The organism is Microcoleus sp. AT9b-C3, from assembly GCF_036705485.1.
Taxonomy (GTDB): Bacteria; Cyanobacteriota; Cyanobacteriia; order Cyanobacteriales; family Microcoleaceae; genus Microcoleus.
Window position 1 is genome coordinate 1 of the sequence record NZ_JAUBUR010000031.1, and the last position, 57,671, is coordinate 57,671.

38 protein-coding genes and 1 pseudogene (1 of these 39 running past the window's edge) are annotated in these 57,671 nt (G+C 45.7%); 15 read left to right on the forward strand and 24 right to left on the reverse strand.

Translation table 11 applies throughout. The annotated features are described in order from the left end of the window. Positions 1–64 precede the first annotated feature (64 nt). The 5 genes from QUB77_RS23665 to QUB77_RS23685 all read right to left on the reverse strand — a co-directional run bounded on the left by QUB77_RS23665 (position 65) and on the right by QUB77_RS23685 (position 10,976). Entirely contained in the window at positions 65–541 is a 477-nt protein-coding gene (locus tag QUB77_RS23665) for a chemotaxis protein CheW (RefSeq protein ID WP_333177950.1), read from the reverse strand. 232 nt (positions 542–773) lie between these two features. Beyond that, entirely contained in the window at positions 774–3,575 is a 2,802-nt protein-coding gene (locus QUB77_RS23670) for a hybrid sensor histidine kinase/response regulator (protein ID WP_333177947.1), read from the reverse strand. Between the two features lie 391 nt (positions 3,576–3,966). Then, positions 3,967–9,759, reverse strand: a complete 5,793-nt coding sequence (locus QUB77_RS23675; protein ID WP_333177944.1) for a PAS domain S-box protein — start codon at positions 9,757–9,759, stop codon at positions 3,967–3,969. Between the two features lie 90 nt (positions 9,760–9,849). Beyond that, positions 9,850–10,353, reverse strand: a complete 504-nt coding sequence (locus QUB77_RS23680) for a chemotaxis protein CheW (RefSeq protein ID WP_333177942.1) — start codon at positions 10,351–10,353, stop codon at positions 9,850–9,852. Positions 10,354–10,610: 257 nt separating this feature from the next. After that, the gene (locus QUB77_RS23685) at positions 10,611–10,976 is read right to left on the reverse strand and encodes a response regulator (protein WP_333177940.1); all 366 of its coding nucleotides are present in this window, start codon (positions 10,974–10,976) and stop codon (positions 10,611–10,613) included. A 931-nt stretch (positions 10,977–11,907) separates the two neighbouring features. Between QUB77_RS23685 and QUB77_RS23690 the strand changes: the two genes are divergently transcribed. Beyond that, on the forward strand, positions 11,908–12,642 hold the full coding sequence (locus tag QUB77_RS23690) for a phosphoadenylyl-sulfate reductase (RefSeq protein ID WP_333177938.1): 735 nt from the start codon (positions 11,908–11,910) through the stop codon (positions 12,640–12,642). A 299-nt stretch (positions 12,643–12,941) separates the two neighbouring features. After that, a complete protein-coding gene (locus QUB77_RS23695; RefSeq protein ID WP_333177935.1) occupies positions 12,942–13,919 on the forward strand; it encodes a class II fructose-bisphosphate aldolase in 978 nt (325 codons plus the stop codon). Positions 13,920–13,972: 53 nt separating this feature from the next. On the opposite strand, the gene QUB77_RS31865 is transcribed toward QUB77_RS23695, so the two are convergent. After that, positions 13,973–14,188 (reverse strand): hypothetical protein, encoded by a 216-nt coding sequence (locus QUB77_RS31865; protein ID WP_445251768.1) that lies wholly within the window; start codon positions 14,186–14,188, stop codon positions 13,973–13,975. A 60-nt stretch (positions 14,189–14,248) separates the two neighbouring features. Then, positions 14,249–14,812 (reverse strand): hypothetical protein, encoded by a 564-nt coding sequence (locus QUB77_RS23700; RefSeq protein ID WP_445251769.1) that lies wholly within the window; start codon positions 14,810–14,812, stop codon positions 14,249–14,251. Between the two features lie 243 nt (positions 14,813–15,055). On the opposite strand from QUB77_RS23700, the gene QUB77_RS23705 reads away from it, so the two are divergent. After that, positions 15,056–17,266, forward strand: coding sequence for a Tex family protein (locus tag QUB77_RS23705; protein ID WP_333177934.1), 2,211 nt, complete (start codon positions 15,056–15,058; stop codon positions 17,264–17,266). A gap of 274 nt (positions 17,267–17,540) precedes the next feature. Here the strand turns inward: QUB77_RS23705 and QUB77_RS23710 are convergent, their stop codons facing one another. After that, the gene (locus tag QUB77_RS23710; RefSeq protein WP_333177931.1) at positions 17,541–18,788 is read right to left on the reverse strand and encodes an MFS transporter; all 1,248 of its coding nucleotides are present in this window, start codon (positions 18,786–18,788) and stop codon (positions 17,541–17,543) included. Positions 18,789–19,569: 781 nt separating this feature from the next. Here QUB77_RS23710 and QUB77_RS31870 point away from each other — a divergent pair. Next, a pseudogene (locus tag QUB77_RS31870) lies at positions 19,570–19,893 on the forward strand (Uma2 family endonuclease); the annotation flags it as partial. 341 nt (positions 19,894–20,234) lie between these two features. Here the strand turns inward: QUB77_RS31870 and QUB77_RS23720 are convergent. Beyond that, positions 20,235–21,314: a PIN/TRAM domain-containing protein gene (locus tag QUB77_RS23720; protein ID WP_333177929.1), complete on the reverse strand. Its 1,080-nt coding sequence runs from the start codon at positions 21,312–21,314 to the stop codon at positions 20,235–20,237. 375 nt (positions 21,315–21,689) lie between these two features. Between QUB77_RS23720 and hemW the strand changes: the two genes are divergently transcribed. From hemW to QUB77_RS23740, 4 genes are all read left to right on the forward strand, one after another. After that, positions 21,690–23,033: a radical SAM family heme chaperone HemW gene (hemW, locus tag QUB77_RS23725; protein WP_333177927.1), complete on the forward strand. Its 1,344-nt coding sequence runs from the start codon at positions 21,690–21,692 to the stop codon at positions 23,031–23,033. Between the two features lie 226 nt (positions 23,034–23,259). Further along, positions 23,260–23,478, forward strand: coding sequence for a hypothetical protein (locus QUB77_RS23730; protein ID WP_333177924.1), 219 nt, complete (start codon positions 23,260–23,262; stop codon positions 23,476–23,478). Between the two features lie 155 nt (positions 23,479–23,633). After that, entirely contained in the window at positions 23,634–23,906 is a 273-nt protein-coding gene (locus QUB77_RS23735) for a DUF1830 domain-containing protein (protein ID WP_333177922.1), read from the forward strand. 183 nt (positions 23,907–24,089) lie between these two features. After that, on the forward strand, positions 24,090–25,655 hold the full coding sequence (locus tag QUB77_RS23740; protein WP_333177921.1) for an FAD-binding oxidoreductase: 1,566 nt from the start codon (positions 24,090–24,092) through the stop codon (positions 25,653–25,655). A gap of 294 nt (positions 25,656–25,949) precedes the next feature. Here QUB77_RS23740 and QUB77_RS23745 read toward each other — a convergent pair whose 3' ends face one another. Further along, positions 25,950–26,819, reverse strand: coding sequence for a lipid kinase (locus QUB77_RS23745; protein WP_333177919.1), 870 nt, complete (start codon positions 26,817–26,819; stop codon positions 25,950–25,952). Between the two features lie 224 nt (positions 26,820–27,043). Between QUB77_RS23745 and QUB77_RS23750 the strand changes: the two genes are divergently transcribed. Beyond that, the gene (locus QUB77_RS23750; protein WP_333177916.1) at positions 27,044–28,339 is read left to right on the forward strand and encodes a HEAT repeat domain-containing protein; all 1,296 of its coding nucleotides are present in this window, start codon (positions 27,044–27,046) and stop codon (positions 28,337–28,339) included. A gap of 122 nt (positions 28,340–28,461) precedes the next feature. Here QUB77_RS23750 and QUB77_RS23755 read toward each other — a convergent pair whose 3' ends face one another. The 13 genes from QUB77_RS23755 to QUB77_RS23815 all read right to left on the reverse strand — a co-directional run bounded on the left by QUB77_RS23755 (position 28,462) and on the right by QUB77_RS23815 (position 45,065). Then, positions 28,462–29,598 (reverse strand): aminotransferase class I/II-fold pyridoxal phosphate-dependent enzyme, encoded by a 1,137-nt coding sequence (locus tag QUB77_RS23755; protein WP_333177914.1) that lies wholly within the window; start codon positions 29,596–29,598, stop codon positions 28,462–28,464. An 8-nt stretch (positions 29,599–29,606) separates the two neighbouring features. Further along, positions 29,607–30,620, reverse strand: a complete 1,014-nt coding sequence (locus tag QUB77_RS23760; protein WP_333177911.1) for an ATP-grasp domain-containing protein — start codon at positions 30,618–30,620, stop codon at positions 29,607–29,609. A gap of 85 nt (positions 30,621–30,705) precedes the next feature. After that, the gene (locus tag QUB77_RS23765) at positions 30,706–31,947 is read right to left on the reverse strand and encodes an alanine racemase (protein WP_333177908.1); all 1,242 of its coding nucleotides are present in this window, start codon (positions 31,945–31,947) and stop codon (positions 30,706–30,708) included. A gap of 51 nt (positions 31,948–31,998) precedes the next feature. Continuing rightward, positions 31,999–32,760, reverse strand: a complete 762-nt coding sequence (locus tag QUB77_RS23770) for a methyltransferase domain-containing protein (RefSeq protein WP_333177906.1) — start codon at positions 32,758–32,760, stop codon at positions 31,999–32,001. Positions 32,761–32,981: 221 nt separating this feature from the next. Then, positions 32,982–33,623, reverse strand: a complete 642-nt coding sequence (locus QUB77_RS23775) for a sugar transferase (protein ID WP_333177904.1) — start codon at positions 33,621–33,623, stop codon at positions 32,982–32,984. A gap of 38 nt (positions 33,624–33,661) precedes the next feature. Next, complete coding sequence (locus QUB77_RS23780) at positions 33,662–34,501, reverse strand: serine/threonine-protein kinase (protein ID WP_333177901.1); 840 nt, start codon at positions 34,499–34,501, stop codon at positions 33,662–33,664. A 133-nt stretch (positions 34,502–34,634) separates the two neighbouring features. Next, entirely contained in the window at positions 34,635–35,762 is a 1,128-nt protein-coding gene (locus tag QUB77_RS23785) for a glycosyltransferase (protein WP_333177898.1), read from the reverse strand. Next, positions 35,759–36,955 carry a glycosyltransferase family 4 protein gene (locus QUB77_RS23790; protein WP_333177895.1) on the reverse strand — a complete coding sequence of 399 codons (1,197 nt, stop codon included), beginning with the start codon at positions 36,953–36,955 and terminating at the stop codon, positions 35,759–35,761. The genes QUB77_RS23785 and QUB77_RS23790 overlap by 4 nt, the downstream gene beginning before the upstream one ends. 147 nt (positions 36,956–37,102) lie before the next feature. Then, positions 37,103–38,335 (reverse strand): hypothetical protein, encoded by a 1,233-nt coding sequence (locus QUB77_RS23795; protein WP_333177892.1) that lies wholly within the window; start codon positions 38,333–38,335, stop codon positions 37,103–37,105. Next, positions 38,332–39,699, reverse strand: coding sequence for an O-antigen ligase family protein (locus tag QUB77_RS23800; RefSeq protein WP_333177888.1), 1,368 nt, complete (start codon positions 39,697–39,699; stop codon positions 38,332–38,334). Before QUB77_RS23800 ends, QUB77_RS23795 begins: the two co-directional genes overlap by 4 nt. Beyond that, a complete protein-coding gene (locus QUB77_RS23805) occupies positions 39,668–40,828 on the reverse strand; it encodes a glycosyltransferase family 1 protein (RefSeq protein WP_333177886.1) in 1,161 nt (386 codons plus the stop codon). Before QUB77_RS23805 ends, QUB77_RS23800 begins: the two co-directional genes overlap by 32 nt. A gap of 17 nt (positions 40,829–40,845) precedes the next feature. Continuing rightward, a complete protein-coding gene (locus QUB77_RS23810) occupies positions 40,846–42,201 on the reverse strand; it encodes a hypothetical protein (protein ID WP_333177883.1) in 1,356 nt (451 codons plus the stop codon). 80 nt (positions 42,202–42,281) lie between these two features. Further along, positions 42,282–45,065: a polysaccharide biosynthesis protein gene (locus QUB77_RS23815; protein ID WP_333177881.1), complete on the reverse strand. Its 2,784-nt coding sequence runs from the start codon at positions 45,063–45,065 to the stop codon at positions 42,282–42,284. 1,308 nt (positions 45,066–46,373) lie between these two features. On the opposite strand from QUB77_RS23815, the gene QUB77_RS23820 reads away from it, so the two are divergent. Then, on the forward strand, positions 46,374–48,590 hold the full coding sequence (locus tag QUB77_RS23820) for a polysaccharide biosynthesis tyrosine autokinase (protein ID WP_333177878.1): 2,217 nt from the start codon (positions 46,374–46,376) through the stop codon (positions 48,588–48,590). Between the two features lie 27 nt (positions 48,591–48,617). On the opposite strand, the gene QUB77_RS23825 is transcribed toward QUB77_RS23820, so the two are convergent. Beyond that, positions 48,618–52,052, reverse strand: coding sequence for a PAS domain S-box protein (locus tag QUB77_RS23825; RefSeq protein WP_333296098.1), 3,435 nt, complete (start codon positions 52,050–52,052; stop codon positions 48,618–48,620). Between the two features lie 591 nt (positions 52,053–52,643). Between QUB77_RS23825 and QUB77_RS23830 the strand changes: the two genes are divergently transcribed. The 5 genes from QUB77_RS23830 to QUB77_RS23850 all read left to right on the forward strand — a co-directional run. Next, positions 52,644–53,618, forward strand: coding sequence for a LysR family transcriptional regulator (locus QUB77_RS23830; RefSeq protein ID WP_333177873.1), 975 nt, complete (start codon positions 52,644–52,646; stop codon positions 53,616–53,618). A gap of 196 nt (positions 53,619–53,814) precedes the next feature. Then, entirely contained in the window at positions 53,815–54,879 is a 1,065-nt protein-coding gene (locus QUB77_RS23835; RefSeq protein WP_333177870.1) for an anthranilate phosphoribosyltransferase family protein, read from the forward strand. Positions 54,880–55,005: 126 nt separating this feature from the next. Next, positions 55,006–55,620, forward strand: coding sequence for a molybdenum cofactor guanylyltransferase (locus tag QUB77_RS23840; protein ID WP_333177868.1), 615 nt, complete (start codon positions 55,006–55,008; stop codon positions 55,618–55,620). Between the two features lie 215 nt (positions 55,621–55,835). Beyond that, positions 55,836–57,011, forward strand: a complete 1,176-nt coding sequence (locus tag QUB77_RS23845; protein ID WP_333177865.1) for an aminotransferase class V-fold PLP-dependent enzyme — start codon at positions 55,836–55,838, stop codon at positions 57,009–57,011. Positions 57,012–57,437: 426 nt separating this feature from the next. After that, positions 57,438–57,671: the 5' portion of a DUF6717 family protein gene (locus QUB77_RS23850; protein ID WP_190661090.1), read on the forward strand. It continues 114 nt past the right edge of the window; 234 of the gene's 348 nt are visible here — the first part of the coding sequence; it begins with the start codon at positions 57,438–57,440; the stop codon falls past the right edge of the window.

Consider the following 57,671-nt stretch of genomic DNA (forward strand, 5'->3'; position numbering starts at 1 on the left):
TTTCTTGCACCCTTACTACTTTTTTGGTCGGAAAACCCATACACTGTTTACTTTTCTCACTGATTCAGCAAGCCCTAAATAGATCCAAATTCAGATAAAAAACTTCGGAACCATCAGGTGCGCGAATTAACTTTTCTATTACCGGAGGCAGTTGCTGTTGACGGTACAATTCGGGAATCTCGCAGAAGCTTTCTTCGGAAATTTCCAAAATTTTTGGCATATCAGGAATGGGAATCCCCAACCGATCACTTTTATTTAAGGTACAAATAATCAGGTATTTGCACTCAGAAAGGCTCGGACTGCTGGGAAATATTGTGGATAAATTAATTATGGTAATCAGTTCTTCTTGATGCCGCAATAAACTATTACCGTTAGGTAAAATACCGTAGGCATTAAAGTTTTTAACAATGCGCTCCACTCGTTCAATAGGAACAGCATAGTAAATATTTCCTAGTTCAAAGGAAACAAATTTTTTAGGGGAAACTCTAACAGTGGCTTGTTTATTGCTCCGAAAGCGGCGATTGTAATTGGCGTGAGTCATTCGATTTTAGATTTTAGATTTTAGATTGAAGAATTATTGGATTGAAGATTGAAGATTATTTTAGTAGGGTGCGCATTGCGCACCTTACCGCTATTGGGGATTATTTAATGTTTGATTAATTTTTAGATTTTCGATTTTAGATTTTAGATTGAAGAATTATTGGATTGAAGATTGAAGATTATTTGATTTTAGTAGGGTGCGCATTGCGCACCTTACCGCTATTGGGGATTATTTAATGTTTGATTAATTTGGGGATAGCTTGTAAAAGTTGGGCTTCGCTGTAAGGTTTGGTGAAGTATTGATTGGCGCCTAATTCCATTGCCATTTGCCGATGTTTGGGCCCGCTACGGGAGGTCAGCATGGCTACGGGAATCTTAGCAAACCGCTGGGTCGATCTGATCGATCGCAACAATTCAAATCCATCCATCCGGGGCATTTCAATATCCACGATCGCTAAACTGCAATCAAGACCATTTTGCAACTTTTCCAGGGCATCCACACCGTCTTTAGCCTGTACCACCCGGTAGCGAGCACGAGTCAGCGTCAGAGACAGCAACTGGCGAATTGTATAGGAATCATCCACTACCAAAATCTGCGGTGACTGACTCGCACTCGCCGGCATCTCCTTCACTTTACCGGAGATAGCGGCGATCGAACTATTTACCACAGGTTGGCCCACCAAATCATCCACATCCAGAATATTCACCACGCGCCCGTCCCCCAAAATCGTAGTCCCCAAAACGCCGCGAGGCTTGGATAGAGGCGGCGGCAAAGGTTTAACCACAATTTCCTGCTGACCGATCAGCCGTTCCACGGCCACCGCCAGCATTCCTTCGGTAGAAGCCAAAACCAGGACGGGAATTTCGTCTAGGCTCAAAGGGTCAGGAGAGGGGGCATCCGGCGGGAGGACGCTGTATTCGAGCAAATCTTGCATCCTCACCAAACGAATAAATTCTTCCCGCCACCACAGCATCGGCTGATTGCCGGCGATGTGAACTTCCGAGGCTTTAATGTGCAGAATTTCCTCGACTGCATCCAGCGGCACTGCTATTTTATTGTGATCCGTCTTCACCATCAAAGCATCAGTAATCGACAGCAGCAGCGGCAGTTTGATAATAAAACTCGTACCTTTTCCCAGGCGAGAGTCTATTTTCACAGTCCCCCGCACAGTCCGCAAATTTGTTCGCACCACGTCGAGCCCGACTCCCCGCCCCGAAAGGTCGCTGACCCCTTCTGTAGTGCTGAAACCCGGCCAAAACAGAAAATCGTAGAGTTCGGCAATGGAAAATTCTTGAGCTTGTTCCTCCGTAGCCAAACCCTTTGTGACAATTTTACGGCGAATCATTTCCGGGTCAATGCCTTTGCCGTCATCGGCGACAGTAATAATAGTTTGGCCACCTTGGTGGCGGGCTTCTATTTCTATTTGACCGCTGGCCGACTTGCCGCTTGCTTTCCGAACTTCGGGCATTTCGATGCCGTGGTCGAAAGCGTTTCTCACTAAGTGTATTAAGGGGTCGCGCAAAGCATCCAGCAAACTTTCGTCAATTTTGGTATCTCTTCCCACTAGCAGCAGGTTGACATCTTTATCGTATGTGAGACACATCTCCCGCAGGGCTCTGGGCAAATGATCGACGGCGCGACTGAAACTCACGACTCGCAACTGCATGACGCGGCTGCGTAGTTGTTCGGTAATGCGGCGCAGTTGGTCGGTACTGCGCTCGAATTTCATGGCTAAGGTGTCTAATTTGGTGGCGGAGTGAGAAATTGCTTGGGCAGTTTCGATGACTTCTGCGGCTGTCGAGTGGAACTCTGTATAACGATCCATCTCTAAGATATCGAAGTGACCATGGGCAGGAGAGGATTTGCCGTTAGCAATCATGGGGAATTCTGTTTCTGCGGCTGCAAGTTTTCCCAATCCAGAGTTCCCGTTTCCCCCTCTCCACTCTGCAAAGCTCAGTCTGTCGTATTCTTCTCGCAACTGACCCCCGAATTGGTTCAAATCTACGATACTGCGGCGGATGCGCTTGACTTCGCCGCGCAGTTCGGATTCTTGAAGTTCTAAATTTGTACGGTTGATGACTAATTCTCCGACTAGATTCACTAATTCTGTCAAGCGTTCCAAGTCTACGCGGATTGTCGGCCTTTGCGGGTTTGGGACTGGGAGAGGCGGGGATGGGGAGATTTCGGGGGGAGTGGGAGAGGGGGAGAGTGGGAGAGTGGGAGAGGGGGAGTCGGGGGGAGTGGGAGAGATTTCGGGGATGTCGATCGCCCTTCCTTCCAATATTTGTTGGCGTGCGGTTTGCAAGTTTTGGGCGATCGCCAAACCCTCGGATTGCAACCGTTGTAGAGTCAAGTCTGGAGAGTCGATCAAATCTCTCAGGGCTGCGGCGACTTTCCCAAAATCCGGCAATTGCAACATTCCAGCCAAACCCGATAGTTGGTAGTAAACCTGGTTGAGGGCGGTGACGCTTTGTGCCAAATCAGCCTCGGAAGCTTGGGAAAGCTCGGTTTCTAGGCGATTGAAGAGTGGCGGCACTTGCTGTTCAAAAATCAGTTTCAGGGTTTCCGGGGCGGACGGTTGGCTGGCTGAGGCGACTGGCGGCTGTTCTGGCTTGCCGTACTTGACCTGGAACTGGGCGAAAATTTGGGCGATCGCCTCCAAGTTTTCCGTTTGATCCGGAGTTGTGATATCGGAGTGTTGAATTGATTCGATCGTAATCTTTTTGAGAGCATCCACCCCCTGCAGCAAAACACTCACAGTAGCCGGTTCCAGAGCCGACAAGTCTGTGCGATCGCGCAAAATGACAAAACAGTCCTCCAGCGTGTGAGCCGCCGCCGACACGTTTTGAAAGCCCAACATCGAACCCGCACCTTTAATCGAGTGAGCCGCCCGAAACATTTCTTTAACTGCCGCTTGTCGCTCTTTCAAACCCGCAGCTTCCATCGCCAGCAGATTCGTCTCCATTGACTGGAGAAACTCTTCGCATTCTGCGGTGAAAGCATCTATTAATTCGTTTAAATCGTCATCATTCATATTAGTTAATCATTAGTTAGCAGTCATTAGTCATTAGTCACTTCTTAATCATGTCCGATGAATTGACCGTAATTCTTGTAGGGGCGGGTTCACCAACCATATCTAATGAGTACCAACAATCTAGATAAACCCGCCCCCACCCAGCGATGAATTTACGAGCGCATTTGTTGGGGAAAATTGAGATAATAGGCGATTTTTTGAGAAAATTTAGGAAATAGGCGATCCTCTTCGAGGGCAACGCTTACGCACTTTTTGCATTGGGTGGGGGCGGGTTTATGCAGATTGGCGGTGGGAATTAAAGATTATTGGTGAACCCGCCCCTACGGAATCGTGGTATTTAACCAGATTTAATATGACCAATGACTAATGACCAATGACTAATGACGAATAACTAACTGCGGAAATTCGCCACCGACTTTTGCAATTGGCCCAGAGAACCTGACAACTCGTCCAAAGATGCTTTGACATCCGCACCTTTTTGTGCAGTCGTATTAGCAATCTCGTTGACTTGCTGCATACTGTTAGCAATTCCCTCAGCCGAAACAGTTTGCTTGGCAGATGCGATAGTAATATTCTGCACCAAAGCATTCATTTCTCGACTAACTTCGATGATGGCATTGAGGTGAGTTTTGGCTTCGCTTGCCAGCTTAGTGCCTTCCACTACCTCCAGCGTTCCCGATTCCATTGCCTTCATCACGCGGCTGATTTCTTCTTGAATTGTACCGACAATTTCCGAGATTTCCTCAGTAGCGCCGGCGGATCTTTCTGCTAATTTCCGCACTTCTTCGGCAACAACAGCAAAGCCTAAACCTTGTTCGCCAGCTCGCGCCGCCTCAATAGTAGCATTCAGAGCTAATAAATTAGTTTGCGAAGCAAGTTGAGAAATCGAAGTCACAATTTTGCCAATTTGCTGCGAAGATTCGCCCAAACGCTTCATCATTTTGGAGGTAGAGGCGATCGTCAACCGGAGCCCGTTAATGCCTTCGACAGCTCGATCGACCGCCATACCTCCGACTTCAGCCGTGTGAGAAGACTGCTGAGCCACTGTTTCGGCCCGCACCGAAACATCTCGCACGTCGCGGATCGAATTCACAATCCGCTCGATTTCGCGCATGATGGCAGATATTTTTGCTGCTTGAACTTCCGCCTGTTGGGTGAGTTGGCTGGTATTGTTAATTGACTCGCCGGTGGCAGATGTTACCTGTTCGGCTAAAGTTTGAATTCCCGTTACCACTTTCCGCAGAGAACCGATTAAGAAGTTGAAAGAGTCGGCGACAGCACCTAAAACGTCGTTAGTTACTTCCGCCCTGACTGTCAAGTCGCCTTGAGCCGCGCCTTTAATTTCTCCCAACAATTTAAGGACTTGCTGCGTCAGAGAATCAGCTTCAGCTTTACGTTCTGCTGCTAATTTTCCTAGTCGTTCTTCTGCCTCTTTGCGCTCGGTAATGTCAAAGCGAATGGCAATATATTTAACTATTGTGCCGCTGGTATCAAAAATCGGGGAAATCGTCGAATCTACCCAGTAAAACGAGCCATCTTTGCGTCGGTTTTTGATTTCCCCTTGCCACACCAAACCGCGAGAAAGTGTCACCCACATTTCTTCAAAAAATGATTGGGGATGGTACCCGGAATTGACGAGGCGGTGGTTGCGGTGCAGGAGTTCTCCCATGCTGTAACCGGAGATTTCAATGAATCGGTCGTTGACGTAGGTAATGATGCCTTGGAGATCGGTTTCGCTGACGATCGCCGATTCGTCTAGGGCATTTTGCCGAGTTTTGAGTTCTTGCAGCAAGCGTTCCTGTGCCTCGGCCAACTGCTGCATTTGCTGCTGGGATGCTCTTTGTTCGGTGACGTTGCGGCAAACGACTACGCCGCCTTTAAGCGCCCCCGTTTCGTCTTTGAGGGGCCGGCCGTTCACTTTCACCCACAGGCCCTCTGGCTTGCCTGCGTGGCGGGTGAAAATCTCTACGTCGTCAACTACTTCTCCTCGAACCGTGCGCGCTAAAGGTATGTCGGCTGGGGGATAGGGAGTTACCGTATCGGGCAAGAATAAACCGTATTTTGCCGACCATTCGTTGGGAAGAGTCTCTGTCGAACCCGTGCCAAAGATATCTTGGGCGGCGGGGTTGAACAAAAGAAAATTGTTATTTTCGTCAGCAGCAATTATGCCGTCGCCAATGCTATTTATTAGCAGTTGCAAGAGATTGCTTTGCTGCCGAAATTGGTCTTCGGAACGGGCTAATTGGGCTGTTGTTTTTTCCAGTTGCACCATCGCCTGTTTGCTCTCGGTAACGTCGCGAGCCACTGCATATATGAACTTTTGTTCGGCTTCAGGCCGCGCTTTCCACGACAGCCACTTGTAGGAACCGTCTTTGCACTGGTAGCGATTTTCAAAAGCGATTGTTTCGACGCCGCTGGATAATTTGCCGGTTTCGGCTATGGTTTGTTCGCGATCGTCGGGATGGACGAAATTGATAAAAGGTTGGTCTTCCAGTTCTTCTAGGGTGTAGCCGAGGCTTTTTACCCAAGCCGGATTGACGCGCTTGAATTTGCCTTGAAAATCTGCAATACAAAGCAAGTCGAGAGACAGGGTGAAAAATCGATCGCGCTCTAGTTCTGCTTTTCTGCGATCGGTAATTTCGATCGCCACACCGCCGACACCGATGGGTTTGCCGTCAGATCCGGGCAAAGGAAAGTAAGACGCCAGCCAATCTCGGATCGCGCCCGGTTGGTTGAGAGTTGTACCCGACACCTCAATGTTTAAAAGCGGCTGGTTGTTTGCCAGAACGCCCTGCAAAATCGGCTGTAGAGTATCAACCATTTCCGGTATAACTTCCCTGACGGTCTTGCCGAGGTGTTCGGCAACTGAGACGCCGGTAGTTTGCGCCAAACTTTCGTTGGCTTGCACGAACCGCAACTGGTCGTCAAAAATAAACATGGAGGCCGGGGCGGCTGCGAAAAATGCGTCAAAGCGGCTTTGACGCAAAACTAATTCTCGTTCTAGGGCTTTGCGATCGCTGATGTCGCGAGCTTCGGGAATCAGCAGCACGACTTTGCCGCTGTCGTCTACGATCGGCTTGAGGGAGAAGTCCACAGTCATCACAGCACCCCCAGCAACGAGCACGTCGGCTTCATAGCGGACAAATTCGCCGGCGGCGGCTTTTGCGACCGCATCTTGCACTTTTTCCTTGGCTTCTGGGGAAATTTGCCACCACAGATTCTCGGCAAACTGGGTGCCTACGAAGTCTTCGCGCTCCAGTCCAGCGACTGTAAGGGCTGTTTGGTTGGCTTCTAAAACGGTGCCGTCTGGTTCCAGCAGCCCCACTAATTGGAACGATTGGTCGAAAATGGCTCGGAACAGTCTTTCGCGATCGCGCAGCATCTCTTCTGCACGTTTGCGATCGCTGATGTCGCGAGTAACTGTTGCCAACCCCATAGGCTCGTCGGTTTCTGGGTGTTTGACTGTAAATAGGGTGAAGTCAACCGGAAAGTCTTCGTCGGTTTGAAAGTTCCTCAAGCGGAATTCCCCCTGCCAAAAACCGTCTCGCATAGTAGTCGGCACGATTTCTTCTTTTAAAATCTTAGCATCTTCTGCTGAGAAGAAGTCATATATACTTTTGCTTTTGACTTCTTCAATATTTGGCAATCCTACTAATTTCATTCCAGCGAAATTCAGGTATGTTCCCTGTCCCTCCAGGGTGGCAGTGCCGATAAAATCCGAGCTGCTTTCTACGATTGCAATCAATCTTTGCTTTTCGATTTCTGCTTGCTTGCGCTCCGTGATATCGTTGTTAGTTTCTAAAATTGCTTTGGGTTTTCCCTGCTCGTCTCGCTGCAAATTCCAGCGGCTGAATACGGTAATTTTTGTGTCAGAATTTGTGGTATGAATTACTTCTCCTTCCCAATAATCCTGCTCTTCTAACTGTGCCAATATAGCGGCTAAAGGCTGAGGGAAAATGCTGTGCAATAGAGTATGGGTGATTTTCCCCAAGGCTTCTTTTTTTGTCCAGCCGTACATCCGTTCGGCTCCCTGATTCCAATAATTAATCGTGCCGTCAATATCCCGAACGATCAAGGCGTCGCTGGCGAGGTCGAGCATTTGCAAGTTCTGCTGCAAAGCTTCTTCTGTGCGCTTGCTTTCTGTAATGTTGCGGGCGATAGTTGACAAAAATTCAATTTCTCCATCCTCGGATTTGTGAGCAATAATTACTTGAGAAACTGGTATTTCTTGGCCGTCTAAAGTTCGCCACATTGCCTCGCCACTCCAGGCCCCGTCCCGACAAGCTGCGGGGATGCCGACGTTGATAAGAGTGTCGATACTTTTGGGCGATGTCAGGTCGGAAATGCTGAATCCGGCTAAATCTGCGTGCTCGCCAACTCTTAACATTTCTCTGGCTGCGCGGTTGAGATAAATGGTGCGCTGTTGGGAGTCGGCGATGCCTACCCAGTCTGTTGTGGTTTCTAAAATTGCTTTGAACCGCAATAGTTCTTGTTCCGATTTGCGACGCTGTGTGATGTCGCGTGCCAAGCCGAGCATTCCTAAAATGTTGCCTTCTGCGTCTTTGAGGGGCAATTTCAGGGTGTCAAAGCTGTGTACTTTGCCGTCGGTTAAGGTGGCGGAGTCGTTGGAACCGGGCGCGAGGTGGTTGCCGGCCCGGAAGTTTTGGATTTGGTTCTGGGAGTCGGTTTCGCCGTAGAAGTTGGGGAAGATTCGATCGACCGATATGCCTATTTCTGCGTCGTCTTTGCCGATAATTTCTGCTTGAGTTTTGCCGAAGGCGGTGGCGAAACCTGCATTGACTAGGGTATAGCGCGAGTTTCGATCTTTGACAAAGATGCAGTCTGGCGTAGCGTCAATGACTGTCCGCAGCAAGTTTTGGGAGCTTTCTGCTTCTGCGAGTGTGTGCCGCAGTTGTTCTTCCATTTGCACGCGCTGGGTGATATCTCTAATCGCGCAAACGAGAAATTGTCTGGCGTCGGCATCTACAAAGGTAGATTTTTTGGCGGAGACAAAGCGGGTGTTTCCTGCTGGATCGGTGATGGTTTTTTGGATTTCGGTGCTGGTATTTGTCAAGAAAACTAATTCGTCTTTTTCTCGATATGTCTCTGCTTCCTGTTTGGGCAAGAACTGGTCGTAGCATTTGCCAATTAGTTCTTCTCTGCTGTGACCTAGGTATTGACAAAAAGCATCATTTAATATGATCCAGCGGTGCTGTTGGTCTTTGACATAAATCGGGTCGGGGATGCTGTTGAGGATGTTGTTTAAGAATTGTTCTGAGGCTTTTAATTGCTCTTGGGCTGCGGTGCGATCGCGAATTTCCTGTTCCATTTGTGCGTTAGTTTGCAGGAGCTGCTCGGTTCTTTCATTCACTCGCTGCTCTAGTTCTGCAGTTAGCTGCTGCAATGTGGCTTCTGCCTGTTTGCGCTGGGTAATATCGCGGCCTTCGGCGAGGATTTGAAATATTTCTCCTGTTGCATTTAACAGCGGCTTAAACGACACGTCCATTACTGTCACATGGTTGTTGGAACCGGTGATTTCGTATTCTTCTCGGACAAACTTGCCGGCCGAGACTTGTTGAATGTTCGTTTTTAGGCGCTGCTGGTTGGTGGGAGATGATGCCCACCAAGGTGTCAGCCAAAATTTCAGCCCCAGCACTTCTGATGCTTGGAAATCGCCTAATTCTAGCGCTGTCTGATTTGCTTCGATCAGAGTACCGTCTGGCTCCAATAATGCGAACATTTGAAAAGCTTGGTCGAAGATTGCGTGAAATCGCTGGTTAGTTTCGCTCAGTGCTTGTTCTGTTTCTTTTTTAGAGCTAAGGATTTGCCTGGAACCTACTAAGAATCCGTAGCGGTTGGACAAACTCAAAAAAACGAGCGCCGCCATTACAGTTATCCAATCGAACACAGTTTGTGCCACTGGAGAGTGCGGTAGCCCTAGGTATTCGGCGGCGTGGCCGCTGTGCCCGAAAGCGCAGGTCCAAAATATGGCTGCTGTGGCTGTGGCGAAGATGTCGAACCCGAATTGACGGTTTCGCCACAAACCTAAGCTGATTATCCAGGCAATGGCAAAGTAACACACACAAATGATGCAATTAGCAGCTCCAGCTAGCACCGATTGGGACAAGTCAGGCAACGTCAAGGTTAAAGTCGTTGCGATCAAGGTATAGAGAATTTTGATCATAAAATTAAGGATGGGCAAATCGGATGCGGGCGATTGTTAGTTAAAATTATTGATGGAAAGTAGTTGTAGACTTACCTGTATGGTTGCTTTTTACCAGCGTTCGGAATGGGCGATCGCTTCTACATCGACAATCATTAGCAAGCGTCCTTCGGAATTGTACAGACCTTTTAAGAATGGAGCTAGGTCGGGACTCACATCTAGTGCTGAGACAATGCGATCGGGATTGAGAGGTAAAACTCCTTCGACGCGGGAGACGGCTAATCCCAGGCTGATTCTCGACAACAATCTCACGTCTCGCGGATCGGGGGCTTCTACAACTAAGATGCGGCTGTTTGGGTGGTGGATGTCAACCGACTCAATACCGACGAACTGTCCGAAGTCTGCTGCTGCTAAGATTTCGCCCCGCAAGTTGGTTAATCCCAGCAAAAATGGCAGGGTGTTGGGAACCAGGGAAATCGGTTGTTCCTTGAGGGAAAGGACTTCCCGCACTGCCTCTAAGTCTATGGCGAACAGACTGCCTCCTTGACCGAACAGGAGAAATTGCTTTGTTCCACTTGTTTGATTCCCCCCAGCGGGGGCAGCCGTGATTTTCATGGCTTATTTTTAGTTTATAGTGTAGCTTACAAATTAGAATTTTGGTTTGACCCTAAAGTCGATCGCCGATCGAGTTTTTCCGAATAACTTTGGGTGTCTCAAATGTTTCCGTTAAATAAATCGCCGGTTGGCCAATAAGCAGATTGCTATCATTAAATATAAAACTTTTATGGGTTTCAAAAACCCAGTTTCTTAAAAAAAACGGGGTTTGTCGGTATAATATTTTTGGGAAAGCTGCCGATAACTTTATATTCGGATTAGGTGGAAAGCAGACGCTGCACTACGTGGACGAGTTGCTGAGGTTCAAAGGGTTTGCTAACGTAAGCGTCTGCGCCTAAATCAGTTCCCCAAGCTTTATCGATCTCGGTGTTTTTATGAGTACAAAATACTACGGGCAATTTGGCAGTTGCGCGATCGCCCCGCAATTCTCTGATCACTTCAAACCCGTTCATTCGTGGCATCACTACATCTAAAACGACCAAAGCCGGACGGGTTGTGCGGATCATGGCGATCGCTTCTTCGCCGTCGCCTGCCCGAATCACATCCAATCCCGCATCTTGAAGAATGCGACAGATGATTTCTAGTTCGCTTTTAACGTCGTCCACTACTAAAATTTTTGACATAATTCCACACTTCCTTGCTGTTATTGACAGCGGACTACGTTTATTCAGAAGCTGGCGCGATCGGCGGCGATGGGACTCGACCGCTTTGCGGACAAATTAATTTACTTCTAAATACAATATAGCCGATCGTATGGCTGAAGGTTAGCTGTCAGTGATTAAAAGCGATAAAAATTTACTTTGCTAACGGAATCGGTCTGAATAAATTAATCGGTAAGTGGTAATTGATTATTGGTAATTCGCTGTGTTGAAACCAACAGCTCTTATTAGAAGGAGGGACTGGGGAACCAAAGCGGGATTTTCTACGTATTTTTTGGAAATTTGTTCCCTATTCTCTAGTTCAGGGCATTGCCTCAGTCGTGCTAATTAAGTTATTTGATTGACCCAAATAACAGCAATTTAAAAGTACCTAGGGCGCAGTTAATACTGGTAAGGATATAAATTTTGTCCACTTAATAGACAGCAAGATATTGCTGAGTTGTCGCTATTATTGAATTAATAATTAATGCCCAATTTGAGGATGGTAACAATGACATTTAAAGAATTTTATTGTCTGTAATTTATAATTTTTGGGAAAAATAAACTGAGCGCGCCGCAGTCCCATTTTACCCAGTCGAGGAGTGTTGGGTTCACCAAAACTACTGCCAGCAGGCGACCGCCATCCTTGAGCTTGATTGTGGGCCCAGCCGAAAAGACTGCTGCAAGATGCGGTCAATCGATTTTAGATTTGAGATTTTAGGTTTCAGAATTGAAGAAGTGCTTAGACTGATAAATCCGGGGTGGGTGATGAGCAGTCGGAGCTTTTTTCTCGCTTCACGGATGAATCCGGGGGCCCCGGACGACATTGCTTGATTGTCAAATGAGTCGGTCAGGGAGAGACGGCGATCGGCTATAATAAAGGGCTAGAGGAAAAGAACACCGAAAACCCGAAAATATGGTTGCCATCCAAAGAAATCTCAACATTGCTGCGCTAGAAGCAGAATACAGTCAAAAAACACCGCGAGACATTCTCAAATTTGCCCTAGAAAATTTTGACAATATCTCCATTTCTTTCAGCGGGGCTGAAGATGTAGTTCTGATCGATATTGCCTCAAAAATTACTAAGAATTTCCGCGTTTTCACCCTAGACACCGGACGATTGCACTCAGAAACTTATCAGTTTTTGGAGCAAGTCAGAAAACATTACGGCATTAAATTAGAAGTAATGTTTCCCGATGCAGCAGAAGTACAAGCCCTAGTAGAAGAAAAGGGATTGTTTAGTTTTTATCAAGACGGTCACAAAGAATGCTGCGGCGTGCGGAAAGTCAAGCCGCTGCGCCGCAAACTGAATACTCTTGATGCTTGGATTACTGGTCAGCGGAAAGACCAAAGTCCCAGTACCCGCAACGGTATTCCAGTGATTGAAGTTGACACTGCATTCTCAACTCCTGACCATGAATTAATTAAATTCAACCCCTTAGCAAACTGGTCTTCGGCAGAGGTTTGGGAATACATTCGCGCTTTGGATGTGCCTTACAACAAGTTGCACGAACGCGGTTTTGTAAGTATTGGTTGCGAACCTTGTACGAAGCCGATATTGCCGAACCAACACGAACGTGAAGGTCGCTGGTGGTGGGAAGAAGCGACCGTAAAAGAATGCGGTTTGCACGCTGGTAACGCACAAACATAGTGAATCACTCAAGGAGTAAGGTGCGCTAGGCGCACCAAACAAATCGTAGGGTGCGCCTAGCGCACCTTACCCAACTCAAGAATAAATGCACTTTAAATAAATCGTAGCGGAAAAATTCGCAATTAAAATAAACACAAATTAAGCAGAGCTTGCCCTTGAACTTTGATATAATGATCGACATTCATAATAAATGCTAGCGGAAGAATTTGCAATTAAAATAAACACAAATTAAGCTGAGTTTGGCCTAGAACTTTGATAGAATGATCGACATTCAGAAAAGTTTTTAAAGTAGGTACTATATGCTCGCCTCAACTAGCGAATTGCTGAACACGGCTTTGAGAAATGGTTATGCGATCGGCGCTTTTAACGTCTACAACCTAGAAGGAGTAAAAGCCGTCATCAAAGCGGCTGAAGCGCTGCATAGTCCTGCTATAGTGCAACTTAACCCCAGCGCCCTCCAATATGGCAAATCGCCCTTCGTCGCGCTGTGCCTCAAAGCCGCCCGCAAATCTTTAGTGCCGATCGCAGTACACTTAGATCACAGCACCTCAGAAAAAGACATTCACCTCGGCCTAGGTGCGGGCATTAAATCAATTATGGCAGACGGTTCTTTTTTGCCATACGAACAAAACTTAATATTTAGCCGGGAAATGACTAAATTAGCCCACGCTAACGGTGCGGCAGTTGAAGCAGAAATCGGCAGAATTAGTGGCCGGGAAGACGGTTTGACCATCGATGAGAAAGCCGCAAGGATGACCGATCCCGTAGCAGCAGTAGAGTTTATCAAAGAAACTAATGTGGATTTTTTAGCCGTAACAATTGGTAACGTTCACGGCAAATATTTAAGCGAACCAAAACTAGATTTTCCGCGTCTGGCAAAAATCCGGGCTGCTGTTTCAGTGCCGTTAGTGATGCACGGTGCTAGCGGTTTGCCCGAATCAATGATTCATCAATGTATTGAATTCGGAGTATCGAAATTTAATGTGAATACAGAAGTTCGCGAAGCTTATATGGACGTGTTAAAAAGTAGCATTTCTGAGGCTTATCCAGATTTGTTGGAAATAATGGAAAAAGCTATCGATGCCATGCAATGGGTCATTTCTGACAAACTGCAACTTTTCGGTTCAGTCGGTAAAGCTTATTTGCATCACTCTCCCTACGCGGATGACTGGACCGCAAAGAGTACCAGAAAGAAACAAACAAGCCACAACCAATCAAGTTTTGATCAAATGTTAAAGCCTGTGTATAGTGAAGCTTTCAGTCTTCTTGTGAAGTAAAAAAACAAATGTCCTGACTGCGAACCCGTTTTTAGTCAGGACTTCAGTCCTCTCTAACTGTTTAAAAATTGATCGGGGTCGATGCCAGATTCCCGCAGCCGCCGAATTAAAGATTGCAATTGAGCTTCCGCTGACTCGGCCCGCTGCCGTTGCTGTTCCGCTTCAGTCAGAATCCAATTGCCATCAACATCATACCAGCGTAACCACAGTCGATCTATTCCCTGAAACTCTCCTTGCCACAAACCCAAGCCCAAACTTAGGTCAGCCATCCACACTCGCGACTAGGGCAATTCTCATTCTTGATAGTGTCCGCCCTTCAATTCAAACACTCACAATTTGTTAGTATAGCGACTGAAAACGGCATAAATAAGAACCCGCAAAATGTGCTCGTAAACATCCCATTTTATGGGCGGTTCCTCTTTCGTCTCCGGCGCCAAAACTTCCCCGTTACCCGCAGTATTTCCCGACTGAGGCGGCAACTTTTCCTCATCGGTATTGTCGCCTAAATCTTCTTTTTCTGTTCCCGGCGAAAGCAGTTCTACAATTACAAAAGGATTCACGCCTTCGCGCCAAGTAACGTAACTCATCCGCAGTTCGGATCGATCGTAAAGTCGGGGAACTCCCACAACTGCAAACCAATTCGGCCGCTTGTGCCAGAGAGTGTGATGCACGTCATAATAAAGGTTCATGTCGGTGCCGCTAAATATCTCAGAAGCTGGATAATTCCGAGATCGAAATGTCAGGCTCAACAACTGCGGCTGCAAATCGTGAAATTCTTCGCGCAAACCAGGTTCCTCCGGGTCTTCGCTGGGTAAATCGTACATCGTCGGCAGCGTTTCTCTGGGCGATCGCGGCGGATAGGTTTGCGGCACAGGATATTTAAAAGGCAACATATAATATTGAGAAATAACTGTATTTATGCTAACATCACGGGAGCATCCGAATGAGAGCTTTCACACGAGTGCAAGCCCCAGAGCTAGAAGCGAGATATATCGGCTTTGCTGTGCGGGATGGTCGCACTCCTAGAAAACGATTTTAACAAAATCGGGACGCTCCCTTTTTTTCCTCTATTCTGTGAAGTTAATCTAAAATCTAAAATCTAAAATCTAAAATTGACTGATCCGAAATTCTGCACTATGATCGACATTCCTCAACTGATTGCTCAAGAACTTTCCATTAATCTGTCTCAAGTCAATAATGCTCTGGAACTTTTAGCCGAGGGAGCAACTATTCCGTTTATTGCCCGCTACCGCAAAGAACGCACGGATTCGCTGAATGAAATTCAGTTGCGGGATATCTCCGATCGCTTCACCTATCTGACGGAAATTGAAGAGCGCAAAAAGTCGATTTTAGATACGATTAGCTCTCAGGGGAAACTCACGGAAGAACTGCAAGCTAAAATCGAATCGTGTTTGCAAAAAAATGAACTCGAAGACCTTTATCTGCCTTACAAACCCAAGCGGCGGACGCGAGCGACAATTGCTAGGGAAAAAGGTTTAGAACCGCTGGCAAGTTTTATCAAATCTCTGAACTTACCGACGGCTAAACCAGTAGATATTGAGGCGGAAGCAGCTAAATACATTTCGGAAGAAAAGGGAGTTCAAACAGCAGAAGAAGCTCTCAAAGGTGCTGGGGATATTTTGGCGGAAGCGGTTTCGGAAAAAGCAGAATTGCGGGCTTATTTGCGAGACTTTTTAATGAAAACCGGAGTTTTTGTATCGAAAATTAAAGATGATTTCCCGGAAGGAAGCACTAAATTTGAAATGTACCGCAATTACCAAGTTGCAGCGAGAAGCGTTCAGTCGCACAATATGTTAGCGCTGTTTCGCGGGGAAACGGAAGGGGTTTTAGATTTGGAACTGGCTTTTGATGAATCCGCAGTGATGGCTTATTTGGAAGGTCAGGAAATTAGAACTAGGATATCGTTCGTTAAAGAGTTTTATCGATCGACCTTGAAGGATGCCTTCAACCGACTGATGAAGACTTCGTTAATTACAGAAGTACGATCGCACAACAAAGCCGTCGCTGATATCGAGTCCATCGCCACTTTTGAAACCAACCTCCGCGAGTTGCTGCTGTCGGCGCCGGCGGGAATGAAACCCACATTGGCGATCGATCCGGGATTTCGCACGGGGTGTAAAGTTTCCGCCCTCGATGAAACCGGGCAATTTTTAGAATATCAAGCAATTTTTCCCCACCAAGCAGCCGCCCAGCGACAGCAAGCTGGTAAAATTGTCAAGCATTTAATTGAAAAATATAAAATTGAATTAATCGCGATCGGCAACGGTACAGCTTCCCGCGAAACAGACGAATTTGTTTCGGAAGTTTTGGCCCAAATGGACAGGAAACCGATTAAAGTCATGGTGAATGAATCCGGTGCATCGATTTATTCAGCAAGCGAAGTGGCGATCGCCGAATTTCCCGACCTCGACATCACCGTCCGCGGCGCAGTCAGCATCGGGCGGCGCTTGCAAGACCCCCTCGCCGAACTCGTGAAAATCGACCCGAAATCAATAGGAGTCGGTCAATACCAGCACGATGTTGACCAAAAACTGCTCAAAAAGAAACTCGATGAAACAGTGGAAAGCTGCGTGAATTATGTTGGAGTTGACTTAAACACAGCCTCCAAAGAACTGCTGACATTTGTGTCAGGAATGACGGCAACAGTTGCCAAAAATATCGTCAATTACCGCAACGAAAACGGCGCATTTAAAAATCGCCGCCAACTCCTGAAAGTTCCCAAACTCGGGCCAAAAGCTTTTGAACAAGCAGCCGGATTTCTCCGCATTCGCGGCGGCGAAAACCCCCTGGATAATACCGCAGTTCATCCCGAAAGTTATCCTGTCGTGCAGGCGATCGCCAAGGATTTAGACTTGCCGCTGACAGGAATAACACAAATCTCGGAAAAAATCAAGACAGTAAACATCAAGAAATATGTCACAGAGAAAGTCGGAGAACCAACACTCCGAGACATTATTTCCGAACTAGAAAAACCGGGAAGAGACCCGCGAGCCGAGTTTAAATATGCCACTTTCCAAGCAGGAATCAAAGAAATCTCCGACTTGCAAGTTGGGATGGAATTGGAAGGCATAATCACGAATGTAGCTAACTTTGGAGCCTTTGTTGATGTGGGAGTGCACCAAGATGGTTTGGTTCACGTTTCTCAATTAGCCGATCGCTTTGTAGATGACCCCAAACAGATTGTTAAAGTCGGACAAGTTGTGAAAGTGCGAGTTTTGGAGGTGAATGAGAAGTTAAAGCGGGTTAGTTTGACAATGAAGCTGCAAGAAAAACCGCAACCGCAAAATGGCAATAGTGCGAGGCTTCCGGCCCCGCGCCGACGTTAAAAGTTTGGGGGAAAGCTGCAAAAGGGCGATGCCGTCCTGCCCCGCAAGCTACGGCTATAATACAATACGCTTGGGATAAGAATAATCTGATTTCCTTTCACAAGTCGGGAACTCTCATAAATGCGTGAAATGAAATTCGTCTGAAAGCGCTAACCCAAGCGTATTGCTCTATAGATGCTCTACAACAGAACAGTATCAAGAGCGTTCTCACCACCAGTGAGCGCAATGATTTGAGCAGTATTGATGTAGGCAACATAGGTTTGGGCAACAGTTGCTAGCCCCGTAATCGAGAGGGGACTTCCTGCCAGAATAGTGGGACTGCAATCAAACCAGTTATCAACTGAATGCCACCAAAGATAGCGAGAGAAGACCCAAATCCAAAGTGCAGTAGCTCTCCAAATATGAAACTGCCTATACCAAATCCAGTAAAGAGAGTAAATACCTTCAGTCCCATCGTTTGCCCCAAATTGTTGTCATCTCCGAGATCGGTCACAATTCCGACAAACAACGGTTGAGTCAGGTCATACCCTAAAGACAAAATAAGAACTGCGATCGTCGTTCCGATTGGCGGAATCTCAAAAATCATTGCAATCCCAGCCACAGCAGCCATTACCAACCCTGCTGGAACGAGCCAACGCCGTCCCCACTGATCGACAGCTTGACCAATGAGAGAACTCAGCAATAAACCGGGAACGCCGTACCCAAGAATGTTTAACCCAATGCTCAAGGCATCCATGTTGTACCGTTGCGATAAATACAACCCTAGCCATGTATATACCCCAGAGTGGTAGATACCATTCCACAGAACATAAGCATATGTACGCTGCCCCCGAAAGGTTGCTAATATCTGGCTGTATCCCCTAAAGATTTGCCTAATATGCGGTAATTTGGTGACTTTTGGTGTATCAAATAAAGAGCCGTAAGGATGAAGCCGCCAAAGCACAACAGCAGCAAGCACAGCAGTACCTAGAAAGAGCGATCGCCAACCTACAAATGGCTCAAGAATCGCTCCCCCCGCAGAGCCTGCTGCCATTCCCCCTTCCATTGCTGCAAACACCAATCCTAGCTTGGCACCTCGCTGATCGAACGGGAATAAATCGCCAATTAAGGCGAAGGTAAGGGGAATCACACCACTTGCTCCAATCCCGGTGAATAGCCGCCAGGTTGCCATCTGCGAAGCATTTTGAGCAGTGGCAGTTAAAGCCGTGAAAATGACAAAAAGAGCAAGCGAGATGCGAATAATAGACCATCGACCAAAGCGATCGGACAGGAGGCCGAAGAACAATGCCATCAGTGCATAGGACAGCATATAGGCTGGAACGATAAAGCCAATTTCCTGAACCGGAACATTAAAAACTTCAGCCAAACGTGGAATCAGGGGAGCAATCATGTACCCCTGTAGAAAAATTAGCCCAGCAGCGATCGAAAGCCAGGAAAACAGGTTTTTATGCTGCTTGAGGCGAATCGCGAGATCGGCTGGTTCGGTATGGGGGTGATTAAAAGATTCTTTGATTTTCGGCATGGATTTGGGAGATTTCAACTCATATCACATTTCGCGGACAACTAAAATCTGAGAACTTAGCTGGAGTGCCAACGCCAACAGCCAAAGCCCCTAGCCTGGTAAAAGCTTGGAGTACCTTCTCAATTCTGGAGCTTACAAATTTTGTAGGTAAGGTGTGGAATCTAGCCCTTAATGTCAGGATAACTTGATAAATGTCATGGTTTATACAAAAAGTGTATATTTAGATACAGAATTTCTTATAAGACTTATTAGTTCAGGCTATCAACAAAGCTAGGATTTACGCATTGACAGAAATCTTTTAATCCCACAAAGTTGTTTGTTTGAGGACTCTGCGATCGCATTCAATTTCCCCATTAATCGAATGTGTGGCGAGAAAACCTACACATTAAACAATACGCTTGGGATAAGAATAATCTGATTTCCTTTCACAAGTCTGGAACCCTCATAAATGCGTGAAATGAACTTCGTCTGAAAGCGCTAACCCAAGCGTATTGCTCTATAATTGTGTAATCCTCACCCACCTCCAAATTATATGGTTGCAAGTAAAAGCGACACCTATGTCTCTCCTGAAGATTATTTAGCAACCGAGAAACTCAGCCCTATCAAACACGAGTACAGGCAAGGGAAAATCTATACAAAAGCAGGAAAAAGCAAACCTCATGTCATTATTATGGGGAACGTATCTGTACTTTTGAGGAACCATGTTCGGGGAAGTGGTTGTATGCCTTACATGGCCGACATGAAAGTTCGGAATGAGAAATAAAATTTTTATTACTATCCTGATGTAGCGGTTAGTTGTGATGAACGAGACAAAAATACTGATGAAGATTTCCTTCGCTACCCGCGCTTAATTGTGGAAGTTTTATCGCCGACTACAGCGGCTTTTGACAGAGGCGATAAATTTGCTGATTACCGCACTTCTGAAAGTTTGCAAGAGTATGTATTAATCAATCAAGAAAGAGTTAGTGTAGAGTGTTTTCGCCGGAATGCAGAGGGTTTGTGGGTGCTTTATCCTTACACTCAAGGACAAGAAGTTCAGTTTGCTAGCGTTAATTTTAGCTGTGCGATCGAGACATTGTATGAAGATGCGATCGAGATTACTTGATTTTAATTACTCCTGAATCGCTGATATTGATATGATTGAACCGCGAAGATGCGTTAGGCGAAGCCGCGCGTAAGCGCTAGGACGCGTTCGGCGAAGGCGTTCCCGAAGGGTAGGAAAAGAAATGAAGAAGAAGCTGGTAATGGCTATTTTTTCTTGTTAGCTTTCCAAGTGCCGCCGTAGAAGTAAAAAGGATTGTTTTTACTTACAGATTCCCAACATTTAAGACACAAAAAAAACCACTGCCCCGACTCGTCATACCGGGCGCGGTAGAGAGTCGGGGCAGATTGGGAACAACGATCGCAATATTTGATTCTGATTGCCCTGGCCATTGTTACTCTGTTTTAAACAATAACGGATTCTTGAGGGCGGGCGAATATCATGCGGCCGGCGCTAGTTTGCAGGGCGCTGGTGACTACGACTCTGGCTTCGCCGCCGACATAGCTGCTTCCTGCTTCTACGACAACCATTGTGCCGTCATCCAAGTAACCGATTCCCTGAGAGGGTTCTTTGCCTTCTTTGCGGATTTTTAGTTCGATCGTATCTCCCGGCAAATAAGTGGGGCGCACCGCATGAGTCAAATCGTTGATATTCAAAACCGGCAGTTTTTGGACGGTAGCTACTTTCGACAAGTTGTAATCGTTGGTGAGCAAAATGCCGTCGATGTCCAAGGCGAAGCGGACTAATTTCGCATCGACTGTGGCAATATCTTCGTAGTCAGCCGAGTGAATTTGAATGCGTTCTGGATATGTCTCTTTGATGCGGTTGAGTACATCTAAGCCGCGGCGCCCGCGCACTCGCTTTTGATCGTTGGCGGAATCAGCTATCAGTTGCAGTTCTTGGAGTATGAATTGCGGGATAATAATTTGACCTTCGAGGAAACCTGTTTCTAACAGGTTTTCAATCCGGCCGTCAATAATGCAGCTAGTATCGACAACTTTGGCAGAGGCTGGTTTGAATGTTCCTTCGGCTACCAACACCGTGTCAAAGCTTTTGGGGTTGATCAGCCGCAAGAAAGCGCGGCCGTGGGTATCGGTCAAACTGACGCCTGTGAAGCCGAACATGACGCTTCCCAAGACGGCGACTAGAGGTTTGATGAAACCGAACTCGCGGGGAATTGGCAGGAGGAACAGCGGAGCCAGCATTAAGTTTGCTACTAGCAGTCCGATGATTAACCCGATCGCCCGCGTCAGCAGCATCTCCACTGGCATATCGCGGACTTGTTTTTCCAAGCGCCGATAGGTTGTTTGAGCCACTAATCCCATCACGAAGCCGATTAATGCTCCAAAGGAACCTAGTACAGAACTTAAACCTTGTATATTTGTAACTTGCTCCAGCAGCTCGGTCGGCAGGAGTTCGACTCCGTAATAGCCGATGCCTCCGCCTGCGATTATGAATGAGATTATTATGATTGCGTCTAGCATTAGTTCTAGGTTAATGAATTTATTCACATTATATCTTTGCAGTGCTGATACTTGTTTTCATGCTTTGGTCGGATATCGCTATATCTCCTCAAGGATTCTCATAAACTTATATTTCGCGGTTGTACCCTCTGGGGGATGTGCGATCGAGCAGATCACGATTTACCACGCCGGGCCGAAAGCAGGCACGAGGTGCGAATAAACCGCACTGCGGGCTGTGCGCGAATTGTGACGGAGCGAAACTGGTACGAGGTTAAATTACGAGAGCTGATCGATCGCAGCGCCTTTTTACTAACAAACTGTCATAATATACATAATTATTCATGACTGTTTAATTAAAACTTTAGATTTGAAGTTGCGCTTTTGGCTTGAGTTGTAATGAACCCTACCACTAATTATTTAACATTGGAATTTAAAAAAAGTGTGCCAGTGACAAATTCCGGGATTCCTAGTTCGGCTTACCTGCACATACCTTTTTGTCGCCGTCGCTGTTACTACTGCGATTTTCCGGTTTTTGTGGTGGGCGATCGCAAAAATGGCGATAATTCCGGCACAATTGTGCAATACGTTGCGGTACTGTGTCAAGAAATTCAAGCAACTAAAAATTTAGGCGCATCTCTGAAAACAGTTTTTTTTGGGGGCGGCACGCCTTCGCTGCTTTCAGTCGGTCAGTTGAGCAATATTTTAGAGACTCTCGACGGCAAATTTGGCATTGCTGCTGGGGCGGAAATTTCTATAGAAATAGACCCTGGTACGTTTACTTTAGAACAGTTGCGGGGATATGCAGCGGCGGGAGTAAATCGGGTTAGTTTGGGAGTGCAAGCTTTTCAGGATGAATTGCTGCAAGCTTGCGGGCGATCGCACTCACTCGCTGATATTTTTGAAGCAGTGGAAATAGTGCGATCGGCTGGTATTGTCAATTTTAGTTTAGACCTGATTTCGGGACTGCCGCACCAAACTTTAGAAAACTGGGAAGCTTCTCTGAAAGCGGCGGTGGAAATTAGCCCGACTCACCTGTCGAGTTACGACTTAATTGTTGAGCCGGGAACTGCTTTCGGGCGCTACTTTGAAGCAGGCGCGCAACCGCTACCAGCAGATGACACCGCTGCTGGAATGTACCGTTTAGCGCGGGAAATTCTGACGGGGGCTGGATACGAACATTACGAAATTTCTAATTACGCTCGCGATGGCTATCAGTGCCGCCACAACCGCGTTTATTGGGAAAATCGCCCTTATTACGGTTTGGGAATGGGGGCAGCGAGTTACGTGGAAGGCCGGAGGTTGACCAGGCCTCGCAAAACTCAAGAATATTATCAGTGGGTGCGATCGATCTCTGGCCTCAATTCCCCAGCTACTCCACAAATTGGGGGGGAAACCCAGCAGGAGATTTACCCAGCAATTGAGCAAAATTTTCAAGTCTCAGAAAATGACATTTTGTTAGAAACGCTGATGCTAGGTTTGCGTTTAGCAGAAGGAGTTAGCCTGTCGGCGCTGACTGAAAAGTTTACTCAGCAAACGGTTGATAAAATTTGGGGTTGTTTGCAGCCCTACTGGCGACAAGGATGGGTGGAAATTATGACGGAGGATGGGGCGAGCTCAACTTTATGCGAGGGCGCGAAACTGCCACTGTCGGGCAATTTGAGGTTGAGCGATCCCGAAGGTTTTTTATTTTCTAATACAATTTTAGCCCATTTGTTCAGCAACTTAGGCGAAGATAATTAGCTCTGTCTGAGGAAGTATACCTCCTGACAAGCGCGATCGGCTCTAAAGCCGGGGCCGCAAATTCGATATAAAGGAAATTTAATTGCTCCCTAGCTTGATGATCTCAAAAATAATATATTTTCTCTCGATCCCTACACAAAACTTAAAGGCGAACTAAGCCTTGAGATAGACGCCACGACAGCACTCCAGCCGTCATACTTAAGACTGAACATTTAAAAGTAATTTAATGAACACTTTAACTATCGAGCGCAACCAAACCCAAAACCAGCCCTGCCTTGTAATTAGCGATCGCGGGTGCAATCCTGCTTCCAAGTGTAATTTTTGCGGTCACTACCAACAGGCAAGAGGTTCAGTTGGTCACTGTCAATTGTTGAACGCACCTGTTAGGGGAGGATGGAAATCTTGCACTTTAGCACTGCCGGCTTTTGCACCTTCTTGGGAATAGGTGGAAGGCGCTGATATTTCCCTAGCGCAATTTATTAATTAACCCAAAAAATCTAAAAAAATGTATAAAAAATTGTGTTTTAACTTATAATATGCTATATTAAGTTTAGGTCTGTCGCCGTATCGCTCGCACAATTGCACACACAAGTTAAAAAGATGAATTTGACACTAACTCAGGTAATTTCCGAAGGTCATACGCGCATTTTGTGTTGGTATCTTAATAATACTAGCAAAGTGCAAATCGCTAGAATTACAAATATTCCTAATTGGTATTTTGAGAGGACGGTGTTTCCGGGGGAACGTTTTTTGTTTGAAGCGCTGCCGGAAGCTCAGTTAGAAGTTTGTAGGAGTGCAGAGACGGGTGCGATTGTGTGCGAGCGAATTTTGTGCGATCGGCTGCGAGTTGAAGAGTTAAGCACGGCTGATTGAAGATAATTCCCCAGACTTACCAACGAGAGATAGAAACCCGGTTTTTTTTCAGAAACCGGGTTTCTCTGTATGATGATAAAAACTCCGTAATTCTCGCCACCGATGCGTCAGCCCTGAAACTGTCGCAAATGTGAATCTAAGCTAAATTATAAAAAATCCACCACTGTTTAATACTAAAACCCGATGTCCCTCACCGAACAAATCCTCTCCCAAATGCCAGGAGACACCCTCGGAGGCTTGAGAAAAGTCGATCGACTCTGGGAAAACCTCAAACAAAACACCGCACCAGCACCCCAAGCAGTCAAACACAGCCAACAACCCCTCGAAACCCTCGACTTCGACATAGTTATCGGCGGCGGAACCCTAGGAATATTGATCGGTACAGCCTTAGCCGTGCGGGGTTGGCGAGTAGCCCTGCTGGAACGCAGCACCCTGCGAGGACGCGATCAAGAATGGAATATTTCTCGCAAAGAATTAGACGTATTCTTAGAACTAAATTTGCTCTCTGTTGAAGAGATAGAAAAAGCAATAGCCACCGAATACAACCCAGCCCGCATCAGTTTTGCCAACACCCCAGACATTTGGGTGCGCGACGTACTCAACATCGGAATAGACCCAGTTTATCTCCTAGAAACCTTTAAACAGCGATTCCTCCAAGCGGGAGGTAAACTATTTGAAAACACACCCTTTAAACTAGCCACCATTCACCCAGATGGAGTCCTTGTTGAATCTGAAAATACCGATTTACAAGTTGCTAAAAATTTATTTAAAACCCGATTATTCTTAGACGCAATGGGACATTTTTCGCCCATTGTGCGCCAAGCAAGACAAGGCAAAAAACCCGACGCTGTATGTTTAGTAGTCGGTAGTTGCGCTCAAGGATACCCCAAAAACGACACTGGCGATATATTTGCATCCTTCACCCCAATGCAAAATCAGTGCCAATATTTTTGGGAAGCATTCCCAGCCAGAGACGGCCGCACAACCTACTTATTTACATACATAGACGCCGACACAGAAAGATTCAGTTTAGAAACATTATTTGAAGAGTATTTGCGATTGCTTCCCCAATATCAAAACGTCGAACTCGAACAGTTAAAATTCCAAAGAGCACTTTACGGATTTTTCCCCTGCTATCGTCAAAGTCCTCTAAAAACGCCTTGGAACCGCATACTCCCAGTCGGAGACAGCAGCGGTAGCCAATCTCCCCTCAGCTTCGGCGGTTTCGGCGCAATGGTGCGCCACCTCAAACGCTTGACTCTAGGAATTGACGAAGCTTTGACAAGCGACAGTCTCAGCAAAAATTCCCTGGCACTTTTGCAACCCTATCAGCCGAATCTATCAGTTACCTGGTTGTTTCAGCGTTCGATGAGTGCTGCGATGAATCAAAGAATAGACCCCAATCAAATCAATCAACTTTTGGCGGCCGTATTTCAGGTAATGCAAGAGTTGGGAGAACCGGTACTCAAACCGTTTCTTCAAGATATCGTGCTGTTTCCGGCTTTGTCACAAACTCTGTTTAAAACAGCAATTAGCCATCCGGGATTAGTTATGAAAATTATCCCGCAGGTAGGAATAGCTAATTTGCTGGATTGGATGGTTCATTATGTAAATTTAGGAATTTATACGGGATTGCAGCCTTTGGGGAAAGCCGTAGAACCGCAGGTGAAAAATTTAGCGCCGGAACAGCAATACTATTTTCACCGATTAGTTGAAGCATGGCAATACGGCGCTGGAGGCGATTATTAATTGATTAATTGTGGCACGGGCATCTTGCCCGTGGCTAATATATGAACAGGCTTTCCGGCCTGTTCCACAACACACTATAATTTATTGATTAATTAACTGTGGCACGGGCATCTTGCCCGTGGCTAATATATGAACAGGCTTTCCGGACTGTTCCACAAAATTAATTGATTAATTGTGGCAGGGGCATCTTGCCCGTGGCTAATATATGAACAGGCTTTCCGGACTGTTCCACAACATAATTAAATATGAACAGGTATTTGACCTGTTTCACAACATACTTATATTAGTTGTGAGTTATGAAGGAGCTATAACTGCTAACGCTTGGGGAATCACTCGGAATTTTGCAGGCGTGTAAGTTTTGATTTCACCGTCGGTATTAATCGGACGGCGTTTGCTAGTATTAACCTCAAATTCTTGAGCGTACAAGGCGCGAACTTTAGGCGAACTGGTATAATTTCCTTGCCTCATAGCCGGCAGCAAAGCAATGATTTCCCACCAATTTATTGTTTCCAAACTGTACAAATCCAGTCGCCTGTCGTCGATGGTGGCATCCTCGGCCACTGTCATGCCACCGCCGTAGTAGCGGCCGTTGCCAATGGCAATTTGAATAGTTTTCACCTTAAAAGATTGGTCTTTTACCTTAATTTCTGCTCGGAAGGGTCGCGCTGACAAAATTGTCTGCAAAGCAGTAAAAGCATAAGCTAACACTCCCCAGCGCTGCTTTACGTCTTTAGTCAGCCGCTGGGTAATTTCCACGCTCAATCCCAAACTCGCAACATTAAAAAAATGTTGGCCGTTAACCCAACCCAAGTCTATTAGCCGAACTTTACCGCTGGCAATAACTTGACAAGCTGCGGATAAATCTGTAGGAATTCCGAGAGTGCGGGCTAGGTCGTTAGCCGTTCCCATCGGCAAAATACCCAAGGGTAACTTGGTGTCTATCAAACCTTCTATGGCGGCGTTGAGAGTGCCGTCGCCACCGCCGATTATTACTAATTCAACTCGATTTTGGTAGCGGCGAATAGTGTCGGGAAGTTCGTCGGCGTGATCGGTAGATTCTACAATTAACTCAAAACCTAATGCTTCTAATTCTTTAGTGGCTTGAGATAATAGCTTTTGCCCTTTTCGGGAGTGTTGGTTTACTAAAAGTAGAGCTTTCTTCATTTGTTAATTTTTAATTAGGAATATTGCGTATTTTAAATTACAAAAAGTATAGCTTGATGCCTTAACTGCATGAAATTAATGCTTTACTTCCATTTTACCAGTTATGATGGATTGACAAAAATGTTAAAAAATGGATAAATGTAGCAAAAGATTCCTAAAAAGTACCTCCGGCTCTGGGCGAGCACCAAAAAACCTCGCTTCTCGATCGAACTTAATTTAAAATTATGTATAATATTTTACAAAAAGCCCAAGTCGCTGCCGATCGCCAAAACTGGCCTGGGTTAGTCGAATGCTTGCAGCAAGTGACAGTCAAAGCCGGCAAGCCGCAGGAACAACACATTTTAGAACAAGCTGTCAGTTTAGCAATAGAAGCCTTAGAATGGGGCGATTTTCAAGACCGCTGGGAAATTGCTAAAGTATTGCCCAATCTGGGAAATGGCGCGATCGCACCTTTAATTGCCGTACTCGAAGACGAAGACGCAGACACAGAGCCCCGGTGGTTCGCCGCCCGCATTCTCGGAAAGTTCGATCGCCCGGAAGTGATTCAAGCTTTAGTAGAATTGGTCAAAAATTCCGACGAAGAATTGAGCCAAATCGCCGCCGAAACGCTAGGGAATTTCGGCCCGACAGCCATAGAATCCCTCACAACTCTCTTGCAGCAAGAAGACTCGCGACATTTTGCCACAGCAGCACTCGCCCAAATTCGGCGCACCGAAACTATCCCGCCGCTGTTGAGCGTAGTCGCAGACTCTCAAGTTGCGGTGCGAGCAGCCGCAATCGAGGCCCTGAGCAGCTTTCACGACTCCCGCATCCCGCCGGTATTGGTAGGGGCGCTCAAAGATCCGGCGATAGCAGTCAGAAAAGAAGCCGTGCGAGCTCTTGGCGCGCGCGCCTATTTAGATGCAGAATTAAATTTAGTTAACTTGCTCAAACCTTTGCTTTCCGACATCCGATTAGAAGTTTGTCAGCAAGCGGCGATCGCGATCGGGCGAGTGAAAACCGATGAAGCAGCGGCTGCTTTATTTGAAGTGCTGCGATCGCCCACAACTCTGGTTGAATTGCAAATCGAAACTGTGCGCGCCCTAAGCTGGATGGAAACCGCAACCGCTTTAGCCTATTTGCATCAGACATTAATGGCGCAATTTCCTAACATAAATTCTACTGTTTATCAAGAGATAGTTACTGTTTTAGGGCGAGTAGAAAAGCCGGAATTAAAAGCTGTTGCTGCTGAAATTCTGATTTATTTGCTGAAAACCTGTCATCCGGCAGTGCAGGAGGGAGTTAGCAAAAAATCTTTAGCTTTAGGTTTAGGAAAATTAGGAGATATGAGAGGGCTAGATGCTCTGATTTCAATGTTGGGCGACGCAGACAGCAGCGTCAGGCTGCACTGCATGGCAGCACTCAAACAGCTAGGTGCTGCCGAGGCCCGGCAGAAATTAGAAAACTTAGTGAAACAAGAGAGTCTCGAACCGAGATTGAAACAAGGAATTGCGATCGCATTGCAAGAATGGCAAGAGTAAAAAACAGAATACCTATATCCCCGACTTCTTCCAGAAGTCGGGGATATAATAGCGATCGCATCTTTCTTCCATCCGTTACATCCGAAGAAAGCGAATCGGTTGCCGAACTTCCTTGGGCTATATCATCGATTTTCTTTGTGAATTTTGGCGATCGCAGTTGTCACCCGCTCTAAATCTTCATCAGTTAAATTAGATCCAGAAGGCAAGCAAAGCCCATACTCAAACAACTCTTGGGCCACCCCACCTTCAATACATTCACAATCAGCAAATACTGGTTGTAAATGTAAAGGTTTCCAAACCGGACGCGCTTCTATTTTCTCTTCAGCAAGCGCTAGGCGAACTTGTTCTCTATCTGCACCGAAAGCGGTAGGACCGATCGTCAAACAAGTCAGCCAGCGAGTAGCGCGTCCAAAGGAAGCTTCCGGCATAAATTCAATTCCCGGCAAGTTTCCTAAAGCTTGTTTGTAAAAGTCAAAATTGCGCCGTCTCGCTTCAACTCGCTCCTCCAAAACCCGTAATTGACCGCGACCAATTCCCGCCAAAACATTGCTGAGACGATAATTGTAGCCAATTTCTGAATGTTGGTAATGAGGAGCGGGGTCACGGGCTTGTGTTGCCAAAAAACGAGCTTTTTCTACTATTTTTTGGTCATCGGAAACTAACATTCCGCCGCCGGAAGTGGTGATAATTTTATTGCCGTTGAATGAAAAAATGCCGATTTTACCAAAGGTTCCAGGCGATCGGTTCTTATAGCTAGCCCCTAGAGATTCTGCCGCATCTTCTATTAGCGGAATTTCATAAGCATTGCAAGCTTCTAGAATTGGGTCGATATCGCAACTTTGACCGTAGAGGTGTACGATTACAACAGCTTTGGGTAATTTACCAATTTTGGCTCGTTTGTCAAGTGCTGCTCGCAACAAGTCGGGGTTGAGATTCCAAGAAGTGCGATCGCTATCAATAAAAACTGGTTTGGCGCCAAGATAAGTAATCGGGCTAGCAGTCGCAATAAAAGTCAGAGTCGAGCAAAAAACCTCATCTCCCGAACCGACACCAATTAATTGTAAAGCCAAATGCAAAGCTGCGGTACCGGAACTAACAGCCGCTGCGTGTTTAGCGCCAACTACTTGGCAGAATTCTTGCTCGAAAGCGTCTACATGGGGGCCGACGGGGGCGATCCAGTTGGTATCAAAGGCTTCTTTGACGAACTCCTGTTCCAGTGAACCCATGTGAGGTGTTGAGAGGAGGATTTGTTTGAGCATTACTTTCCCTATTGCTGAACAGTAACAAGCCGATCGCACTTTGAACTTTTTATATTTCCTTCAACCCTGAGCCAACTTTCATTAGGCTTCTCTCCGTTGGCCCAAGCTATTAACGCTGCCGGAATATTTGCCCCTGCCATCTGGGAAAATGGGTATCCACCACCAAAACGCGGGTTTAATTCTAACACGCATAAACCTTTTTGTTCCACCATTACATCGCAGTCCAGGTTGCCGATATGGCCCAATGTTTGGCCAATTTTCGCACCTAACTGTTTAATTTCTTCATTTTCGACCGTCACAGCCCGATCCGTTTCTCCGGCTCGCATGGTCAGCTTCCGCTTGACAAAAGTCGTAATATATGAGCCTTCTAAGTTATTGATAATATCCAGACCGTGTTCTTGTCCGATTACTCGCTCTTGAATTAAGATACACCGATCGGGATCGGAGGAACTTACTTCTGCTAAGAATGATCTCATCAGCGATTTTTTAACAAAGCGATAAGCTAATTCTAATTCTTCATCATCTTCAGGATATTCAATCCCAATTGATGCACTACCCCAGCGGGGTTTAACTACTAAAGGAAAAGATATTTTTCCTTGCTGAATTGCTTCGCGTGCTTCGGCGAGGGAAAGATAGGTTTGTGGGGCAGAAATGCCGAGTTTTTGTAAAAATTCAAAGGTCGCAAACTTGTCAAAACAAATATCGATCGCTTCTGGAGAAGAAACAACTGGAATCGTTCCTATTGCGAGAAAGCGATCGCGTTGTTTTGCTAGGTAAGGTAATTCTAGATCGTTCAGCGGTATCAGCAAGCGCACCTGCTTTTCCTGACAGATATCTAGCAACTTCTCAAAGTATTCGCTATGATTTATCGGCGGCAACAAAAAACTTTCATCAGCTTCTTGTAATGTCGGTGCTTCCAAAGTAGCATCACCCGCAAATACTTTTCCTCGATTTCCTAGTGCTTCTTGGAAGAATTTCAACAGATAGTTGCGGCGTCCCGCACAAGTCAAAATTACATTCATATTTTTGATGGTTGGTGAACAGCAGATTCAATATTGAACTTGCAGTGTCCCGTACAAGTCAATAGTACATTTATGTTTTTGCTTCTTATATCACATAAGTAGAGAACACATCCTGAGAAGTTTCTCGCCGTCTGATTAGTGTATACTCGTTCTGGATAGAGTCATAGCTAATTATGGGCGGATTCGGGCGAATAAATGGTGGTTTGAAGACTACAGTATAAGCACCCATATTCTCAACAACTGCATAATCTCCAATACCTATTTCGCCGGAATAGTCCTTGTATAAACAATCATGTTCCATACAAGTATATCCCACTATATCTACTTGTCCTGCAAGTTTTCTTTGGTCGGCATTTTCATCGTTTCCGTAAACTCGCAATGACAGATTTTTATCAGTCCCCGTTGGTTTCACGTTGTGGACACTACCAACCACTAGGGCAATTTGACGCGACCGCACAGTTTTTAGTCCCACAACTTTTGCGACAAAATTCAATACATCGGACACAATAGCTACACCCGGTTCAATAATCAATTCCGGCCCAGAGTTATCGGGATATTTGCTTTTTAATTGGGGCGCAACTGCTTCGGCATATTCGTGATAGTTGGGAATATAGCCATCAAATTGACTCTTTAAATCATCAGTCATTTTGCCGTAGAAACCGCCACCTATATCGATAAAATCCGGTTGTTTATCCTGGAAATAATAATCGGTTAATTCTAGAATTTTCTGAGTACGACGCGCGTATGATTCAGTGCTTCTTGCCGCAGTGGAAATGTGGCAGTGCAGTCCATCGACAGAACAATTATTTAATGCTGTCAATCTTTTGAAAGCACGATCGAGTTCGCCTCCTGCTACATCAAACCCAAATCGAGATATGCGAGTGGTGTCAATCTCGAAATTACATCTCAATCCGACCGCTATTTTTTGTTCTGGTAATCTTTCCGCCAAAGCTTCGACCATTTCTACTTCTTCTAAGCAGTCCAAATTGACTATGGAACCTGCCAAAATAGCTTTTTCCAGGTCTTCTTGTTGCTTCAGTGGGCCATTGAAAATGATTCTAGTTGGCGGTACGCCGATCGCGATCGCTAAATCATACTCCATTTGAGAAACAACTTCGGCATATCCTCCCATAGAATGCACGGTTTGGCATAGCTTGGGAATGTAATTAGTTTTGTAAGAATAACCTAGGTTGGTATTGGGATAAATTGAGCTAAAACCCTGAAGAAATTCTTTATAGTTATTTTCAAATTGTCTAATATCCAAAATGAAAAAAGAATCGCCATATTCTTTTTCTAAGTTATGAAGTGTTTTCCAACAGAGTTGCATCTTTCTGCCCTTATAATGTGACTGTAAATATCGGTTCATTTTTGGGAAAATTCATTTTTTACAACAAACCACGTAGAACATTCCGTCAAGTGGCTTTTTCAAGATTTCTGCACTAGATGCAGTTATTTCCCCTTGCTTAAGTTGAGCCTCAGAACCCAAAGCAACTACTTCAAATCCAACCTTTTGGCAAATTTGGCAAATCTCTTCAATTTTATACCAATATGTATAAGGTCCTTTGTCAAGAAGAGCTGACCAGTTTGGTTTACCGTGATGCTTCAGCCACGGAATAGATTGGATTGTTTTATTTGTTCCAACTATTTTCCTCAAAAAAAATAAATACTTTAAATAGGGTAAATACCCCATATTTCTAGTTCGGCAATCAAAACAAAGAAAGGAAAATAAAATATAGCCTCCTTTCTTTAAAATCCGGTGAGCCTCCTTAAAGGCATTCAATCTTCCTAAATCATCTTGGATAAAACAGATAATTTGCTGTAAATATATTGCTTGGTCAAAACTACCATCTTCGTAAGGTAAGCTAGTTGCGTCCTGAACTTCAAAAGAAATTCCATTTTTTCCTCCTCTCTGCTTGGCGACTTCGATCATTTCCGTAGCGCAATCAAATCCAGAAAGAGATGTAAATCCTAATTTTTGCATCTCTATCAAAATTCTTCCGCCTCCAGTCCCGGCTTCAATTGTTTTTCCTTCTTTAGAGAAGTATTTATTTATTAGAAACCTTTCTTCTAATTTTAACTCTTCTAAATAAGCCCATTTGGTAAACTCTACGTCACTGAAAACATTCTGATTTGCAGTCATTTTTTTCTCTTTTTATAGCAACCGCCAGGGCGGTTAAGACATTCTTAATTCCTGAAACCCTTGATTCTAGGCCCTTCTTACCCTAGCCCCTAGCCCCTAGCTATAGATTGTAATAACAATAGACACCAATTATCCATGAAGTCTTGTCGCCTACGTCAAATGCAATTAAAATTGTTTAGCCTCACTAATTTATCAATTAAAACGCACCCTACTAACGATTGTCAATTATTTCCCGTGAAATCTTCAACTGTGGCATGATTAGCTTGGCTGATACCTTCTTTTTTAACTACTTTCCATACCGTCAGGAAAAGTATTTTCAGGTCAAGCCACAAACTCCAATTATCCACATACCAAACATCAAGTTTGAATTTTTGTTGCCAAAAAATGGTATTGCGCCCGTTAATTTGTGCCCACCCTGTAATTCCCGGCATCACGTCATGGCGGCGTGCTTGTTCGGGACTGTAGCGCTCTAGGTATTCTACCATTAAAGGACGCGGCCCCACAAAACTCATATCACCCTTAAGAACGTTCCAAAGTTGGGGTAGTTCATCTAAACTGGTTTTCCGCAGAAATTGACCGATCGCTGTCAGGCGTTCTTCATCACTTAAAAGATTGCCATTCGAGTCGCGATCGCTCGTCATCGTGCGAAACTTGTAGAATTGGAAAACTTCGCCGTTTTTGCCGGGCCGCGGTTGCGTAAAGACAATTGGGCTACCCATGCGAATGTAAATGGCGATCGCCACTATTAGTATCGCGGGAGAGAAAACCAAAAGGGCGATCGCGGCTACTAATCTATCTAATATTGATTTCAATAACCTACTAATCTTTGTGAGGTTATTTTCTTGCTTCAAAGAGGAATTCATCCACAACGCTCCTGGCTAAAATGACATTTTCGTGCTATTTAAATCACTTCAAGGATTTTTTTGATTCTACCGATGTCGTTCAATATCTCCTGAGTATTATTGTATCTTTTTTTGGGATCTGGTTCTATTGCTTTCTCGATTATATTGGCAAACTCGTCTGAAACTCCCTTCGCATATTTACGCCAGTTTATTTTTTCTCTCTTCTCATTGTACATCGCCTTATCTCTGGGAAACTTACCCGTTAATAGAAATACAAAGCTTTTCCCCAAGGCAAAAATATCTGTCTGGGGTGTGCAATTATGTCTATTTTGTTCTGGGGCCGTATATCCATCTGCTTCATCGTCCTTACCCAATAAAAGCATAGCGCTATAAATCGTAATAGCATAAGCCTTATAGAACAAATTTATGCGGATAGCTGCGCCAAAATCAATCAACACGAACTGCCCGTTATCCTTCCGCATAATATTGTGTGGCTTGATATCCCGATGCAAATATTTTTGCTCGTGAACCACTTGTAAAATACTTGTAATTTTTTCCAACCATTCTAAACCCTGTTGGGCAGAAATTGGTTGATTTTTCTCCACCCACTCTTCTAAATTACAACCATCTATCTTTTCCATTACTATGCAGTGTAATCGTCCTCCTCCCTTCAGTTCGTATTGAAAATAGCTGTCACATTTAGGAATACCCGGATCATCGAAATGACTTAATACATTTACTTCTTGGCGGAACAATTGGATAGCTCTCCTATTTTTAACATGAATCTGATTGAGAACTTTTAAAACTTTGGTTGTTCCTCGGTCTTCTACTTCGTAAACGTTACCAAATCCCCGATTGATTCGGATTATGCTGGTGACTCGATAGCGATTTTGTAACATTAATTCACTGCCACAATGAGGACATTTTCGCCCTGCGTATTCCACTGGTTGATGTGAAGCAATGCAATTTGGATTGATACAAATAATCATTGTTAGTTGGCTAATGTCCTGATAGTTTTTACTTTGAGTTTCCTCAAACCTCCTGATATAAAGCTTCGTATTGCTTGAGGATTTCTGGGACGCTATAAGCGAGCATTTTTGCCCGCGCCTGCTTACCCATCTGTTTGGCATCTTCTGGATTATCCAAAATCCCTTCCATTGCTTTGGCCATTCCCTTGACATCTCCTAATTTAACTAACAAGCCATTTCCCTCTACTAATAAATCGCGGGTGCCCCGAATCTCTGTACCAATAACAGGAACTTCCATGCACAAAGATTCCATCACACAATTAGGAAGACCTTCTTGGTCGGAAGCAATCAGAGTAGCTACAGAGGCACGCATCAAAACGGGAATATCTCGTCGCAATCCCAAAAAATGCACTTGCTTTTGAATTCCCAACTCGGATGCGAGTTGCTGCATTTCCTGTAAAATTATGCCATTGCCGGCAAAAGCTAAGTGAACTTGAGGCCGTTCTAGTTGAGCTAATGCCTTTAAAATATCCCAAGGACGCTTGCGAGGAATAAATTCAGCCACTGATAAAAACAAAGAGTTTTCCGGTGCCAATCCCAACTCTTGACGTACTCGCATTATCTCAGCTTCAGAAATAGCATGGGGATTAAAGCGATCGATATTTAATCCAGTTCCGGGAATGTAATGGACTCGTTCGGCAGCAATCAAACCATAACGTTTTGCCGCTGCTTCATCTTGCCGATTAACCACTACTAGATAGTCCGTCCAAGGTCCTGCAATCTTTTCCAGTCCCAAAAATATCGCATTTTTATGCGGTGCCCCTCCTTCGTAGAAGTGAAAACCTTGGGCTGTGTAGATTACTTTTACTTTTCCCTGCTTTCTCCAATTATTGAGAGCGTAGCGGGTAACAAAAGCAGCTACAGGCGTAGAAACATTTACTAAGTCGTATTGCTCTTGCAAAAATGCCTGCCGAATTTGTGCGGGAGCAGTAATCAAATTTTTGGGTTCCAGGGGATTGCGCGACCATTCAACATCCCAAACGCGATCGAACAATTGTGAGTATTCTTTGCTAGTGGAAAGTTCTCTCGCCATTGCATCTACCTGCCAGCCTTGTCCGCGCAAGTGCTTGGTCAAAGGCAGAAAAAAGTCAAGGGTTTCCGGGATAGTAGTAACAATTAAAAGTTTCTTCATATTTTTTGTTTCTCTTTCAACCATCCTTCTGTTTGCTCTCGCACGTAGCGATAAAATATGAGCCGCTGCTGGCGGAGAACTTCATCGGTATACTCTTTGGCTTTCTCCAAGTTACGGGCAGACATCCGCGCCATGCGATCGGGATCTGTTACTACCTCCCGAATTTTACTCGCTAAGGCTGCTACATCACCGGGCGACACCATATCCTCATCAGGCAGTAATTCGGGAATGCCACCGACGGTAGAGCCAATACAAGGCAAAGCTCTTGCCATTGCTTCTACCATTGCTCTGGGCAAGCCTTCTTGGTATGAGGGGAGAATGAAAAGGTCGGCGCAATCGAACTGGGCACGTACTGCATCCCCAGATGGCAACTGACCAAGGAAAGAAACTCGCTTTCCCAAGCCCAATGCTTTGCCTTGTTCTTCCAGTTCTGCTCTGTATTGGCCATCGCCAACCATAATTAATTCAATATTGAGCCCCTCCTGCATACAGATGGCCACAGCTTCAATCAAAATATTGGGAGCTTTATATAGTTGGGCTAAGGAACCTACAAACAGGAGCGTAAAAATTCCTGTTTCCCCGCCGAGGGGACGGGGTGCAGCCACCAGCGAATCTTCTAAAATTTCTACATCCGATACACCAATCGATAAATTGGGGCAAGGATATCGTTTTTGTAAAGCTTCTTTGGTCACATAGGCAGCAGCACAGGCTTCTTGACATTCCCGCCGCAAACCTCTGGGAAACCACCAACGAAAAAGAGGGCGCAAGGGATGCGTGATAGAACCGGGCGCAAACACATCATAAGGGTCTGCCACAATTTCCACACCGTAAGGATGTCTTTCTTTACACAACCTCGGTTGGATGCAGGAAGCAATTTGGGAACTCAGCCGTAAAATCACCGCATCACCCGGGCTAACAGCATTTCTGACCACCTGTTTGACTTGTCGCGCCTTGCGGAGATACTGCCAAGCGCCGGTGTAGTATGGAATGGGGACAAAGGAAACTCCCTCGCCGTCTGCGCGTTGCCAATCTGAAGGCACGCTGGGTACATCGCGGGTACGGGCTACTACGCTGACGCGATCGAATACTTCTAAGTATCGCGTCCAAAAGGAATAGGGAAAGGTTGTTTGCGTCCACACCGTCCCATCGGGGGTGCGATCGAATCGATATTCAAGAGTTACAATAACTTTCATCTAAAACCTCATCTCTTGTAGCTCAGTCACTCCAACCATCGAATTAATATACACCCGATTCCCGGTTTATCCAGTACACTCTTCACCAATTGGTAAACCAGTTTCGACTCAATTGAGTCTACCAGGTCTCCGTGGAATATGCTGTATTTAGCCTTTCAGTCTATAAACTTGAACTTCCACTGGTTTAATTAAACCACTGAGTTTGCCGTTTTTGAAACTCATACTGCCCGGAGAATCTGTAAACATTGGGTTTGCTTGGATGATATTTTTAGGCAATTCAATTGTGACCTCAGAGTCGCGATCGAAAGAAGTATTAATAACAACTGCTAAAGCTTCTTTTCCGGACTGCAAAATTCCAGTCAATATGTTATTATCCCCAGATTTAAGGTTTTTCAAATTACCATTTAGTACGAAAGAATTAATTGCTTTTATTTCGGGCACTAAGTCTTTCATTTTTTCCCACAACTCAGGTTGGGCTGCGGGTAAATTCCAAACAGAGTCGTGATAAGTATAATAAATAATTCCCTTGGCACCAGCCAAAATTGCTTGATAAGTCATATTTCGCACTTCTTCAAAGGTTGGTGGCCGCGTACCTTGTTTGTATTTGGGATTTTCTGGTTCTTCTACTGCCCAATCGAATGTTTGTAAATTAGCATAAACTGCTTTATGACTAAATTTTTTTACATATTCTCTGGTAAACAAAACTTTACGATAAGCAATAGATAGTTCCCTTCCATTTCCAAAAATAAGCGGATATGCTTGCATGGCAATTATATCCGAACAATTTGTAAAATGTTCAATTTTTCTTGAGCCACCACTCACGTAGGTAACATGATTGGGAGCTATGGTTTTTGCCTGGTAGTGAGACGCTAAAACATCATTTGGAGTAAACTTACCTCTATCGACATCATCGGCTATACTCCAACCCAGCACGGCTGGTTTATTTTTAAATTGCTTGACTAAATTTACTAAACCAATCTTATTCTGCTCGGTTAAAACGTAAACACCGAGCCGCCCCGCTTCGTCGAGAAATTCGCCATAATCCTTGAGGTTTGTAGCCGAAGCGTGAATGGTGTTGAATCCAGCAGCCGCCATGTCCTTTAAAGCATCTATTCGCTCTTTAGCTGTTGTTCTCCATGAAACATGATAAAACCCAAACGGAAAGAAAGGTTTATTATTAACCATCGTAGTACCATCGGATCGGATCTCAACTTTAGTGTTTTGGTTGGTGGCGTGATTAAATATATTGCTGGCACTACAAGATAAGGGTGAATCGATAATACCCCAACCAATGAAACAAAAAATGATAGATATTATAAATAATCCCCCAAATAAAACTATTTTATAAAATTTGTATTGCTTTTTAAGCCAAATAATCATTTTTCATTTTCTCCCTTTTTGCTAATATCATTCTTCGAGGATTTGGCTGATTTTCCGCCAGTAGCATTTAAAGCTAGGGCACCAAAAAAGTAAATCCACCACATAGTATTAAGTTGCGGCCCTTTAAAGATAAAGAAATCAAAAAACATGGAAACTCCCGAAGCAAAGATTCCGCAGTTAAAAATGGGAAATTCTGCCCCCCAGAGATTGCCAAGCAAAAGTCTCCCCAAAATTCCCCACAAAAACAAAAAATAGAACAGCCCCGGGATTCCTAGTTCGACAATTAGTAAAAGAAAAGTTGAGTGCGGGTGGTACAATATTTGAGCATAGGGGTTCCAAACCAAATCGAAATACTGATCGGTCTCGCGAGCGCCCTCAACGTCTGGAATGTACCAAGGCCAATAAGAACCGTAACCGGAACCAAAAAAGTTAATACTATCATCTCTATTTTGAATGATTTGCAAAGATGCCGAATAGGTATTACCTCTTGTATCATCTTCTAAAGATTGCAGTCGATCGGTTTTGGCTTTAGAAAAAAATAGTAGCCCAGCTAGGGTTGTAATAACAAGCATTAATGAGAGCGCTATCATTGCCTGCTTCTTATTTTTTAGAAATAAAATTACTAGCAGGAAAAACAAGAAAAAAACTAACAAACCTGCCCGCGAACCCATGCCGAATAAAGTCAACATCAAAGAAAACAAAACACCTGCCTTAAGTATCCTATCTTTGGGGCTTTTAAGAATCTCTTGTAGGGAAAAAGCCAGAGCAGGTACGATCAGAAAATATCCGGTACTAGCTTCATACAAAGGGCCTTTAACTCGCTTGATTCCAAATTCGCTAGCAGTGTCATCACCTTCACCCCCCAACCCCAAAGATAAGAAAGAGGTGGCTGAGTAAAGCAAACTCACAGCGGCGATATATACTGTAAATGACCAAAGAAATTGATGTATGGCTTCGGGTGACCTTTTATTGATAACGTTATAGCCCAATAAAAATGCCGATGCAGCTACAATCAGAGTGTATAGCATTGGCAATAAATCACGATTGTGCAGACCGCTCCATTCGCAAGACAGAGCAGCGTAACCCAATAAAAAAATCATTACTAGCGGTAAGTAATAATGCCAACCTTTGGAGCAGTATTTGATAGGACGATTATTAATAGCTGGCACTAAGAGGTAGAAAAAAGCAACTGCTATATTGATGATATCTCTAAAGTTGATCGGGATAGATTCAATTTCCAGCCAGGGAACTTTAGTTGATGGTAAAAGCGACCACACAATCAAAGTGAACCAAAACGGCGCTCTGATCAGAAAGGGACTTAAACGATTGATATCAACGGCTCGTTGCCGAGAAGTTAGCTTCATAGACTTCTGCCAATTTTTTGAGACCGATCGCAATATTGAAAGGGCTATTTTCGACGCTAGCTAAGGCATCTGTTTGGTTAAAGCCCGATGTCGTATCTGGTGCTGCTAGAATGGTTTCTGCCCAGGTGGAGGGAGATTGTGACAAAGAAAGTCTTTGTACTAAAGGTTTTATAACATCTGCTTCTTCTGGTACTACATCTGAGAAAACACAGGGCAAACCTGCTGCTTGTGCCTCGATTAAGACCAAGCCCAAACCTTCGTAAAGGGATGGCAAGACAAATGTATCCATCGCCCCAAGCATCAATCGGGGTACATCCGATCGCAGTCCTGCAAAGATGACATATTTATCTAAGCCCATTTCGATCGCTTTCTGCTGAATCTGGGGACGCAGAGATCCATCACCCGCCAGTAAAAGTCGTAGATTTGGTTGTTTTTGGGCTATCGATGCTGCGATTTCCAGTAAAAATAAATGGTTCTTTTGTTCTTCAAATCTACCGACATGACCGATGACAAAGGCATCCGCAGGAATTCCTAATTCAGACCGAATATAGAAGCGATCGACGCCATCGCGAAATGGAGCGAGATCGACACCACAATAAAGAATCTGGCAACGGGGATCTCTTGCCCAATCCGAACCAAACAAGGAAACGGCTGCTAAACGACTAGCTGCCAAACCAATTGTTTTATAGCGGGCTATCCACCATTTCGTTAAAGCTATATATAAGCGCCGAGATAATCCGGCTTTGGTTTCCAGGGAAGAAGTATCGTTATGGCTGTGGGCAATGCGAATGGGCACGCCCGCCTGTTTTGCCAAGCGGAGAACATAACCGCTAAAGTTATGAACGTGACTGTGTACGATGTCGTAAGGGCCATATTCCCTGACAAGACGTTGGAAATTGCGATCGTACAATCTGGGTTGGAATGGATCGAGACAGGGAATAATCCGGCTGCCCAAGGCGCGAACTTCCTCATCGTAAGCGCAGGGTTCTGTTGTATGGACTAGAAAGTCCATTTGAAAGCGATCGCGATCGATGTTTCGCAAAACGTGCATCAGCCAAGTTTCAATTCCCCCTCGGTTCATGCCACCTACAACATGGAGTATTCGGATGGAAGGCTTATCAAATAACATCTTCTGCTGATTTTTTCCTAATGTTTTGCGATTTTGTTGATTGCATGAATAAGCACTGCCAAGCAACTGAGAATTTGGATAACAGATCCCAAGATCAGCGATATCGCTGCCCCCCGCAGTCCCTGAGTGGGAATTAACCACAGACAAATTAGGGCTGAACTAGCTGTCACCACCATAAACAAAGGCATTTGGACACGGAAGTACCGCGCTGCGGTTATACCGTAGCCCAGAAAGTATGATATGTAATTAATCCCCGCTGCTACCATCAGCCACACGAACACATCCACTTGCTGAGCATACTCAGGATCATAGAGAAGGGTGAGGATCTGTCGCCCAGCTACCACCGCCACCACCACACCTGCACTACCCAGCCCGATCGCAATTCCCACTAACTTGAGGAGCAAGGTGCTGAAACTTTTACTATTGCCTGCTGCGTAGTATTTCGCAAGTCGGGGACTGACTGACTGTGCCAGGGCACTAATCACCATTTGACCTGCCACTATTAGATAGGACAAGGCGCTGAAAATGCCCAGTTGATGTGCGCCTAAATAATGCTCGATAAAATAGCGAGGAATATTAATGTTTAGGGAGATCAGCATCATTACGAAACCTAGCGGCAGAGATAGCCATAGCAACTTGGTTAAGGTTTTGAGATGCCAGCGCCGTAGCAACTTATTTTTTGGTTGGGATATGGGGTTTTCATCTGTATTTGGCAACTGTTGAGGGGAATTCGAGAGTTTGTCCTCCTCCCCTTTTCTTTCCGTCTCGATTTCATCCGCAGGCGGGGCATTGAGCAACAATATACCGCTGGGGATGTCGTAGCTGACCAAAACGAAAGCCCAGGCAATCGCCAATCCCACCGAGCCTACGAAGACGCTGCCTGTCAGGTATAGTCCGGCACCTAACATTAACAGGGACAGGATGCCTCTGAGGATCAAGGACAGGGAAATGCGATCCATTCGTTCGTGGTGTTGGAGCAGCCCGTAAAATATATCGCTGATCGACTCGAATGCTTTGGCGAAAGCGAGCGCGACGACAACCAGCAATATATCCCAGCTATATCCAGAACTGATGGTAATTACGAAGATGATTAGAAATGCCAGCGCCGTGCCGATCAGCCGCAGACTCAGATAATCGTTAAACAAATACTCTTTTCTGGCATCTGTTGCCTGGATCGCTCGCAGTTGCAGATTTGTCAGCATGAATACAGGTGCTGTCACGGCAAGACCCAAGGTAAATTTACCCACCATTTCAGGGCGACCCAATTTAGCAAGCACCACCAACATCCCCCACTGGGAAGCCGCATAAACGAGATTGCCAATGAAAGTCCAGGAAAAATTTCCGCGCAATGTTAGTGGTTTGAGCTGTTGCATTACTAGCTAATTACCTGCTTGCTCATTGGTGAATTCCAAATCGTGTATTTCCCATTTCAAAGTTATTTACAAATGCCCCCTTAATTCTTAGCAGCCATACCCCTAATCAATTTGCCTACCGCCGCGCATTCTACAGGCTTCGAGAAAAAGTATCCCTGTCCGTAGACGCACTTCAGAGCTTTGAGCTCAGCTATTTGCCATCTCGTTTCAACTCCTGTGGCAATCATTCCCATACCTAATTCCTGAGTTATGGCAATAATTTTGTGAAGAATTTCTAAGTTCGGGTTACTAGCATCAAGCCCGCTGACTAAAGAGCAATCTAGCTTCAAACTGTCGAATTTCCCATACTTCAGTCGCGTCAATTGGTAGAGATGAGTTAATGATACATCACTGAGACCGCAGTGGTCTATTTGTACTTGCAACCCTAAACTTTTAAGTTGGACAAACACAGACCCAGCTAAATCTGGATTTTCCGTCACAACATATTCAGCAATTTCTAACCTCAAACTAGAAGCATCAAGATTTGTTTCCTTCAATATTTTTGCAATCGTCTCGATTAAGTCAGCGTGGAAAAACTGTTTGCTAGTCAGATTCACGCTGACTGTTAAAGGAGACTCAAGACCAAATTGCGACTGCCAAATCCGCATCTGGCTGCAAGCTTGTCGCAGCACCCACTCGCCAATAGGAAGAATCAAGCCCGTTTCTTCTGCCAGTGTTAGGAATTCGTCTGGCCAAAGCAAACCTCGATTTGGGTGCTGCCAGCGCAACAGCGCTTCAAAACCACTAATTTTATTGGTTTCCAGGCAGACGATCGGCTGATAGTAAATCCGAAACTCGTCATTGGCAAGAGCCACCCCCAAATCATTTTCTAACTGCACAGATGCTGCACTGCTAATCTTTGCCGGAGCCGTTGTTTCTGTGGCTGTATTTGCGTGCAAATTGGCTTTTGAATATCCTGGTACGTACTCAGGCACTAACTGCTGTAACATTGAGACTATTAAATGGGTATCATTGAGATCGCCTGCTTGACAAAGAGCTTCTACTTCCCGGTCAATATTTTCTTTCACTAGGCGGCTGGCATTGCCCAAACTGAGAATTTTTTCGTGTTTAGTGCGGTTGTATTTCTCGCCCGGAATAAAGAGTTCTTCAAACAATTTTTCTCCAGGTCGCAGCCCTGTAAACGCGATTTCAATGTCTTTACCCACTTCATATCCTGAGAGCCGAATCAAATCCTTTGCCAAATCAAAAATTCTGACTGGTTCTCCCATCTCAAGCATGAATACTTCCCCACCACTGCCGATGACTGCCGCCTGCAAAACCAGTTGAACAGCCTCGGGAATTGTCATGAAATAGCGAGTGATATCTGGATGAGTAATTGTGATCGGCCCGCCCTCAGCAATTTGTCGTTTGAAAGTAGGTACGACACTACCCCGGCTCCCCAGAACATTACCGAAACGAACCACTACAAAGGGGTTTTTACTTTTTTTGGCTGCTTGCAGCACCAGCATTTCGGCAACTCTTTTGCTAGCTCCCATAATGCTAGTTGGATTCACCGCTTTGTCGGTGGAAATCATCACAAATTGTTCCACATTGTATTTCAATGCCAGATCCAGCAGATTTTTCGTCCCCCGCACATTGTTAGTAATCGATTCCGGCGGGTTTAATTCCATCATGGGTACGTGTTTGTGAGCGGCCGCATGAAAAATGATGTCTGGTCTCACTGTTAGAAAAACGTACTCTAAGCGATCGCGAAAGCGAATATCGGCCATAAAGGCTGTCACGCGAGTAATATCTGTTGGGGTTTTGCTGGTTTTTTTGAGTTCTGACAGGACTTTTCCTAATTCTTGTTGAATATTGAATACAGAATTTTCTCCGTGTCCGACGATGATTATTTCTGCAGGAGCACACTTTAATATTTGCCGGCAAAGTTCGCTGCCGATCGAGCCGCCCGCACCGGTAATTAGAACTTTCTTGCCTCCTATCAATCCCAAGACTTTCTGGGTATCGGTTTGGATGGGGGCGCGGCGGAGCAAGTCCTCAATTTGTACTTCTCTGACGCTACCTAAACTGACGCGACCGTTGATGATTTCATTGAGGCCGGGGAGGGTGCTGGTTGGAATTCCAATTGACTGACAAATTTCTACGATCTCCCTAATCTCTTTTCCCGGAGCTGAGGGGATGGCAATCATCACTTTGCCGATATTTAGCGATCGAACTACTTCCGGAATGTTATAACGATTTCCGACTACAGTCAGTTTGCGAATCTGTTTGCTGATTTTTTGGGCGTCGTCGTCAATGAAAGCGATTGGAGAGAGTCCTACCTCCGGGCTCATTTGCATCGTTTGCATCAGAGATGTGCCTGCACTGCCCGCACCGACTATCAGGACGCGCTCGCGTTGCTGAACTTTCCACGATTTTTGGTTCCATCTTTCCAGGGCTGGAATGCTGAAACGAATCGCCGCCACTAACAAAAAGCTGATGATAGCGTCTAGTAGCGGCAGCGAGTGTGGCAGATTTGCGATCAGCGAATTATTTAGGTGGTAAGCTTCTTGGAACAAGATAATTTCCGCTGCTAGGGATATACCTATCAGCATCGTTATTTGTGCCATTTCTTCCAGACCCGCATACTGCCAGTAACGCTTGTAGAAGCCCCCCGCATAAAATACTGTAACCTTGACTGCTAAAAATAATATTGTAACTACCGCTAGGCTCTGTAAGTAGGGAGCCAGATTCCATATGCCATCTAAACGAATTTGCAGGGCCAATAACGGTGCGATCGCAAAACAAACTGCATCGATTATCAAAAAATGACGGGCTCTTAACCCTACCAACACTTTACTGAGTTTTTTTATGTTCTTATTCATCACACGCTTTCAGACAACAAGTTTACCGTAACTAGATCGAGTGCCTAATGTTGAGGTATTTTTTATACCGCTTTGCCCGCTGAAATTAACCACCCTTTTAATCGTCGACCCTCACTCAATTTATATTGTTAAGGAAATATTATCCAGAATATGTCCCAGGTCTTAATTTACTTTTGGAGAGGATTTGTTAGATTAAATTTTTAGATGCCACCTTATGGCTGACTATATCCGATCCTACTGGTTCGCTCGCTCATAACTTTATAATTCTTTACTTATTCTTAACCCAAATATACTTCGTTAGGGGGATGGCAAACTTAAAACCCTGACAGTGCTAGACTTAAGTCATGTGATGGATATGCTCAATTATGAGTTTAAAAGCCTAGGGCGTGTTTTCTGGCCTCGTTGTATCCTAGAAAATAGGCGAGATCCGGCAAGGAGTCTTGAGGAATCGAGGAGACTTAAGTACGGAACAGTGGGATTCGTTAAAACCGCTACCTTCACTGATCCCACCCAAAACTGGTAAGCCTGCGTCATAACCACCGACAGGTTGTGAATGGCATTCTGTGGATACTCAGAACCGGGGCTGTGTGCCAAGACCTGCCAGAAGGTTATAGTCAAGTGGGTGCATCGTGACGTTTTGATCGGTGGCAAAAAGCCGATATTTGGAAACCAGTGTTAGAAGGCCTACAAGCCGATGCGGACTAACTCCGAAAGCTAGACAGTCCGGTTCATTACGTCGATCGAACCCTGATTCTGCCCACCAACACGCTGCGGGTGAAAAAAAGGAGGCGAATCACAGGAGACACTAGGTCGTTATCGTGGTTGTTTTAGTAGCAAAATACACAGCCGTTGTGAGGGTAAAGGTAAACCCATAACTTTTCTTATGAGTCTCGGTCAACGTAACGAGTCAATTTTTTTAGAACAATTGATGGAACAAAGCGCAGTAAGCGCATTCTGGTGCAGGTCGTCCGCGTCAACTCCCTGAAAGAGTCGCAGGAGACAAAGGCGATCGCACGTCGTCGCATCCGTAGTTCTCTAAGTCGCGCCCGGTATCCGTTTTACCATCCCAGGACTTTCAAATGAACTACGTCGCCGTATTTTTAGCCGTGAAATCTACCGTCAACACAATATAGTTGAATGTGCTATCAACCGACTCCTGAAAAGGAGACGTATTGCTACCGGATAGGAGAAATTGGCTGCCAACTATACAGTCATGATTACGATCGCCTGCATTCTGTTGTGGTTATAGTTTAAAAACACGCCCTAGGGTGTTAGAGTTTACAAAAAATTATTTTTCGGGAGTAACTGATGGAATCAACTGAAAGTGGTATCGGATTTCAGGAATACTGGCAGATTTTGAAGCGCAGGTGGCTGCCAGCCTTAGCTGTATTCGCCTCGGTTGTTGCACTCACCACCTACAGCACGCTGAAGGAAAAAGCAGTTTATGAAGCAGAAGGAAAGCTGTTATTTAAGAAAACAACTCCTGGCTCTGCTTTAACAGAATTAGGAAAAGAAATCGGGCAGTTGACTCCGGCGGCGGAGCAAAGTAACCCTCTGACTACCGAGATCGAACTGATTCGTTCTATAGAAATCATCCAAAAAACCATCGATAGACTTCATTTGAAAGACGAAAAAAGTAATCATCTCAAAACAAAAGATTTTTTGAAAAACCTGACAGTATCTACTATCCGGGGAGCTGATATCCTAACGGTTTCATACAAACACCAAAACCCAAAAATAGCAGCCGATGTCGTAAAAGACCTGATGAATTTTTATATAGATAACAATCAAAAAGTTAATCGCTTAGAAGCTGTGTCTCTTCGACAGTTTATTGAAAAAAAACTGCCTAATTCAGACCAAGCTATGCGGAAAGCAGCGGCAGAATTGAGCAAGTTTAAAGAAGATAATAAAGTTGTAAATCTTGAAGAAGAAGCTAAATCAGCAGTGGCAGTTATGGCAGGACTCGAAAGTCAAATCGACCAAGCTAAGTCGGATTTGCTCCGAACCAGTGCTAAGTCTAAAGCATTTGAAGAGGAATTACAAATGAATCCCCAGCAAGCATTGACCGCCAGCACTCTCAGCCAATCTAGCACTGTGCAGGAAGCTCTCAAAGAATACAAACAAATAGAGCGGCAGTTAGCAATAGAGCAAAATCGCTACCTGGATAATTCGCCTATAATAACTAGGTTAGAAACTAAGAAAGCTACTATGAAAGCTTTACTAGACCAACAAATACAACAAGTGTTAGGCGGACAACAGCCGTTGCAAAATCCAAGTTTACAGATAGGAGAAGTGAAACCAAAACTGATAGAAGAATTTATCAAGGTAGATGTAGAACGCCAGGGTTTGGCTGAGCGAGTTACTATTTTATCCAATGCTCTAGCTGGCTACAAGCAGCGTGTAAAACTTTTGCCTAAGCTAGAGAAGGAAAAGCGGGAACTTGAAAGAAAACTCCAAGAAGCAGAAGCTGATTATCAGGAATTGCAAAAAAAACTCCAGGAAATTCGGATTACTGAAAATCAGCAAGTGGGGAATGCTCGGATTATCCAAAAGGCGAGTGTTCCGGAAGAACCCGTGCGTTCTCGCAAGTCTTTATTGCTGGTGTCGGGTGCTGTGTTGGGAACTCTGCTTGCTATAGCTGCGGCGCTGCTTTTAGAATCTCAAGATAAGTCCGTGAAAACTATTGAAGAGGCGAGGGAATTATTTGGGTTTACTTTGTTGGGGGTGATTCCTTTCCATAGAAAGCCTGAAAAAAATCCTCGGCGCAATTCCTGGCCCCTTAAGTCGGCTGCACAAGATTTAGAACAATCTCCCCGACAGATTGTGGTTAGAGATACTCCTCATACTTCGAGCAGTGCTGCTTATCGGATGCTTCAGGCAAATCTGAGGTTTCTGAGTTCGGATAAAGAGCTGAAAGTGATTGTTGTCAGTAGTTCGCTACCGCAAGAAGGCAAGTCTACTGTATCGGCTAATTTGGCTGTAGCTATAGCTCAATTAGGACGGAAGGTTTTACTGGTAGATGCGGATATGCACTGTCCTGTTCAACATCGGATTTGGGAACTTCCCAATCAAGTAGGTTTGAGCAACGTGATAGTCGGACAAGCTGGGTTTGGGGATGCGATCGCCCAAGTTATGGATAATTTAGATGTGCTCACTTGCGGGGTAATTCCGCCTAATCCAATGGCTCTGTTGGATTCACAGCGGATCACTTTATTGATTAAGCAATTTTCGGCTACTTATGATGCAGTGATTATTGATGCTCCTGCTTTGAATGTTGCTGCTGATGCTCTGATTCTGGGGAATAAAGCAGATGGGATTTTATTGGTTGTGCGACCTGGAGTTCTTAATTCTGGTACTGTGGCTTTTGCGAAGGAGCTATTGAAGAAATCAAGCCAGCACGTTCTGGGCTTAGTGGTGAATGGAGTAAGTCCTAAAAACGAACCGCACAGCCATTACTATTTTACCAATGAATCTTACGCTCAAGAGCAGAGTCCTGGTATCAATAAAATAACGAATAACCAGTAACCAATAACAACAGTCAACAGTTAACTGTTAGCTGTTGACTGTTGTTATTGGCAGCCGCACTCCGAAAGTCGAGCCGAGTCCTTCCCCAGGACTTTCGGCCCAGACACTGCCGCCGTGGAGCTCCACGAGATGGCGGACGATCGCCAATCCCAGTCCCAGGCCGCCGTAATTGCGCGTAGAAGTGCTGTCAGCTTGGCGGAAGCGATCGAAAACAAAGGGCAAAAACTCCTTGCTGATGCCAATTCCGTTATCCCTAACAACGATCGAAACAGAGTGCACCGGAGACGGCCCAGACAAAATGGCGCCACCCGCTGCTCCAGGTTCCCCATCCTCCCAGAGTGTGATTTCCACGCGACCCGACGGCGGCGTAAACTTAATAGCATTCGAGAGCAAATTCCACACCACCTGCTGCAAACGAGTAGCATCGCCCCTCACCAAGCTCACCCCTTCGGCACAAAAACTCACCAATTCAATTCCCCTAGCTTCAGCATCAGGGGTCAGCGCCTTCACCGCCGTTTCTACAATCCGCACCAAATCCACCGGGAACAGCTTCAAACACACTTTGCCGCTCACAATCCGGGAAACGTCCAGCAAATCCTCAATCATCTGAGTCTGCAACCGCGCGTTTCGCTCAATAGTCTCCAAACCCACAGCCGTTTTTTCGGCGCTCATCTGGCGCTGCCGCAGCATCTGGGCCCAGCCCAAAATCGCGTTCAGAGGCGTCCGCAACTCGTGAGAAAGCGTTCCCAAAAACTGGTCTTTAATCCGGTTGGCCTCCGCTGCTTCCCGGTAAAGCCGCGCATTGTCGATCGCCACCGCCGCATCCCGCGCCAAATCCTCCAGCAAAACCAAATCCTCCTGCCCGCAGCGGCGGCCCGACTCCCCGCACAGCAACGAAATCGCTCCCAGCGTCCGCCCGCGAGCGATTAGCGGCACGCAGATTGCCGACAGCACCTGGGATTGGGATCGCAGCACCAACTGCAGTTCCCTGTCGGGCACAACCGCCTCGATCACCCATTGCGGTATTTCTGGGTAGAGCTTCGACTCACCAGTCCGCAGCACCTTTGCTACTCCGTGCCGTCCCTGAGGGTCTAGCGGCATACGCCGATCAATTTGCCACAGCAGAGCGACTTTGCTCGGATCTGAGTGAGCAACTGCTTGCAAGCGGATCGAGCCGTCGGCATCGAGCAAATGCACACAGCACCAATCCCCCAGCGCCGGTACTGTTAAATCTGCCAAACCTTGCAGCGCCTTCTCGTAATCTAGGGAAGCCGACGACAGCAAAGCCAAAGCTTGAGCGCTAAAATATGCTGTTTGGGCCAATCGCTGGCGATCGTCAATATCGGTACAAGTCCCGAACCATTTGAGAATTTTCCCCTCAGCGTCCCGCACGGGCAATGCCCTGCCCAGATGCCAGCGGTAAGCTCCGTCAGATGCCCGTTTAAAGCGGTATTCCACCTCGTAAGTCTTCCCTGTCTCCACCGAGGTCTTCCAACTTTCTACAGCATCTTCCACGTCATCTGGATGTAGGGGTAGCTGCCACCCCCAGCCTTGAGTTTCCTCCAGCGTCAAGCCAGTATATTCAAACCAGCGCTGGTTGTAGTAGTCGAGCCAGCCGTCGGGTCTGGCAGTCCAAACTATTTGCGGGATAGCTTCAGCGAGGACGCGGTACAACTGTTCGCTGGCTTCGGCTTGGCGACGGGCGGCCTGTTCCCGCGCCAATGCCCAATTCCTCTGTTCTTCGGCCTCTTTGCGAGCGGTGATGTCGCTAATCACGCCGATCCACTTGCAGGGATTACCTTGTTTGTCAAGCACTGCTTTGCCTCGATCGATCCAGTGGAGCAAGCGGCCCCGCTGGCACTGAACGCGGTATTCCTGAAAAAATGGGGTGGCAGAACTGTCTGGCGCACTCAAATACCGATCGACCGCTGCCAAAACTCGATCGCGGTCGATCGGGTGCACAATACTGTTCCAAGCTGCTCTTGTCCTCGGAAATCCGCCTTTTGCGTACTCTAAATGTTCGTCTACGTGACCGAACCACAGCACGATCCCGGTTTCGATATTCCATTCATAAATTAAATCACTGGCACTTTCGGCAGCAATCCGAAACCGCTCTTCAGACTGTCGCAGCACTTCCAGAAATTTAAAGCGTTCCGTCACGTCCAAAACCAGAGACAGCACCGATACCAACTGTCCCGAATCGCTGTAAAAAGCCGAATTGTACCACTCGCAGTGTACCAACGAACCCCTCTTATTATAATTGCTGTTACGAACTACATTGCAGCGATTTTCTGGTTTCTTTAAACTATAAATTGCAGATTCTACCTCTGACAAATCGCCCTTAGAAATAAAGTTCCATTCGCTAAAATGCTTGCCTAAAACTTCTATTTTTTCCCACCCAAAAATCTTCTGTGCGGCCGGCGACCACCCGCTGAGACGAAAGTTTTTATCCCACTCAATCACCGCTAGGGGCGTATTTTCAAAATGAGAAGTGAGTTTTTGCAGAGCCTCCCGCAGGGAGGCTTCTACTTGCTTGCGCTTAGTAATATCGCCAAAAGAAATAGCAATGCCGTCGCCCAATTTAACGGTCATAATCCGAAACCAGCCGACGATGCCTTCGCTTTCGCTGTTGTAATAAATCTCGGTATCGAGGGGAATTCCTGTTTCTGTAACTTGGACGTAACTGTCGAACAAACCGCTATCTTTATGGCCTGGCAGCACTTGCAGCAATCGCTTGCCGATTAATTCCTCCGGGGTACTCTGCTGAATTTTTGCCGCAGCGGGATTGACGTATTCCCATTCAAAATCCACAATTGTGGATTCGTCGCGGATGCTGCGGAACACGTTAAAACCGTCTAGAGATAATTCCTGAAAAACGCGGAAGCGTTCTTCGCTTTCTTGCAGCTTGCCTACGGTGTCAAGCAGGAGATCCTCGACTCGCTCGCGCTGTGTTATTTCTGCAAGCAATTGCTGGTTAATTTGCTGGAGTTCGCTTGTGAGGGAGGGGACGGAATTTGTAATATCAGAGTCGGCTTGCAGTCGATCGACCTTTTGGGTTAAGAGCGCCGTATTTGCTGGTAAAGAGGCCGCCCCAGCCAAAGCCAACACTTGAGAAATCCAGGGTATCAGGGACGCTACAGCCCACCAAGAGATGATAGCCGTCAAGGCGGCGATCGAACTTGACAGCCCGTAGTTGGGATGCACCAGCATCCAAACTTGCATCAAGTGAGTTGTCCCGCCGCAGAAAAACAAGGCTCCCAATAGGAGAAACCTTTTGCTCAAAGGCACGTTCCGCTGCTTCCGGGCATAGTATGTCAGAAGTGCTGGAATTGAATAATAAGCCAAGGCAATTAACAAATCGCTGGCCGCGTGCAGTCCCATCAACTGGGGTTGCCACTGGCAACAGCTATCTGGCGGAATAAAATTGTGGTTAAATGACATAATCTTAATAAAGGGCAGCATTTCGGCTTTCCTGTGCGATCGATCCTAGTTGCACTTGTGTTGCTGACCCGCTAATTTCTAGTTTATACACAAAAAAACATAAAACAAAAGTGACTTTAGTCCGGGAAGCAAAGTTCACAGCAGGCTTTAACCGGCCTGCAATATTCGTACATTTATTGAGAGATTGAGGGATAGTGAGGTACTATAATTCCCAAGGAGGTACGAAATTCACTGCTATCTTTTGAAGTCACAACTTACGAAAAAACCGAGCTATTGAGCGCACTTGATGAAGGGATTACTAAAGTGCCGTTCATTGAAACGGTTTAGCTATAAGCTGGCAATATTCGAGAAATTCATCTTTATTGAATCTATTTTTTGATAAATTTGCAGATTCAGAAATCCCTTCAACATAGGAGAATAGACCTCTACTTGGAGGAGCAGAAATCCTGCCGGAGCAGATTGATGCTTGGAGCGTAGCATCCCCGCATCTCGCCCCGGAATCAAAACTAATCTGTACCTGTATCAAAGTCTACTAAATTCTGCTACTAAATCGGTTAATGTCACAGATTATATTCCAGTAAAATTTCTGAAACCATCTCGAATTAAACCTCCATGCGCTTAGAGCAGCTTCAAGCATTTCTTTCAGTTGCTGAAACTGGTAGCTTTCAGCAAGCGGCCCGGAAGTGTGGCGTTACCCAATCGACTATTAGCCGCCAAGTGCAGGGATTAGAAGCGGAAGTGGGTTTGTCGCTGTTTCACCGCACGGCCCACGCAAAACTGACTGTGGGAGGGGAATGTCTGCTGCCTCACGCTCGCAAAATCTGTCAGACTTGGCGAAATGCTGCTGAAGAATTGGGAGACTTACGGGCGGGAAAACAGCCGGAACTTTGCGTGGCTGCGATTCATTCGGTTTGCGCTGCTTATTTGCCACCTGTGCTGCAAAAGTTTTGCCGCGACTATCCAGACGTGCAGTTGCGGGTGACTTCCCTCGGCAGCGATCGAGCTCTGAAAGTCCTCAAAGACGGTTTGGTGGACATAGCGGTGGTGATGAACAACCGCCATTTTACTCAAGCCCCGGAAATGTTGGTTGAGGTGCTCTACAATGAGCCGATCGAGGTGTTGATGGCGGCGGGTCATCCCCTGGCCCAGTACGATCGAGTACCTTGGCCGGAATTGGTTTGTTACCCGCAAGTGGTGTTTAAGGACGGGTACGGAATGCAGCGGATGGTGCAAGAACAATTTGGACGCATCGGTGCTAAACTTCATGCTGTTTTGGAACTCAACACTCTTGATGCTTTTCGGGGTGTGGTGCGACAGGGAGAATTGATTGCTTTGCTGCCGCATTCAGCTTTGCTGGAGGCGAAAACCGATCGCACTTTAGCAGTGCGGTCGATCGCCCAAGAGCGGTCAAATTCCAAGGTTTCGACGATCGGCCAATCGGCGATCGATCCGACTTGGACTCGCGAAGTGGTGTTGGTGACAACTCACGATCGAATGCAAATTCCGCCGATCGCCCATTTCTGGAATCTGGTACGCGAATTTGTGCCGCCTTTTGATGTAATCAAGCTAGAAAAATCAGGGAGTTAATACCATTTTAGATTTTAGATTTTAGATTTTAGATTGGGAATGACTGATGAAAGAAGGGTTTGGACATTTCCAACAATTGCCTTATTTTTGGCAACTGGTATAATTCGATAATTTTGAATAGATAGTTCGGAAAATTAAATTTAAAAAGGTTCAAATACTACCAATTACCCCTTACCAATTACCAACTTCAAAAGTTATGAGTGACGCATTTAGAGAATTGCTGCGAAAAATTGGCAGCGGAGTACACACAGGAGAAAACTTAACTCGCTCCGAAGCAGCAGCAGCAACGCGGATGATGCTGCTGGGGGAAGCAACACCAGCTCAAATCGGAGCTTTTATGATTTCCCACCGCATTAAACGGCCCACCGGCGAAGAATTAGCCGGAATGCTCGATGCTTATGAAGAATTGGGCCCTATGCTTGCCCCCCCAAACCGAGAAAAAGGTTTTTCCGTCTCTACCGTCGCCGTGTTTGGCGTTGCTTACGACGGGCGATCGCGCACGGCTCCAATTAGCCCTTTAACCGCCCTAATTTTAGCCACTAGGGGCGTCCCAACCCTCATGCACGGGGGGGATACCATGCCAACCAAGGAAGGCATTCCCCTGATTGAAATTTGGCGCGGTTTGGGAGTTGACTGGAGAAAACTGAGTTTAGAAAAAGTCCAGCAAGTTTTTGACAGTACGGGTTTAGGTTTTGTTTACCTTCCCCAACATTTTCCTCAAGCCGCCGCTTTAGTTCCCTACCGCCGTGAAATTGGTAAACGGCCACCTTTTTCGACAATGGAGTTGATGTGGTGTCCCTGTGCCGGCGACGTTAACGTCATCTCCGGCTACGTCCACCCGCCCACAGAAGGTATGTTTCAAAAAGCCTTTGAGTTGCGGGGAATCAAAAATTATACCACAGTCAAAGGATTGGAAGGAAGCTGCGATTTGCCGCGCGATCGTACTGCAATTATCGGCATTGCTAAGCCGGACGCTGAGTTTGAGCGAGTGCTTTTAGCTCACGGAGATTACGGTTTTAGCAACACAAATCCTGCCTTTGAATCAGCCTCTGAGTTATTTAAACAAATGCAGGAAGTGTTGTTGGGAAAACCCTCGGAATTGATGCAGTCCGCTATCTGGAACGGCGGCTTTTATCTGTGGCGCAGCGGAGTTTGTTTGGATATGAACTCGGGTTTGATTGAGGCCGAAACTTTATTAAGTAGCGGTAAAGTCGTGCAAAAACTGGAGGAAGTTAGCCAAGCCGTTAGTGTTTTGAGTTAAGAATGACTACTGACAGTTGACCGTTGACCGTTAACTACTGACTACTGACTACTAGACATCTCCAATAATTATTGTGGAACAGGCATCTTGCCTGTTCAAAACAGACAGTTCGATGACTACTGACTAATGACTAATCATAAAATTGCTGTAATTGTGCTGGCAGGCGGTCAAAGTTCGCGGATGGGTAGAGATAAAGCTCTACTGGAAATAGAGGGCAAATCCCTATTGCAGCGCGCGTTGGAAGTTGCCGCAGTTGTAACCCCCGAAGTTTATGTGCTGACTGCTTGGCCCGATCGCTATCGATCGACCTTAACCCAAACATCCCAATTTCTGGTAGAGTACAATCCCGGTTCCGGGCCCTTGGTTGCATTGACTCAGGGATTAGCAGAAATTGCCGCCGAGTGGATTTTACTGTTAGCTTGCGATTTGCCTTTGTTGGATGCCCAGGTTATTCAGAATTGGGCAAGTCAGTTAATAGAATTTCCCCCATCAACTTTAGCAGTTGTGCCTTATCAAAATTCGCGCTGGGAGCCTTTGTGTGGCTTCTACCGCCAACAATCTCTGCCCAGTTTGCAAAGTTTTATTGACAAAGGCGGGCGTTCCTTTCAAGTGTGGTTAAATCAAATCCCCGCAATCCCTCTACCTGTAGGGGAACGAGAAGCAGTAATGTTATCGAATTGCAATACATTAGAAGAGTTTGAGCAATTAAAAGGTAAAATGAGTAATACCAATTTTTTATGAGGTTGCATAGAATCCAATCCCCCCTAGCCCCCCTTATTAAGGGGGGGACAAGATTCTTCTCAAAGTCCCCCTTGTTAAGGGGGATGCGAGGGGGATCGAGTTATGTGCAACTTCACATTAAATTGGTATAACGGTTGACAGTTGACTGACTAATGACTAATGACTAATGACTGTTGGCTGTTGACTGTTGACTAATGATTAATTACTAATTACTAATGATTAACCAATATTGGTTGCTCGATCGCGATATAACTTTTCTCAATCACGGCTCTTTTGGGGCTTGTCCGATTCCCGTACTGGAAGCGCAAACCATTTTTCGAGAACAACTGGAAAGAGAACCATTGCGCTTTTTACTGCGGGAATTTGAACCCTTGTTGGATAATGCAAGAAATCAGTTAGCCGCATTTATCGGTGCGGCTGAGGATGACTTGGCGTTTGTGCCGAATGCGACGACGGGAGTAAATGCAGTTTTGCGATCGCTCTCTTTTGCTCCGGGCGACGAATTGCTAACTACAAATCAGGAATACAACGCTTGTCGCAACACACTTAATTTTGTAGCCGAGCGTACAGGCGCTAAAGTAATAGTAGCAGAAGTCCCCTTTCCAATTGAGTCACCCGACCAAATTATTGAAGCAATAATTAAGTGCATTTCACCGCAAACAAAGTTAGCCTTATTAGACCACGTTGTCAGCCAAACAGGCTTAATATTTCCCATCAAACAGTTAGTCGGCGAGTTAGCTAACCGTGGCGTCGATGTATTAGTAGACGGAGCTCACGCGCCGGGAATGGTAGCACTGAATTTAGATGAAATTGGCGCGGCTTACTATACTGGAAATTGCCACAAATGGCTGTGCGCGCCGAAAGGGGCGGGCTTTTTATACGTGCGACGCGACAAGCAAAATGCCATTCGCCCAACTACTATCAGTCACGGTGCTAACTCGCCCCGCGCTGATAAATCGCGCTTTCAATTAGAATTTGATTGGATGGGAACTGTCGATCCCAGTCCCTATTTGTGCGTGCCTGTAGCTATTGATTTTATGGGTTCTTTGTTGAGCGGCGGCTGGCCGGAATTGAGGGCAAAAAATCATGCTTTAGCATTGGCGGGGAGAAAAATATTGGCGGACAAATTAGGTTTGCCACTGCCTTGTCCTGATGAAATGGTTGGTTCAATGGCTGTTGTACCACTGGCAGACTCCCAGTCTGATGTAGTTGCAAAGGGAGGAATTCCACCTTTGCAAGAGGCGCTATGGGAGATTTTTAAAATTGAAGTTCCGGTGATTCCTTGGCCGGATGCTAGTAAGCAGTTGGTGAGGATTTCGGCTCAGTTGTACAATACTTTGCCACAGTATCAATATTTAGCTAAGGCGCTGGTTGAGCTGACGAAAATTTGAGCTGAATCTTCCCGAAAACAAACATCACACACACCCAGCTACAAACAGTTATAGGTTTGTAGTTGGGGATAGGTTCTCATAGTTGGGATGAATACAGACTATTTGTCCTTACTATAAACGTAGTAAAGGTTATAAAAACAGAGCTCATAAGAGTAGAAATCCTGGGATAAATCACCTTTATTCTTTGCATAATTGGGATAGTTTTTGCCTAAGATAAAAAAACACAAAAATAGATCTAAAGCCCTATAGCCCTAAAATTCGCCCATCCGCCCAAACCAATAAAAATTGTAAATAACCCGCGAAAAATTCTAAGTTAAAACAGGGTTGTCAAAGCGGATAGCGCACAACTTCCGCGCCACAGAATATAATGTATCCACACTTGCATTTTTGCAGACAAAAAAAAGGAAATGAAAAGAGGCGAATACCATGTCCAATGCCATGATGGTAATTTACCCCTATCGCGAACAGTACACTTGGGTTTTTGACGACGAGCGAGTCGGACTTGTCCGAGAACCATTTGTTCAGGGCGTGCCCGAAATGATTAACGCGCTTGTCGCAGACATTCCCAATGCCGCTCAAGGTTTCCGACTTTTATTTTCAGCCAACCCATTTCCCGGATATCAAGCAGAAATGCTGTGGTTGAAAGCAGAATACGGCGGT

Bases quoted from the DNA above. Each gene is read 5' to 3' on its own strand.
- QUB77_RS23665 (WP_333177950.1), bottom strand. From the start codon at position 541: ATGACTCACGCCAATTACAATCGCCGCTTTCGGAGCAATAAACAAGCC.
- QUB77_RS23670 (WP_333177947.1), bottom strand. From the start codon at position 3,575: ATGAATGATGACGATTTAAACGAATTAATAGATGCTTTCACCGCAGAA.
- QUB77_RS23675 (WP_333177944.1), bottom strand. From the start codon at position 9,759: ATGATCAAAATTCTCTATACCTTGATCGCAACGACTTTAACCTTGACG.
- QUB77_RS23680 (WP_333177942.1), bottom strand. From the start codon at position 10,353: ATGAAAATCACGGCTGCCCCCGCTGGGGGGAATCAAACAAGTGGAACA.
- QUB77_RS23685 (WP_333177940.1), bottom strand. From the start codon at position 10,976: ATGTCAAAAATTTTAGTAGTGGACGACGTTAAAAGCGAACTAGAAATC.
- QUB77_RS23690 (WP_333177938.1), top strand. From the start codon at position 11,908: ATGGTTGCCATCCAAAGAAATCTCAACATTGCTGCGCTAGAAGCAGAA.
- QUB77_RS23695 (WP_333177935.1), top strand. From the start codon at position 12,942: ATGCTCGCCTCAACTAGCGAATTGCTGAACACGGCTTTGAGAAATGGT.
- QUB77_RS31865 (WP_445251768.1), bottom strand. From the start codon at position 14,188: ATGGCTGACCTAAGTTTGGGCTTGGGTTTGTGGCAAGGAGAGTTTCAG.
- QUB77_RS23700 (WP_445251769.1), bottom strand. From the start codon at position 14,812: ATGTTGCCTTTTAAATATCCTGTGCCGCAAACCTATCCGCCGCGATCG.
- QUB77_RS23705 (WP_333177934.1), top strand. From the start codon at position 15,056: ATGATCGACATTCCTCAACTGATTGCTCAAGAACTTTCCATTAATCTG.
- QUB77_RS23710 (WP_333177931.1), bottom strand. From the start codon at position 18,788: ATGCCGAAAATCAAAGAATCTTTTAATCACCCCCATACCGAACCAGCC.
- QUB77_RS23720 (WP_333177929.1), bottom strand. From the start codon at position 21,314: ATGCTAGACGCAATCATAATAATCTCATTCATAATCGCAGGCGGAGGC.
- hemW (WP_333177927.1), top strand. From the start codon at position 21,690: ATGAACCCTACCACTAATTATTTAACATTGGAATTTAAAAAAAGTGTG.
- QUB77_RS23730 (WP_333177924.1), top strand. From the start codon at position 23,260: ATGAACACTTTAACTATCGAGCGCAACCAAACCCAAAACCAGCCCTGC.
- QUB77_RS23735 (WP_333177922.1), top strand. From the start codon at position 23,634: ATGAATTTGACACTAACTCAGGTAATTTCCGAAGGTCATACGCGCATT.
- QUB77_RS23740 (WP_333177921.1), top strand. From the start codon at position 24,090: ATGTCCCTCACCGAACAAATCCTCTCCCAAATGCCAGGAGACACCCTC.
- QUB77_RS23745 (WP_333177919.1), bottom strand. From the start codon at position 26,819: ATGAAGAAAGCTCTACTTTTAGTAAACCAACACTCCCGAAAAGGGCAA.
- QUB77_RS23750 (WP_333177916.1), top strand. From the start codon at position 27,044: ATGTATAATATTTTACAAAAAGCCCAAGTCGCTGCCGATCGCCAAAAC.
- QUB77_RS23755 (WP_333177914.1), bottom strand. From the start codon at position 29,598: ATGCTCAAACAAATCCTCCTCTCAACACCTCACATGGGTTCACTGGAA.
- QUB77_RS23760 (WP_333177911.1), bottom strand. From the start codon at position 30,620: ATGAATGTAATTTTGACTTGTGCGGGACGCCGCAACTATCTGTTGAAA.
- QUB77_RS23765 (WP_333177908.1), bottom strand. From the start codon at position 31,947: ATGCAACTCTGTTGGAAAACACTTCATAACTTAGAAAAAGAATATGGC.
- QUB77_RS23770 (WP_333177906.1), bottom strand. From the start codon at position 32,760: ATGACTGCAAATCAGAATGTTTTCAGTGACGTAGAGTTTACCAAATGG.
- QUB77_RS23775 (WP_333177904.1), bottom strand. From the start codon at position 33,623: ATGAATTCCTCTTTGAAGCAAGAAAATAACCTCACAAAGATTAGTAGG.
- QUB77_RS23780 (WP_333177901.1), bottom strand. From the start codon at position 34,501: ATGTTACAAAATCGCTATCGAGTCACCAGCATAATCCGAATCAATCGG.
- QUB77_RS23785 (WP_333177898.1), bottom strand. From the start codon at position 35,762: ATGAAGAAACTTTTAATTGTTACTACTATCCCGGAAACCCTTGACTTT.
- QUB77_RS23790 (WP_333177895.1), bottom strand. From the start codon at position 36,955: ATGAAAGTTATTGTAACTCTTGAATATCGATTCGATCGCACCCCCGAT.
- QUB77_RS23795 (WP_333177892.1), bottom strand. From the start codon at position 38,335: ATGATTATTTGGCTTAAAAAGCAATACAAATTTTATAAAATAGTTTTA.
- QUB77_RS23800 (WP_333177888.1), bottom strand. From the start codon at position 39,699: ATGAAGCTAACTTCTCGGCAACGAGCCGTTGATATCAATCGTTTAAGT.
- QUB77_RS23805 (WP_333177886.1), bottom strand. From the start codon at position 40,828: ATGTTATTTGATAAGCCTTCCATCCGAATACTCCATGTTGTAGGTGGC.
- QUB77_RS23810 (WP_333177883.1), bottom strand. From the start codon at position 42,201: ATGCAACAGCTCAAACCACTAACATTGCGCGGAAATTTTTCCTGGACT.
- QUB77_RS23815 (WP_333177881.1), bottom strand. From the start codon at position 45,065: ATGAATAAGAACATAAAAAAACTCAGTAAAGTGTTGGTAGGGTTAAGA.
- QUB77_RS23820 (WP_333177878.1), top strand. From the start codon at position 46,374: ATGGAATCAACTGAAAGTGGTATCGGATTTCAGGAATACTGGCAGATT.
- QUB77_RS23825 (WP_333296098.1), bottom strand. From the start codon at position 52,052: ATGCTGCCCTTTATTAAGATTATGTCATTTAACCACAATTTTATTCCG.
- QUB77_RS23830 (WP_333177873.1), top strand. From the start codon at position 52,644: ATGCGCTTAGAGCAGCTTCAAGCATTTCTTTCAGTTGCTGAAACTGGT.
- QUB77_RS23835 (WP_333177870.1), top strand. From the start codon at position 53,815: ATGAGTGACGCATTTAGAGAATTGCTGCGAAAAATTGGCAGCGGAGTA.
- QUB77_RS23840 (WP_333177868.1), top strand. From the start codon at position 55,006: ATGACTAATCATAAAATTGCTGTAATTGTGCTGGCAGGCGGTCAAAGT.
- QUB77_RS23845 (WP_333177865.1), top strand. From the start codon at position 55,836: ATGATTAACCAATATTGGTTGCTCGATCGCGATATAACTTTTCTCAAT.